Here is a 57671-nt window from a genome sequence, read left to right as displayed (position 1 = left end):
TTGCAATAGCTACACCCATAATACCGAAGCTGGGATTGGAAGCCAGAAAGAATAAAGCAATGAATTTACAAGCATTTCCGATAAAACTGTTCCACATGGCTGGTCTTGCTAAATCTAAAGCTTGTAGTGCTGCTTGTAAAGGAGCTTGTATATAAAGTAAAATAAAAAATGGCGCCATTAGTAGAACGAATCTGCTTGCATCCCCACTTCCGTACATATATGTTAAAATAGGAACAGAAAAAAGTGATAGTACAATGGTTGCAATTGCGCCTGAAGCAAATGATAAACGGATGGATTGATGGATACGATAATGGATTAGCGTATGATTATTTGTTGCCTCTGCCTCGGAAATCGATGGTACTAACGCAACTGACAGGGAATGCGTTATGAAGGTAGGGAGAAACAATAATGGAAGTACATAACCAGTTAATTCTCCATACTGTCTAGTAGCTAATGTACTTGATATTCCAGCGATCGCTAAGCTTTGCGCTACTAATATTGGTTCAAGAAAATTCGAGAAAGAAGCAATGAGTCGACTACCAGTACTAGGTAGTGCAATAGAAAATAACTCTTTTAATGTATTTTTACTAGAAGTTAAATACGTGAAAAATCGAGTACGGATTTTTATACGCTTTTTTAAATTAAACATTTTGACCATATAAAGCAAGGAAACAAATTCTCCAAGAATAATACTAAACATGGCACCTGCTGCTGCGTATTCTAATCCGTAAGGGAGAAGTAATTTTACAAATAAGGCAACACAAGCAATTCGAACAATTTGTTCAATCACTTGGGCATAGCTTTGTGGCTTCATGTTCTGTTTTCCTTGGAAATATCCTCTGAGAACTGAGGAAATGGCAATGATCGGTATAATAGGACTAATCGCTAATAATGGATAAAGTGTACGTTCATCTGTTAACAAAGTGGATGCTATAAAAGGCGTTGCTACAATCATTGCCGTGGTAAAAATAATGCTTGAAATCCCTGTTACAACGAGAGATACAATTAGAATTTTTTTAATTTTGGCGTGATCACCACGAGCTTCTGCTTCTGCAATTCTTTTTGATATTGCAACAGGCAATCCAAGCTGTGTAAGTGTAATGACAAGAAAAAAGGTTGGGAGAGCCATCATATAGAGACCAACGCCTTCTTCTCCCATAAGTCGTGCTACAACAATTCGATTAATAAAGCCTAGAAAACGAGTAATCATGCCAGCTAGTATCAAAATGAGCGTACCTTGTAAAAATGTTTGTTTGGTCATTCTGTCGACCTGCCTTCTCAAAAAATAAAATTTCATATACAATGATATATATGCTACTAAATGGGCCAAGCATGACAAGTTGCTCAATTTTTACTACTCCGAATAAGGAGGGATTGTTTTGGAAATTGTACAAACTGTATCAGAATGGAAAGCAATGGTTATACCAGCATTAGAGAGTAAGGCAAAGGAATTTCACTTAATGGGATATGAACGAGCATCGATAGAGGATGTTTGGGCTTGTCTTGTACAAAAAGTATGGAAGGGAGATCCAGAAAAGCGTATATATGAAGTAGTGCAGGATATTTTTCATTTAACAACTGCTACGTATATAAGTTATCTGACAATTTCTGCCTACCAGAGTGACGATTTAATGGCATCGATAGCAGCCGTCACAAATGACCTAGCGAATAATGAGAAAATACATAAATTGTAACTCAATAAAGAATACACTTTACACGCAGTTTAATGATTCGATATCAGATAAAGGCGGACATTCTATGTTAAGAAGAACGTCTTGGTAACCTGCATGTTGCAGTATAGAAAAACAGACGTAATTTGTTTTCAGCCGATGACTGAAATAAATGATTCCTACCAAGAGGAAAATGAAGTAAGGGAAGCAGTTCTGTTTATAAGATGCGGGATAAAAGGGAGGACAATTATTAATGAAAAGTAGAGGCAGAATTGTTGCCTTTTTTCTAATCGTGCTTGTATTTGCAGGTTTGATTGGATCAACGGTTACAGGAATTACAAAGGATATTAAATTGGGATTAGATTTACAAGGTGGATTTGAGGTTCTATATGAGGTTGAACCGGTAGATAAAGATCAACAGGTTGATAGAAGGTTATTGGAATCGACCGTAGAGATGTTGAACGACCGTGTGAATCGATTAGGTATTAGTGAGGCTAGTATTGATATTGAGGGCGAGGATAGAATACGTGTTCAATTAGCTGGCGTAGAGGACCAGTCAGAAGCACGTGATCTTTTATCAACAACAGCACAATTATCGTTTCGCGATGTAAACGATAAGGAATTATTAGATGGAACAGATGTTAAAGAAGGATCAGCAAAACAGGATTTTGATCCTAATAGTAATCAACCGATTGTTTCATTACAGCTTAAGGATGCGAAAAAATTTGGTGATGTTACAAGTCAAATAAAGGATATGGAAAATCCGGATACGCCATATGATGATAACCTTCTTGTAATTTGGATGGATTATAAGGAAGGCGATTCATATGCAGCAGAGTATTCTAAAGAGGATCCTAAGTTTGTTTCCGCACCACGAGTAAGCAAAATATTAAATACGACCAATGTTATGATAAGTGGTAATTTTACCGTTGAATCTGCTAAACAGCTAGCAGATATTATAAATTCTGGTTCACTACCAGTACATATGTCAGAAATATATTCCACATCAGTCGGTGCGCAGTTTGGTGAACAAGCATTAGATAAAACTGTATTTGCAGGCTTTGTTGGTGTAGGAATAATATTTCTGTTTATGATTGCTGTTTATCGTTTTCCAGGTTTCATTGCAGTAATTAACCTAAGTATTTACATTTATCTAATTTTAGTAGTTTTTGAATTAATGCATGGTGTATTGACCTTACCAGGTATAGCTGCGCTCATACTCGGTGTGGGTATGGCTGTAGATGCCAACGTCATTACTTTTGAGCGGATTAAGGAAGAATTACGTGCTGGTAAGTCCATTATGGCCTCTTTTAAAGCCGGAACAAAGAATTCATTATCGACGATTTTGGATGCCAATATTACGACGTTATTAGCAGCTTCTGTATTATTTATCTTTGGGACAAGCTCTGTAAAAGGGTTTGCTACTATGTTAATTGTTAGCATTCTTGTTAGCTTTCTAACAGCAGTCTTTGGGACACGATTGTTACTTAGTCTTTGGGTAAAAACGAAACTTTTCAAAAATCGCCCAGGTTGGTTTGCGGTTAAAAGAGAAGATATTAAAGATATTGCTGTTAAAAATACAGAAGAACCGAAGATGTTTAACCGTCAAATTAATGTTGTGCAGCATCGTAAGAAATTCTTTATAATATCCATTTTTATGGTGGTTATCGGAATTGCTTCATTGTTCTTATTTAAACTAAATCCAGGAATTGATTTTACAAGTGGATCTAGAATCGAATTATTAGCGGAAGAAACAATTGCTAAAGAAGATGTTCAAAAAGGCTTTGAAGAATTAGGAATAGAAGCAAAATCGATCGTATCTTCTGGTGAAAATGGAGAGATAGCAGTAGCGAGATTTGATAAAGTTCTTTCAGAGGATAAAATTGCCGAAATAAAGGATTATTATATCGATCAATATAATATTGAACCAAGTGTAAGTGTAGTATCACCGATTGTAGGTCAGGAGCTAGTCAAAAACGCTGCATATGCAGTAGCGATTGCTTCTGTAATTATGATCATCTATGTCACGATTCGCTTTGAATTCTTTTTTGCTATCACAGCAATCATTGCCTTGCTACACGATGCCTTCTTTACCGTGGCGATTTTTAGTATTACGCAAATAGAATTTGATGTAACCATAGTGGCTGCTATTTTAACAATTGTTGGTTATTCCATTAACGATACGATTGTTACTTTTGATAGAATTAGGGAAAATCTCCGTAAGAAGAAAAAAGTCAAGTCGTTCAAAGAGCTTGCTGTGATTGTGAACAGAAGCTTGGTGCAAACATTTGTCCGAAGTATTAATACTTCTATAACGACATTAATTGCGGTATTAGCATTTTTATTCCTTGGTGCTCAATCCATTGGTGGATTTGCCATTGCGCTTGCAGTAGGGTTAATAGCTGGAACGTATTCTTCACTATTCTTAGCTGCCCAATTATGGTTAGTGTGGCGCGGGAAAATGATTAAGAAAAAGCCTGTAGACTTTACGAAGAAAAAACGTGTTGAAGGACCTCAGGTATAACTATTGATAACCTCTGTTACGAACAGCGTAACAGAGGTTTTTTAATTGATGTTTTTTAAACCACAGGCTCTGCCTGTGTGAGAATTAAACTTGTAGAGTTGTAACAGAAAAATCTCCTTTATGTTTCTAATTGGGAGCTTCTGTTCGTAATATAAACTAGCATAAAGGGTGTTATATAAGGGAAATCTAAACGCATTCCATGTAGATAATCCATCATAGAATTGTTTCATCCTTGAAATAAATGGGAAACGGTTGTATAAAGGGAAATGATAGGAGGGATTAAATGAAGGGTCAAACATATGTGATTTTTGCTATTTTATTTACTATTATTGTTGCGGTTTTTGCAGTCACAAATGTGGAATCTGTTGAAGTTAATTATTTATTTTGGACTGGAGAATCGCCGCTTATTTTAATTATTTTGTTTTCTGTTTTAATGGGAGTTATTATTACAGCAGCTGCTGGTACATTAAAAATTTTTCGGTTGCAACGTGAAATGAAACAAATCAAAGCCAAAAATAAAGAATTAGTAAACAAACTTGAAGACGCTGGTGTCTCTACTAATATTGATTCAAAAGCGATGCAATCAAGCGGTGAGCAAGAAGATAGTAAAGGATAATGAAATATTGTATTTCTAGTTGCTACCCCTGACTTTATTTATGTATAATAGATTAGTCAGGGGTGAAAAAATGTTAAAAAGTAAAGCAAAATGGAATTTTACAAATATAGAGGATGATGCCATACATTGGATGGACAATTTACATCACTTATCCCCTGTTATTCAAGAGCTTTTACTACAAAGAGGAATAACAACCGAAGATGCTGCCTCTAAATTTCTTGCACCTGATTTATCCGATTTACATAATCCAGATGGACTCTTATCTATGGATAAGGCAACACGTCGTGTTCATCAAGCAATTGAACAACAAGATAAGATTCTAGTTTTTGGTGACTATGATGCTGATGGTGTCAGTTCAACGACAGTCCTATTAAAAGCGTTGCAGGAATTAGGAGCTACATGTGACTTTTATATTCCCAATCGTTTCACAGAGGGTTATGGACCGAATGAACAAGCATTTCGTCAGGCTTTTGAAGAAGGCTACCGATTAATTATAACAGTTGATACTGGCATTGCTGCGATTCATGAAGCAAAAATAGCAAAAGAACTTGGCATCGACTTGATCATTACAGACCATCATGAGATTCAAGAAGAACTGCCAGATTGCTATGCGATTATACATCCAAAGTGTTCACCTGATTATAAATTTCAAGAGTTAGCGGGAGTAGGGGTCGCGTTTAAGTTTGCAGAAAGCTTACTAGGCTATTTTCCAAACCATTTATTAGCTTTTGCGGCAATTGGTACCATTGCAGATCTAGTTCCATTGGTGAATGAAAATCGAATTCTTGCTTATTACGGGTTAAAAGCATTAACAGCTACGGATAACTATGGGTTGAAAGCATTAAAGGCTGTATGCAAAATAGAAGGCGAAGTAACTGAGGAAGATGTAGGTTTTTTAATAGGTCCTAGAATTAATGCTGTTGGGCGACTTCAGGACGCGGATATGGCTGTACATTTGCTAATGACAGAAAATAAACAACTAGCACAGGAAATGGCTGAGGAAATAAATGCTATTAACCAAGAAAGACAACAAATTGTCAGTCGTATTGTAAAAGAAGCAGAGCAAATGGTAGATAACACTGATAATCAAGGAGTTATCATTGTTGCTAAAGAAGGCTGGAATGAGGGTGTATTAGGTATTGTTGCATCCAAATTAGTTCGGAAATTTGATAGGCCAGCTATTGTTCTGGCTATAAAACCAGACAGTGGTGTAGCTAAGGGGTCTGCAAGAAGTATACCTGCGTTTGATTTGTTTCAAAATTGTATGACGATAAAGCAGTTGTTTTCCAGTTTTGGTGGTCATTCACAGGCTGCCGGAATGACCATTCAGCTTGACCAGCTTTCTGCAGTACAATCTGCATTAGATGAACTAATACAGAGTAAGTTAACGGAAGAAGATTTTAAGCAAGTCATTCATGTAAGTCAGACCATTACGATTCCAGAAATTTCAGAAGAGCTGATTCATGAAATTAATCAATTAGCTCCTTTTGGTATGGATAATCCAAAACCTGTTTTTCATATTAAAAATCTTCCTACTCAAGCAAGGCAAATTGGTAGTATGAAAAATCATCTAAAGCTACAATTTAAGGAAGAGAATACAGTATTAGACGGTATTGGCTTTGGCATGGGAGAACTTTATGATTATTTAACACCTCATACTGAAATAAATGTAGTAGGAGAGTTAGGTATAAATGAGTGGAATGGAGTTCGTAAACCTCAAATGATGATTCAAGATTTAAGCATAGCGGAATGGCAATTGTTTGATCATCGAGGTAAAAGAAATGTCAATAAGTTAAATTTTATGGAATTTGAAGATGATTTTCTTATCGTACGTAATGGTAATCAGCAATCATTCGATGATGCTATTCCACAAATAACCTATCAATGTAATTTAGAGCAACTGCAAGAAGTAGAGACGTTGTTTATTTATGATTTACCAAATGAACTTACTGCGTTAAAACAGTTAATTCAAATGACAAAGCCTACTAATATTCATGTGTGTTATTATGTGGAGGATAGTACGTATTTGCGAGCATTTCCAACAAGAGAAGAATTTAAATGGCTCTATGCACTTCTCATGAAACAGAGGGAAATCGATTTAAAACAAGCAATTTCAGGTATCATGCAATCTAGAGGTTGGAATAAAGATAAAGTTTTGTTTATGCTAAATGTGTTCCATGAATTGGAATTTGCCTTAATTGATAATGGTATGCTGAGGCTACAAGCAAAGCCATTAAAACAAGACTTACAATCTTCAATGATTTATCAAGATCGATTACAGCAGGCTGAGATTGAGAAGATACTTTATTATTCTAGTTATGAGGAATTGAGAAAGTGGTTTACGGAAGAATGTATGGATTATTTGGGACGTCCCAAGGAGGAACTTAGTTATGGATTATAAAAAGCATGTAAAAATTGTAGAAGATTGGCCAAAGGAAGGAATAAAATTCAAAGATATAACGCCTTTGATGGCAGATGGTGATGCTTTTCGTTCAGCAGTTGATGAGATCGTTGAATATGCAAAAGAAAAAGAAATAGATATAGTAGTTGGTCCAGAAGCAAGAGGATTTATTATTGGCTGCCCTGTTTCTTATGCACTCGGGGTAGGATTTGCACCAGTTAGAAAGGAAGGTAAGCTTCCTCGCGAAGTTGTGAAGGTGAACTACGGTTTAGAATATGGATCTAATATTTTAACCATCCACAAGGATGCTATAAAACCTGGACAGCGTGTGTTGATTACAGATGATTTACTTGCTACAGGTGGCACAATTGAAGCGACAATTAAGCTAGTTGAAGAACTAGGTGGAATTGTAGTAGGTTGTGCTTTCATCATTGAATTAAGCTATTTAGATGGATTAGAGAAATTGCAAGGTTATGACGTCCTGACACTTATGAGTTATTAAGCAGGAGATAGGTCTGACGATGATATAGATCGTTAGGCCTATTTATGTATTAATACATACTTATTTTAGACGGAATTACATATATAAAACTTTACAAATTTTAACGATGGACACATACAAAGGAAAAGCATATAATTGATATATTTAATAATAATATCAATTTAAGGTATAATTTGAAACTTGAGACAGCGAATAAAGGTGATTTGAATGGCAAAAAGCGATATTATGACAATTGATGACATTTTGGAAATGGCTGGTCAGTATTTAACATCAGGAGATACTGATTTTATTCGCCGGGCATATGAATTTGCTGAACAGGCGCATGCCGATCAGTTTCGGAAATCTGGTGAGCCTTATATTATCCATCCAGTTCAAGTGGCAGGGATATTAACGGAACTTGAAATGGATCCAGAAACAATTGCCGGAGGCTTTCTTCATGATGTAGTAGAGGATACGGATGTCACTCTTGAAGCAATTGAAGAAGCATTTAATCATGAGGTCGCTATGCTAGTAGACGGGGTAACTAAATTAGGTAAAATTAAATATAAATCAAAGGAAGCTCTACAAGCAGAGAATCATCGAAAAATGTTTGTAGCAATGGCGAAAGATATTCGAGTCATATTAATAAAATTAGCAGATCGATTGCATAATATGCGAACATTAAAGCACTTACCTCCAGAAAAACAACGAAGGATATCCAATGAAACGTTAGAAATCTTTGCACCATTGGCACATCGACTTGGGATTTCAACTATTAAATGGGAGCTTGAGGATACTGCCTTACGTTATCTAAATCCACAGCAATATTATCGAATTGTACAGCTGATGAAGCAAAAAAGGGATCAGCGAGAATCCTATATTGAAGAAGTGATGGATGAAGTTTCCAATCAACTTAAGGATATGAATATTGATGCAGAATTGTCAGGAAGACCAAAGCATCTATATAGTATTTATCGCAAAATGGTAAAGCAGAATAAGCAATTTAATGAAATATATGACCTACTTGCAGTACGTATTCTTGTTAATAGCATTAAAGATTGCTATGCAGTGTTAGGGATTATTCATACATGCTGGAAGCCAATGCCTGGAAGATTTAAGGATTATATCGCAATGCCAAAGCCCAACCTATATCAATCCCTTCATACAACCGTTATTGGTCCGAAAGGCGACCCTCTTGAAGTGCAAATCCGTACGAAAGAAATGCATGAAATTGCTGAATATGGAATAGCTGCACATTGGGCTTATAAGGAAGGAAAACGAGTTAATAACGACAAAAAATCATTTGAAGAGAAGCTAACGTGGTTTAGAGAAATTTTAGATTGGCAAAATGATACACATGATGCAGAAGAATTTATGGAATCTTTGAAGGTTGATTTATTTTCGGATATGGTATATGTCTTTACACCAAAAGGGGATGTCATTGAACTACCGTCAGGATCCATTCCATTAGATTTTGCCTATAAAATTCACACAGAAATAGGTAATAAAACTATTGGTGCAAAAGTAAATGGGAAGATGGAGCCGCTTGATTATAAACTGAAAAACGGTGACATTATTGAAGTGATGACTTCGAAGCATTCTTATGGTCCGTCGCAGGATTGGTTAAAGATCACACAGACATCGCAAGCTAAAAATAAAATAAAGCAGTTCTTCAAAAAGCAACGTAGAGAAGAAAATATTATAAAAGGAAAAGAAGCGGTTGACAAAGAAATCCGTAACCTATCGATCGAGCCAAAGGATGTTTTGACACAGGATAACCTGCAGCGTATTTATGAAAAGTTTAATTTTTCTAGTGAAGACGATATGTATGCGGCTGTTGGTTATCAAGGGATAACGGCTGCATTAATTGCTACAAGATTAACCGATAAAATAAGGCAATCCAAAGAAAAAGAGCAAGACCTAGCTCAAACTATTGAAGAAGTAAAATCAGAGGTAAAACAATCTAAAGCTCATAAAAGAGATTCTGGTGTTAAGGTAGAAGGAATAGATAACCTTTTGGTTCGATTATCCAAATGCTGTAATCCTGTACCAGGAGACAATATTATTGGCTATATTACCAAAGGTAGAGGCGTTTCTGTGCATCGCACGGATTGTCCAAATGTGCAAACAGAGGAAGCGAAGCAGCGGTTTCTTCATGTTGAATGGGAAAATGATCGTACAGATCAAAAGCAATACCATGTAGATCTTGAAATCTCTGGCTATGATAGACGTGGACTAGTAAATGAAGTATTACAAGCGGTAAACGAAACAAAAACAAATATAACCTATGTAAACGGCAGATCGGATCGCAATAAAATGGCTGTTGTTCAAATCACAATCCTTATTCATAATACGGGGCATCTCCGAAAAATAGTTGAACGTATAAAGCAAATTACTGATGTTTATACAGTAACACGAACGTTACAGTAGACGCTGAACATTCACGAAATAAAATCGCAAAAGGGGTATCAAAAGTGAAAGCAGTCATCCAACGCGCAAAGCAAGCAAGTGTAGCTGTAAACGATGAAATTATTGGAGAAATAGACTTTGGTTTTGTCGTATTACTAGGTATAACGCATGGAGATACGATAGATGATGCGGCTTACTTAGTAAACAAAATTATAAATTTGCGCATTTTTGAAGATGATCATCAAAAAATGAATGTATCTTTAAAAGATGTCGGTGGAAGTATACTATCGATCTCTCAGTTCACCTTATATGGCGATACTCGAAAGGGTAGACGACCAAATTTTATGAATGCAGCAAAACCGAGTGAGGCATCGAAACTCTACCATCAATTCAATGAATTAATTCAACAAGAAGGTATTCAAGTGGAGACAGGCAAATTTGGAGAAATGATGGATGTGCAATTCACGAATTCTGGCCCAGTTACATTAATTATAGACAGTAAAGATAAGTAATCGGAAATGGTTGTATTATTTCAGGCTGTCGAGAAACTTTTTCTCGGCAGTTATTTTTATAGTCTAGGACATTAAAAGATTTAGCCCATATGGATAAATACGGGCGTGTTGAGCCACGTCTAGTGTCCAGAAACTAGGCGACTTCACGAATTGCCCTACGATGAATCATTATCGGCTCGCAAGCTCACCTTTATCTCCGTTGACTCGCTTGCGCTTTTGTTCTATGGGATATTAGCTTTGTTCAAGCTTCAAAGAATGTAAAAGCGTCCTAAAACAGTTTTACAAAGTTTATACATCATATCCATAAAAGAAGGAGCAGGAAAACAAGCAGCCATGTCAGTAGCTTGTCCGGACGAAAAGAAGGTTATCTCCTATACTTGCCTGTCTAAGCTATGCGAAAGAGCGTTATGGCATGCTATTGTGTTATCCTTACAAGAGGTTCAGTCAAGGAAAAACTTGTAGTTTTTATCGTGTATATAACTGGCAGTAAGTTCCCCACTTCAAGCAATAAAGTGAAATCAATCTTAGTAAGTAGGAAATCGACTGCCAGTCTAGTTGGCTTAAGGGACTCTAGGTCATACCCTTGTGGTACTAACAATCCATGAAGGATAAACAAACTCGGATTGAAGTTTCACTTTGTTAGCTGATTGCGATAGCTATTTACTTGCAAAATATTTTGCGAGACCATTAACTATTCCTGATACCAACTCTTTTTGATATATAGTTGTTCGGAGTGAGGATTCTTGTTCAGGGTTGGAAATAAACCCAAGCTCTACTAGAACAGATGCTTGTAAATTCTGCCGAAGCACTAAGAAGTCACCATGGGTTGTTCCTCGGTCTTTCGAGTCTGTAGCTTTTATCAACTCTGATTGGATAGAAGCTGCTAATTGATTATTTGCTTCCTGGTAGTAATATGACTCAATTCCGGTAACCTCGGGCAATTCAGGCACACTGTTATAGTGAATGCTTATAAATACATCTGTCTTCACCATATTGCTAAAGCTGACTCTACTACCTAATGATACGAACTCATCACGTGGTCTTGTTATTCTTACATCAGAACCAAGTATGGTTAGCTCTTGTGCTAATTCTTGTGCTGTTAAAAAAGCAATATCTTTCTCAAAGATATTTGATGAACCAATAGCCCCAACATCTCTACCTCCGTGTCCAGCATCAATCACAATCGTTTTATTCTTGAACGTACTTGAAGAGGGTACTTCTACTTTGTCAATAAGTGGTTTATATACATATCCATGAATGTTCTTGTTCTGTATTTCATACCATTGTCCTTCTACAGAAATAACTTGAAAGGAGCTACCTTTTTCAGCAAAATATGCAATCTTATACTCTGTTGAAGGTCCGTTACGAATTTGTGTATGGTCATTGGGGATCGTTATGGATTCTGGGGGTGTATCAACTGTAGACTGCTCATTATTCTCTATAATGCTTAAATATGTCTCGATAATCCAGCCTGTGTCATTCTCTAATTGAACTTGAATCCATTCTCCTTGTCGCTGTATAATGGAAAAAGTATCATTGGTTCCGGCTTGTCCAATCGTTTGATAATTGGTTCCCGGACCATTTCGAATGTTAACATTATCGCCTTTGATGATAGCTGTGTCAGCATAGCTAACCATTAGAGTTAAAAATAACCAAATCATGATGGAACAAACCGTTATACGAACTTTACGTAAATACATAACAACCTCCTTGTTATGTTTTACTTTAGTATAATAAAAACACTCTTTCTAGGCAAAGCTAATGGTAATGGATAGGAGGAGTGTAGATGATGCGATCGGCAGATAAACAATGGCATTCACATCACCAAAATGAAGTGTTCGGTGTGAATCTCCATAAGTTTATGGAGATGGAAGGGCATGCAAATCACATGGAAATTGCTCAGGAATTAGGCATTTCTTTAGGAGAAGTAAAAATGTTAAAGAAAAAAATAACTCGTGCTTGACAGAAGTAGTTGGAAAGATTAATATAATATACATTCATGATTACGAATTCGATAGTTAAAAAATATGCCGATGAGGGAAAAAGTAATTGAAACCCAATTGGATAGAGAGAAAATGCCTTAGGCTGAAAGCATTTTTACAGTTGGTCCAATGAAAGACATTCCTGAGGTTTTATATCGAAATAATAGTAGATATAAACGTTTTGCAGGCGTTAACTGTGTAAAGCGGATGTATGTAATACATCAACTAGGGTGGCAACGCGGGTAAACTCTCGTCCCTTATTTTATTATAAGGGTCGGGAGTTTTTATATTTTAAAGAGGACTTGTATATACATAGTCATCACAAAGCAAAAATTAAAAGCAGGGGGTTTTGGTATGAGTTATAAAGCACCTAGGGGAACAGCTGATGTTCTACCACAGGATGCAAGTAAATGGCAGTTTATCGAACGAAAAATAAAAGAGGTATGTAATAGATACCACTTTCATGAAATACGGACACCCTTGTTTGAACATACAGAAGTATTTCAACGTGGTGTTGGTGATTCAACAGATATTGTGCAAAAAGAAATGTATACATTCGAAGACCGTGGTGGTAGAAGTATAACACTTCGTCCTGAAGGAACTGCCTCTGTTGTTCGTTCATTTGTTGAAAATAAGCTGTTTGGTTCAGCTAACCAACCAGTAAAATTGTATTATTTTGCGCAAATGTTTCGTTATGAACGACCACAAAAAGGCCGCATGCGCCAATTACATCAATTCGGAGTGGAAGTACTTGGAAGTGCTGATCCTGCAATTGATGCAGAAGTTATCGATTTGGCTATGAGTTGTTATAGAGAAATGGGATTGAAATCATTAAAGTTAGTAATCAACTCTTTAGGTGATAAAGAAAGTCGAACTGCTCATCGTCAAGCATTAATTGATCACTTTACTCCACATAAAGAGGAGCTATGTGGCGATTGTCAATTACGATTAGAAAAGAATCCATTACGTGTATTGGATTGTAAGAAAGATCGCGAGCACCCATCTATGAAAACAGCTCCATCAATCTTAGAATATTTGAATGATGAATCAACAGATTATTTTAATCAAGTGAAAGAATATTTAACGCTAATGGGTATTGAATTTGAAGTGGATAAAAATATGGTCCGTGGTCTTGATTATTATAATCACACGACATTTGAAATTATGAGTGAAGCGGAGGGATTTGGCGCTATTACTACTTTGGCTGGTGGCGGCAGATATCATGGTCTGGTTGAAGAGCTAGGTGGACCTGCAACACCTGGTATTGGTTTTGGAATGGGACTTGAACGCCTATTAATGGCTCTTGAAGTAGAAGAAAAAGAAATACCTGTAGATGATACATTGGATTGCTATCTAGTTGCAGTTGGAGAAAAACCTGAAAAAGAAGCTGTACGTATTATGCACAATCTTCGTAAGCAAGGTATTCAAGTAGATAAGGATTATCAAGGGAAGAAAATGAAAGGGCAATTTAAGGCGGCTGATCGTTATCAAGCAAAATATGTATTAATTTTGGGAGAGGATGAGCTCCAACAACAGCATATCGCTGTTCGCGAAATGCGCACAGGTAATCAAGAGAATGTTCCACTGGCAGAGTTGGAAGATGTTATAAAGGAAAAGCTTTGAGGAGGAAATAGTAATGAGTGAACATCAACGTATAATGGCAGGAACGCTTGGAGAAGCAAATGTCGGTGAAACGGTATTATTAAAGGGATGGGTGCAAAAGCGTCGTGACTTAGGCGGTTTAATCTTTGTTGATCTTCGTGATAAATCAGGTATTGTACAAATTGTATTTAACCCTGATCATTCGGCGGCAGCTATGGAAATTGCCGAAACAATTCGAAGTGAATATGTGGTAGAGGTAAAAGGGAAAGTAGTAAAACGGGACGTTTCAACGGTTAATCCATTAATGACTACTGGTACCATTGAAATAATTGTTGCAGAAATTTCCATTTTAAATAAGGCAAAAACACCGCCTTTTACGATCCAGGATGAGACTGATGTTGCAGAGGATCTGCGCTTAAAATACCGTTACATTGATTTAAGACGCAAACCTCTGCAGGAAACATTTAAACTTCGTCATCAAACAACACAAGCGGTACGTAACTTCCTTAACCAACGTGATTTTTTGGAAATGGAAACACCTATTCTGACAAAAAGTACACCAGAAGGTGCTAGGGATTATTTAGTACCAAGTCGTGTTCATGATGGGGAATTTTATGCATTACCTCAATCACCTCAGTTATTTAAACAGCTCATTATGATGGGCGGATTTGAGAGGTATTACCAAATTGCTCGTTGCTTCCGAGATGAGGATTTACGAGCTGATCGACAGCCTGAATTTACTCAGATTGATATTGAAACATCGTTTCTATCAAGCGATGAAATTATGCAGATGACTGAGGAAATGATGAAATATGTGATGAAGGAAGTAAAAGGTATAGATATCTCCTTACCGCTACCAAGAATGGCGTATGATGAAGCAATGTCTCGATATGGTTCAGATAAGCCAGACACAAGATTTGGTATGGAATTAATTCATGTATCAGAGGTGCTTAAAGATTCAACCTTTAAGGTTTTCCAAAGTGCCATTGAATCTGGAGGTAGCGTTGCTTTATTAAATGTAAAAGAGCAGGCCGCAAATTATTCAAGAAAAGATATTGATAAACTAACAGATTTTGTTAAGGTGTATGGAGCTAAAGGACTTGCATGGCTAAAAGTGGAAGGCGCGGATGTCAAAGGTCCGATTGCTAAATTTATTTCGGAAGATGAAAAAGCGGAGTTATTAGCAAATGCAAGTGCAGAAGACGGCGATTTACTGTTGTTTGTAGCTGATAAAAGCAATGTAGTTCATGACAGCTTAGGTGCACTTCGATTGAAGTTAGGGAAGGAACTAAAATTAATTGATGAATCAGCATTTCATTTTCTTTGGGTAACAGATTGGCCGCTATTAGAATATGATGAGGAGTTAGAAAGATATTTTGCAGCACATCATCCGTTTACTTCTCCAGCAGAGGCTGATATAGATAAATTAAAATCTGACCCAGCTAGTGTTCGAGCAAATGCATATGATCTTGTTCTCAACGGCTTTGAATTAGGTGGAGGTTCGATTAGGATTCATAAAACAGACCTACAGAAGGAAATGTTTGATGTATTAGGTTTTTCTGAAGAAGAAGCAAAAGAACAATTTGGATTTTTATTTGAAGCACTTGAATATGGAACTCCTCCCCATGGCGGTGTTGCATTAGGGCTAGACCGAATTGTTATGCTATTAGCAGGAAGAACGAATCTTAGAGATACGATTTTGTTTCCAAAGACTGCATCTGCTTCCGATTTGTTAACAAATGCACCAAGTGAAGTAGAAAAAGTACAGTTAGATGAATTATCCATCCAGTTAAACCGTAAAGATAAGTAATTGAAAGCTATCTCATTATTGCTTTTTGAAGAATACACGTGTTAAAATAATATCAAAGCTTATGCAAGGTTCGATGAATAATAGTATTTAACGCAATCCTGATGTGTGCGTCCATGAAAAGTGTTTTGACCGAACAACTGTATACTTGGGAGTTCGAAGTAGTTCCTATGTTGCGTACGTGCCTTGAATTAGGAAGTACAATAAATATAGGACAGAGCACCCACCTGCCGTGAGCGGGATCAAAGCTTCATACTGGACGGCACGATCGGGATTGTGTAAAAAACCCTAAATTGCAAAAAGGATTACCTCCTTTGGCAATTTAGGGTTTTTTGCTAGCAAGATAGACGGAATCTGTTAATTTGACCCTTGTGCTAATTGCTGCAAGTTTCCGTTTTTATCCATGCGAAATGCCGGTGCAGGCATGGAACCTTGATCATCCAAAACGGTCATTTTACGTGCTCTTTCCATAATTTGAATAAATGCTTGATAGTCCTCTTGAATAGTAGACAACTGTGTTTTAGTTTGTTCTAATTCTTTATTCAATGTATCTACTTGTTCTCTTAATTTTTTATTCTCGTTTTCCACTTGCTCAAGATTTGCTTTTGATTGGTTGGAAGAAATTGTTTGTTTTTTAACGTCCTTTAAATAGCGTATTACCATATCCATTGTCATCGATGAATCAGCTTGTACAGCTGGGACGTCGTTTTGCTGTGTATCTTCCTCTTGTACGTGATTCTGAGGTAAAGAAACTACAGGCTTTCTGATTGTTTGGCCGCTTTTAGCCATGGCACGCTTCTTCTCTTTACGTTGACGCTTTGCCAGATCAATAGCATTCACATATTTCATCCGAATCTCAGCATTCCAGCGAAAGCCGCATGCTGCTGATGTACGGTTCAATTTATCACCGACTTCTTCAAAAGCATTTAATTGGGTGCTCCCCTCTCTGATATGGCGTAATACGGTTTCAGCCAATAATAAATCATCTTCATGTGACCATGCGTCTTGTCTTACCTTTACCATTATGTTCAACTCCTTTAGTAATAACAGCTTCAATAAATAATAGATTTAGCTTTACATTCATTGTTACCGCAGGAGGTTTATCTTATACGTCAAATCTTTTTATCTTGTTGTATTTTTTCATAAACTTGTTTCATAGCCTGTTCAAATTTACCTGTCGCTTTTGGATGATAATACTGTTTATTTTTTATAGAATTAGGTAAGTACTGCTGATCAATCCACCCATTATCATAATTATGGGGGTATTTGTATTCATTGCCCCTGCCTAATGACTTCGCACCTTGATAATGTGAATCTTTTAGATGTAACGGAATATCACCGCTCTTACCCTGGCGAATATCTGCCAAAGCTGCATCAAGTGCTTTATATGCGGTATTGGATTTAGGGGACAAACACAATTCTACAATAGCTACTGCAAGTGGTATTCTTGCCTCAGGAAAGCCTAATCGCTCTGCGGCCTGTACGGCATAAATTGCTCGAGGACCAGCTTGTGGGTTTGCAAGCCCAATATCTTCATACGCTGTTACGATCATTCGTCGAGCAATACTATCTAGATCACCAGCCTCAATTAATCTACCTAAATAGTGAAGGGCAGCATCAACGTCACTACCACGAATTGACTTTTGAAAAGCAGAAAGTACATCGTAATGAGCGTCTCCATCCTTATCATGTGAAAAGCTCTTTTTTTGCATACACTCTTCAGCGGTATCTAAAGCAATAGCAATCTCATGCTGTTCGTTTTCAGGGGTTGATGAAACTGCTAGTTCCAGTCCATTCAGTGCAGCGCGCATATCACCGTTTGCACTTCTAGCGAAATGCTCGAGTGCATCATCAGAAAGCTTTACTTGCTGCTTACCCAGCCCGTTTTCTTGATCTGCTATTGCTCGATTGATCGCTTGTTTCACATGCTCTGTTGTTAAGGGCTGCAATTCGAATAAATGACACCGGCTACGAATAGCGGGATTAATGGAATGATAAGGATTACTAGTGGTACAACCAATCAGAATGATAAGATTGCTCTCTAAATGAGGCAGCAGAAAATCTTGTTTTCCTTTATCTAAACGATGAACTTCATCGAGTATGAGCACAACCTGACCTAACATTTTAGCTTCTTCGACAACGATCTCCATATCTTTCTTTTTATCTGTCACTGCATTCAGTGATTTAACCGTCTTTCCTAAACTTTTTGCTAGAGCAAATGCCATGGACGTCTTACCAGTTCCCGGTGGCCCGAATAAAATCATCGATGCTAATCGCTCAGCAGTTACCATACGTCGAATGATTTTACCTTCCCCAACTAAGTGCTCTTGTCCAATAATCTCGTCAATATGTCCGGGTCTCATACGAAATGCAAGTGGTTTTAATTTCATTTATACCTTCCTTTATAATATAATAAAACATTGTTTCAAGAAGATTGTTCATAAAGAGATATGCGAGGTAGCATGATTAAAATAGAAGTAATGCTACGATATAATGATTACATACACTACCATACAATTCAATTCGATAACATGCATGAAGAATGCGTTCCATGCTATAATATCATGTATTAGTATTAATGGAACGTAATTTAAATTGAGGTGTAATAAATGAAGATTTCTACAAAGGGAAGATATGGATTAACAATTATGATTCATTTAGCTAAGCAGCATGGAAAAGGACCGACTTCTTTAAAACAAATAGCTAAAGAGAATAACTTATCGGAACATTATTTAGAGCAGCTTGCTAGCCCACTACGTAATGCAGGGTTAATAAAAAGTATTCGTGGTGCTTATGGTGGTTATATATTAGCGAAAGAACCAATTGATATAAAAGCTGGTGACATTATTCGGGTATTAGAAGGCCCTATTACACCTGTAGAGGGAATAGAGGATGAAGAACCTGCCAAGCAGGCGCTTTGGCTACGAATTCGTGATGCTGTTAAGGATGTCTTAGATACCACGACTTTAAAGGATTTATCCGAACATAATAATGAACAGCCGCAAGAAGCATATATGTTCTATATTTAATGCAAGCAGGAAGGAAAGATAAACATGGAACAAATTTATTTAGATCATGCAGCAACAACGCCGATTCATCAAGATGTCTTGGATACCATGTATAACGTAGAAAAAGAAGTGTTTGGTAATCCATCAAGTGTTCATTCATTTGGTAGGAAAGCAAGGCACCTGCTTGATGAAGCAAGACTCGTAATGGCTAGAAGTATACAAGCTAAGGAAAGAGAAATTGTTTTTACAAGTGGGGGAACGGAAGCTGATAATCTTGCATTAATAGGTGCTGCTTTAGGTAATCGAGATAAAGGTAACCATATTATTACGACAGTACAAGAGCATCATGCTGTCCTGCATACCATTGAGAAATTAGAAGCAGAGGGTTTTAGCGTGACCTATTTACCTGTTGATCAAGATGGTTTGGTTTCTACAGAAGATGTACGACGTGCACTAACGGATGAAACTATTTTAGTTTCGATAATGTTTGTAAATAATGAAACTGGGGTTATTCAGCCGATCCAAGAGATTGGACAATTGCTACACGAACACCAGGCTTATTTTCATACGGATGCTGTCCAGGCTTATGGACTAATCGATATTGACGTAAATTTGCTAGGCATTGATCTGCTGACAGTATCTTCACATAAAATAAATGGACCTAAAGGGATAGGTTTTTTATATGTTCAAGAGAATGTACAGCTTCAGTCTTTACAATTTGGCGGTGAGCAAGAAAGAAAACGTCGGGCTGGGACAGAAAATATTGCTGGCATAGTTGGATTTCAAAAAGCCGTTGAGCTTGCTATGGAAAATAAAGTTGAACGTAATGAATTGTATAGCTCCTATAAAAATCTGTTTCTTCGCCTGTTAGAAGAAAATGGTGTTGAGTTTCAAGTAAATGGGGATGTTAAGTCCACGATTGCATCGATTGTTAATATTAGCTTTCCAGGTACAAAAGTAGAAGCGCTTTTGACGAATTTTGATTTAGAAGGCATAGCTGCTTCAAGTGGTAGTGCTTGTACAGCGGGATCTGTAGAGCCTTCTCATGTATTAACAGCGATGTTTGGTAAAGAACATGAATGTACAACAAACTCAATTCGGTTTAGCTTTGGAATTTTCAATACAGAGGAAAATGTAGAGCAAGCTGCATTACGTGTTGCAAAAATTGTGAAGCGATTAGCTCGTTAAAAAGGATGGATAAATCATGAAAAGTAATAAGGACACAAGAGTTGTAGTTGGAATGAGTGGAGGCGTTGATTCTTCCGTTGCTGCTCTATTATTAAAACAACAAGGATATGATGTAGTCGGAATCTTTATGAAAAACTGGGATGATACAGATGAATTTGGTGTTTGTACGGCGACAGAAGATTTTGATGATGTTGTACGTGTCTGTAATCAATTGGAAATTCCTTATTATGCGGTTAATTTCGAAAAGCAATATTGGGATAAGGTATTTACGTATTTTCTAGATGAATATAAAGCAGGAAGAACACCAAATCCAGACGTAATGTGTAATAAAGAGATTAAATTTAAAGCATTCTTAGAGCATGCCATGTCTCTAGGTGCAGATTATTTAGCAACAGGGCATTATGCACAAGTCCGATCTCAAAATGATAGATACGAAATGCTTCGTGGAGTGGATGACAATAAGGATCAAACCTATTTTTTAAATCAATTAACCGAAGATATTTTGGGGAAAGTGATGTTTCCACTTGGGCATCTACCAAAATCAGAAGTTAGAAAAATAGCTAAAGAGCATGGATTAGCAACTGCTGAAAAGAAAGATAGCACAGGAATTTGCTTTATTGGAGAACGAAACTTCAAAACGTTTCTAAGTGAATATTTACCTGCACAGCCAGGACAAATGCAAACGTTAGAAGGGGAAGTGAAAGGAAAACATGATGGTCTTATGTATTACACAATCGGTCAACGGCAAGGACTGGGAATCGGTGGAGCTGGAGACCCGTGGTTTGTCGTAGGTAAAAATCTAGAAGATAACGTCCTTTATGTGGAGCAAGGCTATGCAAATGACAAGCTATATTCAGATGCTCTTATTGCATCAGATGTGAATTGGATTCATGCGGATAAAGTGGAGGAGAGTTTTACTTGTACAGCTAAATTCCGCTACCGTCAACAAGATAGTGAAGTAAAGGTAACCATTTTGGATGATGACCATGTCAGGGTTGACTTTATGGAAAGCCAACGGGCTATTACCCCAGGTCAAGCTGTCGTATTTTACAATGGAGATGTTTGCCTTGGTGGAGGAACAATTGATGAGATTAGAAAAGCGGACCATAGATTAGATTATGTTGGTTAATAAGGAGTTTTACTATGGATAAGAACAAACAAGCAATAGCGCACATGCAGGAGAATAAATTCGAAGAGGCTGCTGCATTGTTTACAGAAGTAATCGAAGAAAATCCAAACGACCCAGTTGGTTACATCAACTTTGGGAACTTGCTATTTCATGTCAATGATCTTCCTAGAGCACAGCGCTTTTTTGAGAAAGCGATCGAGTTGGATGAGCACGCAGCAACAGCTTACTATGGATTAGGTAATCTATTTTATGAGCAAGCACTCTACCCTAAAGCACAAGAAAACTTTCAGAAAGCTGTAGAGCTGGGCTTAGAGGAAGCAGACGTTTATTTTTTACTAGGAATGACTTTTCAACACCAGGAGCATTATAAATTAGCTCTTCCGTATTTATTACGAGCTACAGAGCTAGACCCAGAAGATGCTGATAGCTTGTTTCAATATGGATTAACGTTGGCACAGAGCGATCATTTAAAAGATGCAGAAGAAATCTTTCGAAAAGTATTAACAATAGAGACTAATCACAGTGATGCTAATTACAACCTAGGTGTTATTGCCCTATTTGAAGATCGGTTAGAGCAGGCATTAGCGTTCTTTGAAGAAGCGTTACGCATTCAACCTGAGCATGTCTTAGCTGCAAATGGCAAGGAAAAAACAGAGGGATTGTTGAAGAAGTAAGAAAATAGTGGAGTGTTTGAGATGGAACGAGACAAATATGCAGTGGAGGATCAAGGGTATATCAAAGGGGAACTTGTTTATACTATTTTTCACAATCAAGCTGAGCAGTTTTCGATTGCAAAAATTAAAGTACTGGAAACGAATGAAGCATTTAAAGAGAAAGATATTGTCATAAAAGGATATTTTTCAAATCTGCAAGAGGAAACTAGCTACTATTTTTATGGAACGTTTGAAAAGCATCCTCGTTTCGGCACTCAATATAACGTAACTTCTTATCAGACGTTTATTCCTAATTCGAAGGATGGGCTTGTTGCTTATCTTTCGAGTGATCTCTTTTACGGTGTAGGCAAGAAAACGGCGGAGAAGATCGTTGATCAACTTGGTGAAAACGCAATTACAAAGATTATAAACGATCCTAAGGCTCTAGCTAATGTAGCAGGATTAAAGCAAGCAACAGCAGAATCTTTGCGGACTGCGCTTCAAGAGAATCAAGGATTTGAACATGTTGCTGTCTATTTAGCTAATTATCATATTGGTCTGAAAATGGCACAAAAAATATATCAGAATTATAAGGATGAAGCTATCCATTTGATTGAGGAGGATCCTTATCAGTTTGTATTTGATATTGAGGGATTTGGGTTTCGGACAGCGGATGAAATAGCAAACCAAATGGGACTTTCTACGTCGCATCCGAATCGAATTGGAGCAGGGTGTATTTATGTGTTACAACGATCTGTTCAAGATGGCCATGTGTTTTTGCCTATGGATAAGTGTATAAATTTGGTAATGGAGCTGCTAGCAACAATAGACCTTTCTGAAGTTATTATTACAGAACGCTTAACAGAATTGAATCGTGATAAAACGATTATTATTCAGGATGGTCATGTCTATCTACCTTCTTTGTATTATGCAGAAGATGGATTTAGTACACATATTAAAAGAATTCTAACAAAGCCAATTGAACATCAAACCCCGATGGCTGAATTAATGAAGATAATCGGTGACATCGAGGAGTCCGAAGTTCTATCGTACGGAAAAGAGCAATTCACTGCGATTAATCAGTCGATTCATTCAAAACTCATGATCTTAACAGGTGGTCCTGGTACGGGAAAGACTACTGTAGTGAAAGGAATATTAAATGCGTACGCTACGATTCATCAATTATCCCTAAACCCGAAAGATTATGATAATGAGCATGAATTCCCGTTTATTTTAACTGCTCCTACTGGAAGAGCAGCGAAACGATTAACAGAATCTGCCGGCCTTCCTGCACAAACCATTCATCGATTACTAGGTTGGGATGGTAATAGTGGTTTTGATAAAAATGAACATGAACCATTAGCTGGTAGATTTTTAATTATTGATGAATTTTCAATGGTCGATAGTTGGTTAGCTAATCATCTATTTAAGGCTATTCCTGATGATATGCAAGTATTAATTGTTGGAGATGAGGATCAGTTACCATCTGTAGGACCTGGTCAGGTGTTATCAGATTTACTTGGAAGTGATTGCATACCGTTTGTACGTCTTACAGAAGTTTATCGTCAAAAAGAAGGTTCGAGAATTATTCAAATTGCTCATGAGATTAAAAATGACGCTCCAGTTCAATTACAAAATGATCAAGACTTTAGCTTTATTCCTTGTAATGAGCTGCAAATGGTGGATGTGATTACGAAAATATTTACAAAAGCTATGGATAAGGGGTTTGATGTTCGAGATGTACAAGTGTTAGCTCCTATGTATCGATCGGAAGCTGGTATCACGAAAATAAATCAAGCTTTACAGCAAATCATCAATCCGAAGACAGAGCAAAAAAGAGAAGTGAAAACACAGGATGCTGTGTATCGTAAGGGTGATAAGGTTATTCAGCTGGTAAATCAACCTGAAGACGGTGTTTATAATGGAGATATAGGTGAAGTAGTTGCGATTTTTCGAGAAGAAGAAAATACTGAAAATGTGGAGCAGCTTGTTATTGCTTATGATGATAAAGAAGTCGTCTATGAGCCGAAGGATTACCGAAATATCATGCATGCTTACTGTATTTCTATACATAAATCACAAGGTAGTGAATTTCCAATTGTCATATTACCTGTAGTCAGAACCTATCATCGGATGCTAAAAAAGAACCTTCTTTATACTGCAATTACGAGAAGCAAACAATCATTAATTATTTGTGGAGAACAGCAGGCGTTTGTAAAAGGAGTAACAACAGTTGATACAAATCAGCGCTATACCAGCCTAAAGGAGAGTCTTATCGCTAAATTAGACAGCAAAGTGATTGAACCTGAAGTGGAGGATGAGGACCAGCTTTCACCATACGATTTCATGTGACAAAACGTATATTTTTGGTTAATTTGGGTTAGCATGAGAGTAAGATTTGAGACAGAAGGAGCTCTATAGATAATGCGATGCCCAAATTGCCGTGGTAAGGATATTGGAAAGATAGGCACACAACAGTTTTATTGCTGGAATTGCTTTATTGAAATGTCAGTAATCAATGATAAATTAACTGTCCATCAGGTTGAGGCAGATGGATCGTTAAGTTCACTTAACGATCTATTCAGTGAAGACGAAAGAACGATCTATGAAAATCCTTAACTATGCTGATAATTACTTCAGTAGGATGAAGTGTCATCATGTTTAAAAACAATAAGCGTTTGAACTTCCTTTACTGGTTATTGATTGGCATTTTTCTATTCCTTTTCATTTTCTTACTGATAAAACTGTTTCCATTTTACAAAACAGTTTTTTTATTTCTATGGCATCTCTTAGCTCCATTTCTTATTTCCTGTCTTATAGCGTATTTATTATATCCAGTGGTAAATAAACTCCATAGCTATAATATTCCAAGGGGAATAGCTGTTTTACTCATCTATTTGTTATTTTTTGGAGGTACCGCATATTTAATCTATCGTGTCTACCCGATGATCGTCACGCAAGTTAGAGAGCTTAATGAACAACTGCCTCAATTCATTAATATGTATGAAAAACTGATATACCAAATGTACGAATATACATCATTTTTACCAGAAACCGTTCATGATAAATTTGATCACTTAATCGCGAGGGTAGAAAATGGCTTGGATCGATTACTCGCAAGACTTGTAAACGGATTTACAAAAGTATTCGATTTTATTATTTTTATTACGGTTATTCCTGTATTAGTGTTTTACTTTTTAAAGGATTATGACAAAATTAAGGCTTATTTTAAGCGGTTTATACCAAAGAAATATCGTAGTCAATCAAGTAAAATGGTCCATGCTATTGATGAAACGTTAGGTGATTACATTCGTGGTCAATTACTCGTCTGCCTATTTGTAAGCCTAACCTCACTTATTATTTTTAAGCTACTTGGAATGGATTTTGCTTTGCTACTTGCTATTCTTATGGGGATTACAAATCTAATCCCATATTTTGGCCCAATTATTGGAGCAGCACCTGCTGTAGCGATTGCCCTTACAGTCTCAGGGAAATTAGTTATATTTGTAATAGTAGCTGTATTTATTATTCAATTAATTGAGAGTAACCTATTGTCCCCATACATTGTTGGAAAAAGTATTAATATACACCCAATAGCAATCATCTTTGCTTTATTACTGGGTGGACAGCTTTTTGGAATTGTTGGCATGATTATAGCTGTACCAACGATGACGATTGCAAAAGTAATTATTAAGCATGTCATTCACTGGAGACAATTTCGTAGCAAGGAGCAAGAGGGGTAATTTGGAGTAGTATTTTAACCTGCATATAACTGAAGTCCCCCACTTCAAGAAACAAAGTGAAACCAATATGGGTAAGTGGGGATCGACTGCCAGTAAATGTCCGATTGGTTTGACTAACAATCAGTGGGAGAAAAACCAAATCCCTACTTATTGAATTTTCACTTTATAAGCAGGGATTCCTAAAAAACGTATCATTTTTAGTTTAGCAAGCTAGAAATGGTACGTTTTGTTGTGGGTAAAAAAGAGAAATTATATCGAAAACATTATCGAAATGCAACTCGTACTGCTAAATGGAAAAAACGATTATAAATACCTAGTATAAAAATGAGATAACTTATTTGCTTCATTTAATAGGTTAAAAGTACGAGAAAAATATTTAGAATTCAAGATGTTTAATGATTTCATGAAATAAGTAACAAAAATGCTAACTTTAGAACCGTTTTGTATATAGACACAAAATTGACATGATCAAACAAAGTATGAAAAGATGGAATAAAGTCCCAGATAAAGAATAGGTCTAAGAATGCTGGAGTCAAAGCGTAAAGCAATTATTTTATTTCTTATCGCACTAGTATTAGCAGTAGTATCTGGTCTTTAAAATGAAATTTCGAATCTGGCAAGTCTGGGTTATCAAAAGTTAATACAAATAACAACTTTATCTCAGTTAATCCTGCGTTTGTTTATTGTATTATTCGTTAATAGATTTTTTCAATTCTTCAACTTGTTTTACACTAATATTCTTTAACTCTTCATCTATTTCCTTTCGTTTCTTGTTAAATGAGTCTAATTGATTACTATTTATGATTTCTTCATTTTTTAAATCAATAGCGACTTTGGATAAGTTGTTAAACAATCGAGTGATTTTTCTATCCCTTTCATTTGTAACTTTGTGGATATCGAAGCTATTTGTAACTTCTTTTTAATTAGCATCACTTAAAGCTTTCAACCGAATTAATGGGGTTCTTATTACACAATCGGCTGCAAACGAATATGTAAAAGTATATTCTATTACCAAAAACGCTGGGAGTGCCAGAGATGCCGCGAATGATATATTAGCTACGACAGGGAGTTACTTACAAAAAAATTCGATAAGTAGTTCTGGAAATAAAGAATTTACTGCAAAGGTTAAAGTCAATATCCGGATGGTATTTTTACCTAAGGAAATATTCGGATATCATGTACCTTCCATTCCATATACAGCAAGTGCACATGGTAGGGTGATAGAATGAAGCAGTTTATCCAACAAGAAGAAGGGAACATAGCTTTATTCGTTTTAGGTATGTTAAGTATTATTATGATCCTGTTTTTGCTAGTAGTAAATATGGGAGGCGTTTTAGCCACGAAAGAAAAATCTAGTACGACGGTTCAACAAGCAAGCATGGCAGGATCTAGTATAATCTATGAGGAAGTACAGAAAATCATTGAAACGTATGAGTATGAGACGTTAGAAGGAGAGCTGCTTAGCTTCTTTGAAGATTTTGATGAAAATCTTCAAGAACGAACTGAGCAATTAGCAAGTAGAAATTATTATCGTGATTGGTCAGCAAATGAAATACATCTAGAAGCGTTGGACCAAGTAGTGAATGAAGCTTTACAACATGAAATGATAAGACCAAAACTGATAGAGTTACTCCAAGATGTAGATATTGAAAGTCAAGTGGTTGCAAAGGTTAAAGAGATTATTATTGATAACGGTGGCGTATTAGAAAATGCGAAATTAAAGATCAGTGAAGACCGTCTATTTGTAAGGGCAGCAAATGAAATAGAGGCAGTGTCCTATGATGGATAATTTAAAAGAGAATGTGTACCAAGAATCAGCTGGTCCAAAAATTGATTTTATTAACGTTGTGTGGGATTGGAGCACGGAGGTATCATTAGACCAACCATTCTAAATGGTATAGTTACGTATTATAACGAAATATTATCCAGTAGGGATCTGTTTTAATGAAGTAAAGAGGTGACAAATTGATTTTTATATTGTTAGTTATAATTTTATATAGTGTCCCGTTTATTTGGGTGCTTTGGTCATTTATAAACGTAAAAAATAATAAAAGGGAAAAGGTGAAATGGAAGTATCCTATCCTCCTTTTTCTGTTATTAATCTTGTTATCGATAATTGGAAATGTCTATCTATCTTCCACTTATACGATTCCTTTCTTGCAAACCTCGATGGAAAGTATGATCTGGCTAATCGTAGCAGCTGTGTTTTTAGGAATCATTGCCCTTATTAATGTATTTGTAACATTATCATTACGGAATAAAAATGTTTCTAAGCAATTTCATAATCCGAGAGTGATATGGAAATTAATTGGTGGGATGGCACTGTTTTTAGGATTCCTGTTTATTTGGTTTATGCCCTTTGGACAAAAGCTATCATATGTGATGGCTTTAGAGCAAGCAATGAATGCAACAGAAAATGCTAATGGTTCAGAAGAAATTACACTTTCACTAGTTAAATCAGAAAGTAATTGTCTTACAAAAAGAAATTGTTCGAATGAACAGTTTCACAATGTGATTTATGTGAAGAACAATATGGATGAGCCAAAAGAAATACAAATCAAGATACGCGCACTAGACAAGGATCAACAAGAATTAAAAGTTATTGACTCGAAGATCATGGAGGTCGGTGCGAATGAGTTACAAATGGTAAAAACGGAGGAAACCAATCAACAATCAAGTATATGGAATCAATATTCTTTTCAAACTGATGATAGGATGTATTATTTTCAACATCAATTTCGCTATAGGGAAATAGAATAAGCAATATATCTGTGTATTACATCAAGAGAAGGTGTAAGAAGTTTTTATGTCAGAAAAAAGCTGGAGAAGGTTCTATCTGTATTTAATGTTATTTATCTATATCATTTATGCACCTATATCAATTATTGAATGGCTCTCAGAATCAGGAGGTTTTCCTTTTACTGCAATTATAGTAGGTATAGCGCTGCCTTTATCCGAAAAATCACCTAGAGGGATTAAAGGAAATTTCAAAGAAAGATTCTGTCTCATAGGTATGCATCGGCGTTGACATTCCGCTCGATGTTTTTTATAATTACGCTAACAACTATACATGTAGAATACGTTGAAAGTTTTGAGTACATGACAATCGCTTTTAAGAGAAGGATTTCCGTTGGCTGAAAGAAATCCTAAGGTAGAATCATGGAAAGCTAAGCTGGAGTACGGTTAATTCCCGTCGGTGTCATACCGTTATAATGATAAAGTGATGAACAATAGTTCATAATTAGGGTGGTACCGCGATCAAATCTCGTCCCTGCAAATGCAGAGAAGGGATTTTTTTATTGTCTAGGTAATTGTAAAATTTGAACCTGTGGATAAAAATGGGCGTGTTGAGCTGTTCCAGCGGAGGCGACTTCACGAATTGCCCTAATCTAAGTTATCATCGGCTTGCATGTACACCGTGATTCCTTTATCTCCGTTGACTCGCTTCAGTTCGCTACGTTTCTAATCGGGCGCTTGCGCTTTTATTCTTTTCAGGAAATAAATAATCCATTTACTGCGCTCAGTTAGTCTTTCCTGACGAAAAAGTGATGTCAATGATTAATGACTTGATGTTCTATTCAACTATTTTTAGATTGGGAGGAAGTTTAAGATGAAACAATTATCATCAGCAGAAGTTAGGCAAATGTTTTTAGATTTCTTTAAAGAAAAAGGCCATCGTGTTGAGCCAAGTGCTTCTCTAGTTCCGAAGGATGATCCGACGCTACTATGGATCAACAGTGGTGTTGCAACATTAAAAAAATATTTTGATGGTCGGGTAATCCCTGATAATCCTCGAATCGTAAATGCCCAAAAATCAATTCGTACGAATGATATAGAAAATGTCGGTTTTACCGCAAGACATCATACGTTCTTTGAAATGCTCGGTAACTTTTCAATAGGTGACTACTTTAAAAAAGAAGCTATCGATTGGGCTTGGGAATTTCTAACGAGTGATCAATGGATTGGGTTTGATCAAGAACGTTTATCCGTTACAGTGCATCCAGAGGATGATGAGGCCTATGATATATGGTTAAAGAATATAGGTATTCCAAAGGAAAGAATTATTCGTTTAGAAGAGAATTTTTGGGATATTGGTGAAGGCCCAAGTGGACCGAATACAGAAATCTTTTATGATCGTGGCGAACACTATGGAAACGATCCAAGTGATCCTGAACTTTATCCTGGGGGAGAAAACGAAAGATACTTGGAAATATGGAACCTTGTCTTCTCCCAGTTTAATCATAATCCAGATGACACGTACACGCCTTTACCTAAAAAGAATATAGATACTGGTATGGGCTTAGAACGGATGGTATGTGTCATTCAAGACGCACCAACAAACTTTGAAACAGACCTATTTATGCCAATTATTAAAAAGACAGAAGAGTTAGCCTCTACAAAGTATGGAGCTAGTCAAGAAGGAGATACAGCTTTTAAAGTGATTGCTGATCATATTCGTACGGTTAGCTTTGCGGTAGGAGATGGTGCTGTTCCTTCGAATGAAGGAAGAGGTTATGTATTAAGAAGATTAATTAGAAGAGCTGTTCGATTTGCCAAAGAAATTGGTATTGAAAAGCCGTTCATGTATGAATTAGTAGATACGGTAGCAGACATTATGAAGGATTTCTACCATGAAGTAGTGAAGAAAAAAGAATTTATTAAAAATATGGTGAAAGTGGAAGAAGAGCGGTTTCATGAGACACTGCACGATGGCTTAGAAATATTAACAGCAATCTTGAACAGCGAAAAGGAGAAAGGAAGCACCTTATTCCCAGGAGTGGAAGTATTTCGCTTATATGATACCTATGGGTTCCCTAAAGAATTAACAGAGGAATATGTGGAAGCACAAGGTTTTACGATTGATGAAGAAGGTTTCCAACGAGAAATGGAAAAACAACGTGAGCGTGCACGTAACGCTCGACAAAAAGTTGATTCTATGCAAGTACAAGATGCTGTTTTCAGTGAGATTAATATCGATAGTGCGTTTGTAGGGTATACCCAAATGGAAGTAGATACTTCCATTGTGGCAATGATTGCTGGTAATGAACAGGTGGAAGTAGCAGAAGCAGGTGACGACATATATGTATTCCTAGAGCAAACACCATTCTATGCCGAAAGTGGCGGGCAAATTGCTGACAAAGGTTTCATTTCTACCGAGCAAGCTACTGCATATGTAAAAGACGTACAAAAATCGCCAATTGGGCAGCATATTCATCGTGTAAGCATTCAACAAGGTTCTTTACGTATAGGAGAAGCGGTTCATGCCATAGTTGAAAAGTCGGCTCGCTCTTTTATTGTCAAAAACCATACAGCAACTCATTTATTACATCAGGCATTAAAGGATGTGCTTGGTAGTCATGTTAATCAAGCTGGATCACTTGTTACGCATGAACGCCTCCGATTTGATTTCTCTCATTTTAATGCTGTAACCAAAGCTGAGCTACAACAAATTGAAGAAATTGTTAATACAAAGATATGGGAGGCAATGTCCCTAGTCATTACCAATGAAAATATTGAGGATGCTAAAAAAATGGGAGCAATGGCCTTATTCGGCGAGAAGTATGGCGATGTAGTTCGAGTAGTTAGAATTGGTGATTATAGTTTAGAGCTTTGTGGTGGCTGTCACGTTGTGAATACATCTGAAATTGGTCTATTCAAGATCGTTTCGGAAAGTGGAATCGGAGCTGGAACAAGAAGAATTGAGGCTGTTACTAGTAAAGAAGCCTATCAATATTTAGCAAATAAGGTAGGTCTATTACAGCAATCTGCTCAATTAGTTAAATCGAAAGAGGAAGCACTTCCAGAAAGAATAGAGGGCTTATTTCAGGATATTAAAGAGTTGCAGAAGGAAAAAGAATCACTTCGTGCAAAACTTGCAAATGTAGAAGCTTCTTCAATTTTAGATAATGTACAAAACATTGAAGGTATCTCTTTATTAAGTGAAAAAGTCGATGTAAATGATATGAATCAGTTGCGAAATATGCTGGATGACTTAAAACAAAAACTAGAATCTGGAATTATTCTATTAGCAATAGAGAATAACGGAAAGGTTCAATTAGCAGCAGGAGTTTCAAAAGACTTAATGGAACAAGGATTCCATGCAGGGAAATTAATTAAACAGGCTGCGCATGCTTGTGGCGGTGGCGGAGGAGGTCGTCCAGACATGGCCCAAGCAGGAGGTAAGGATCCATCCAAAATTGATCAAGCCTTAAATGCAGCTAAAGAATATATTTTAGAGCATATGAATAGCAACTAATTTGAATATCATCTAGTGAAAAAGATATAATTAATTCTATAATCATGTTAAGATAATAGAAGAAGCTTACATTCGGTTTAGCAGATGGCTTTACCAAATGATTCTAAGATCGAGGTGTCACGATGAGTTCAATTGATAAAACGATGAAATTTAATTTTTCGGAAGAGCCTTTTGACCAGGATATTAAGGAAATACTTTTCACAGTGCATGCAGCTTTAAAGGAAAAAGGGTATAATCCGATAAATCAGATTGTAGGTTACTTGCTTTCTGGTGATCCTGCTTATATTCCAAGGTACAATGACGCACGTAACTTAATTCGTAAAATCGAACGTGACGAAGTAATTGAAGAGCTTGTCAAGTTCTATTTAGAACAACAGCAAAAGGAAAATAAATGAAAGTAATGGGATTAGATGTAGGATCCAAAACAATAGGTGTTGCTGTTAGTGATGCCTTTGGTTGGACTGCACAAGGAATAAAAACAATCAAATGGAACGAAGAAGAGATTACCTCTGCCGATGAAGCATTAAAATCCATTATAGTAGAACATCAAGTTGGGAAAGCTATTGTTGGACTTCCGAAGAATATGAATGGTACGATCGGAGAGCGTGGAGAAGCATCTAAGCTCTACGCAGAGCATCTAGAAAAAGTCCACGGAATTGAAACAGTGCTATGGGATGAGCGTTTAACTACGATGGCTGCTGAAAGAGTTCTACTAGAAGCGGATATGAGTAGAAAGAAACGTAAGAAAGTCATTGATAAGATGGCAGCTGTAATGATTCTACAAAATTATTTAGACCAGAAATAAAGGAGTGAAAGAATGGCACTTGAGGAAAAGGAACGAATTATAATACCTGATGAAAATGGAGAAGAACATTTATTTGAAGTTCTGTTTACCTTTGATGTGGATGAGACAAGTCAATCCTATATCGCAGTTATTCCTGTAGAGCAATCAGAGGATGAGGAAGTCGAAGTTTATGCATTCCGTTACGAAGAAAAGGAAAAAGATGATGACGATTTATCGCTGTTTCCAATTGAATCTGATAAAGAATGGGAAATGGTTGAAGAAATGCTTCATACACTAGCAGATCAAGAAAATGAGGCATAGGGTTATCTCAAAAAATGAAAAGCTGATGTCGAAATACGGCATCAGCTTTTTGTTTTTTGCATAAAATTAATGGAATATAACATCGAATTTTAGTATAATATACCGGATGAGAGGGGGATAACTATGTCCAAAGAGAAAAAGAATGGTAATTTTAGGGACAACCTCATTGCTCGAAGCGAAGAAGCCAAGACAGTGCGTAAGATTGTGTCAATTATTATTATCGCATTACTTTTAATTTTGATTATTGGTGGCTTATCTGGTTTTTTGTACGTCAAGTCAGCCCTAAAACCAGTTGATCCAGATAGCAAGGAAGAGATAAAAGTAACAATTCCAATTGGTTCATCATCTTCAGAGATTGCTTCTTTATTAGAAGAAAAGGGGGTTATTAAAAATGCCCTTATATTTCGTTTTTACATAAAATTTAATAATGAATCAGATTTTCAAGCTGGAAAATACACATTCACGCCAGATATGGAATTAGATGAAATAATTGAATCACTGAAAAATGGAAAGATTATGGCTGAAGCAGTTCATACAATTACCATTCCAGAAGGAAAAACCATTGAGCAAATGGCAGGAATCTTTGCAAAGAAAATGAGTTTTTCGAAAGAAGATTTTTTGAAGAAAGTAGACGACAAAGATTATATTAGTCAGTTAATCAAAAGATATCCATCTATATTGTCAGAGGAAATTCTAAATACTGAGATTCGTCATCCATTAGAAGGGTATTTATTTGCATCAACATATGATTTCTATGAAGAGAAGCCAAGCGTAGAAGCAGTTATCAATGAAATGTTGAAGAAAACAGATGCTGTGTTATCCGATTATTTAAACGAAATTAGTGAAACTGATTATTCGGTTCATGAAGCTGTTACCTTTGCCTCGGTTGTTGAAAAAGAAGCGAGCACTGCAAAACAGCGGAAAAAAATTGCCGGTGTGTTTTATAATCGTATAGAGGAAGGAATGAAGCTACAAACAGATCCAACCGTATTGTACGCTTTAGGAAAACATAAGGATCGTGTATTATATGAGGATTTAGAAGTAGAGTCTCCTTATAACACTTACTATGCGGAGGGCTTACCGATTGGGCCAATTGGAAGCTATGCCGAAAGCTCCTTAAAGGCAGTGCTTAATCCAGAGCAATCAGATTTCTTATATTTCCTCCATGATGGAGAAGGAAATATTTATTATGCAAAAACATTAGATGAACATAATGAAAATAAACAGAAGTATATCGATTAAAGTCTCATCCCCCTATCTCATAAGCTGAGAAGGGGGATGCTTCCGATATATTTACCCTTCATTTAATTTATGATAAAATATGTAATCTTGGTATCGAGATTTCATTCTGAAAAAGAGGTCATTTTATGAACGAACAAGTAATACACTACTTATTGAACATTTTACCTGCTACAACTTCATTTGTTCAGCAATTAGAAAAGGAAGCAAAGCAAAATCATGTACCTATTATGGAGCCTCTAAGTATGGATTTTATGCTGCACATACTTCAATTAAAGAAACCGAAGAGAATATTGGAGATTGGAGCAGCAATTGGATATTCTGCTTTAAGAATGGCAGAAGTAGCACCAGATTGTGAAATAATAACAATTGAAAAAAATGAACAGCGTTACCAGGAAGCTGTTATGAACATAGAAAAGCAAGGGAAGTCTAGTACAATAGATGTTATCCTAGGAGATGCCATCGATAAACTAAATGAGTTGCAAAATGATTCATTTTTTGATGTAATATTTATCGATGCAGCTAAAGGGCAGTATCAAAAGTTTTTTGAGCAATCGGTTCCTTTACTTGCAAGGGATGGACTAATTATTACGGATAATGTCTTGTTTAGAGGGTATGTTGCACAACCAGAATTAGCTCCAGCAAGATTTAAAAATATGGTCAAAAAAATTCATCATTACAACGAATGGCTTATGCATCATCCTGATTTTACAACCACTATTGTACCTATCGGAGACGGTGTTGCTATTAGTTTAAAGAAACACTAGAAGGGGGTACCGTATCTATGCAAGATAAACCAGTGGTTATTGGCGTTGCTGGGGGGAGTGGTAGTGGTAAAACTTCTGTTACTCGTTCCATATGTCAACGTTTTTCAGATCAAACCATTCTTGTTATTGAACAGGATTATTATTATAAAGATCAAAGTCATTTGCCATTTGAGGAGCGATTAAATACGAACTACGATCATCCTTTAGCATTTGATAATGATTTATTAATTAGTCATATATACGATCTATTAAATGGAAAAGAAATCGAAAAGCCAGTGTACGATTACAAGGTTCATACACGATCGAAAGAAGTAATAAAGGTAAAGCCGAAAGATGTTATTATTTTAGAAGGCATCCTGATATTAGAGGATCCTCGTCTTGTTGACTTAATGGATATAAAAGTATATGTTGATACAGATGCAGATTTACGTATTATTCGCAGATTGATGCGGGATATAAATGAACGCGGAAGATCTCTAGACTCTGTCATCGATCAATATATTAACAATGTAAGGCCATCGCACTTACAATTTATTGAACCAACCAAGCGATATGCCGATATTATTATCCCAGAAGGCGGACAAAATCACGTAGCAATCGACATTATGGCTACGAAAATAGAAACGATACTTTATAAAAATCAACATAAACAAATTTAGGAAAAGTATTGAAAATTTGTACAAAGTCTGCCATAGTAATGATTAGTACAATTTTGGTATAATGGAGCGTTTACATTGGCTCCGTTATTGATATAAGCTCAGCTCAATGTTTTTTATTAACTGGGGGTTATTATGAGACTCCAAAAGTGAAAATTCTCTTTAGATGCTGAAGGAATAAAAAGGAGTGTTTAGAATGGCTACAGAGAAAAGTTACTATATGACACAAGAGGGGAAAGAAAAGTTAGAAGAAGAACTACATTATTTAAAAACGGATAGACGACAAGAAGTTGTTGAACGTATAAAAGTTGCTCGTGATTTTGGAGATCTTTCCGAGAATTCGGAGTATGATGCTGCGAAGGATGATCAGGCATTTGTCGAATCACGTATTGCACAAGTGGAAAAAATGATTCGTAATGCAGTAATCATTGAAAACGATAATGATAATCCGAATATTGTATCACTAGGGAAATCGGTAACGTTTCAAGAGCTTCCAGATGGTGAAGAAGAAACATACACGATAGTAGGGAGCGCTGAAGCTGATCCGTTTGAAGGGAAAATTTCAAATGATTCCCCAATGGCTCAAAGTTTACTTGGACAAGAAATTGGTTCTGAAGTAACTGTAGCTACACCTGGTGGAGAGATTCAAGTTAAAATTGTAAATGTAGATTAATTTTTATATCTATATGGTTGTTGTATAAAAAGATCATGGTGTAATATTCCCCCCTTATGTAGTAGTGTAAAATAGTTGGTGTTACACTTACTTGAAAAGGGGGGGTTTTTTCATTTTAAATTCCTTCAATAAGAGGTTAATGGATGATCGACTGGGGATCAGTAATCGGTCGTTCTGTTGGTAGGAAATTATGACTACTAATATTTTGTAATGTCTCTATCATATAATTCTATAACATAAATATGATATCATAGTAGAGTAAATATGGGAGGGCTGAAAACATGAGTGAATTTGATAGAGTATCAAGAGTAGATAAATTTGAAAAGCGCAGAAAAAATACAAAGTCTATCTCACTTTTGCTTGTGCTTGGTGCAGTTTTACTTATTGTATTAATTGGTTTTTGGATGTTCGGTGGTGACGATGAGGCTGCTAAAGAAGAAGAGAGTAAGTCTGGTAACGAGACAGAGCAAAATGACACTGAAAAAGATGGCAATGATGAGAGTGGCGATCACTTCACTAAAGTTGAAGAAGAAGACTCCACAAATGATACGGATCAAAACAATGCTTCTGAAAATGATGAGAATGAAGCATCAAACGATGAAGACTCGGAAAATGCAAATGAAGATGTACAAATAGAGCAGCTAGAGCCTTCTGGTGACAATGTTGTAGAGGCTTATACAGCCAATTGGGAGCCAATTGGAACAGAGCAACAAGGTCCACATACAACAAATTATGATGATGGCTCACAAGATAGAATTGAAATTAGTAGAGCAGTAGCAATGGCTACGGGATTAGCTGAGAATAATATGACGACACATTGGGTTGGTAATGGAGGAGATCAAAAGGTAGAGGCAACTGTATCAAACCCTGACAATACAGAGATTTACCGTGTATATTTATCTTGGGTTGATAATAAAGGTTGGCAGCCGACAAAGGTTGAAGTGTTGCAAGAGGTCGATATTTAATATAATCAAGATGATGGAGGAAAAGGTATGACAATTGGAATTATTGGAGCAATGGATGAAGAAGTTGCTCTATTACAGTCTAAGATGACTGATAAAGAACAATTGAAAGTTGCGAATTGTATATTTACCCGTGGTAAATTATTTGATAGAGAAGTTGTTCTATTGAAATCTGGTATAGGTAAAGTTAATGCTGCAATGGCTACGACTATTATGCACGAACGATTTACACCAAAGTTCGTAATAAATACTGGTTCTGCTGGTGGGTTTTCCAAGAATCTAGAAGTGGGCGATGTTATCATCTCCACACAGGTTGTTCATCACGATGTAGATGCAACTGCGTTTGACTACACATATGGACAGGTTCCAGGAATGCCGGCGATGTATGATGCTGACACTAACTTAGTGGCAAAGGCATCAAAAGTAATGCATACAATGGATATAGGTTATGAGGAAGGAATAATTGCTACAGGTGATTCCTTCATGTCTGATCCAGACCGAGTTGCCTTTGTACGTCATAAATTCCCAACTATGATTGCTGCCGAGATGGAAGCAGCTGCAGTTGCGCAGGTTTGTTATCAGTATAATATCCCGTTTGTCATAATTCGTGCGTTATCGGATATTGCTGGAAAGGAATCTTCCATATCCTTTGATAAATTCTTAGAAAAAGCTGCAACCAATGCGGCTGAAATGGTTATGAGCTTAGTTAAAGAACTGTAAAGAATCTATGAAACAACCAATATTTACCTTTCTAACGTGCATCTATTCTATGTTATTATATGTACTAAATGGGGGGATATAGGTGGTAAATGAAAAGGTAAAGGAATTGGAATCTAAATTAAAAGACTTTCAGCGCTTTATAGGGACTTTGCTTATACTAAGTAGCTATTTATATCTTGGTGCCATTATTAATACGTTCATGAGACCATCTACTGATGGGAAGATATTAATGCTGCTTGCTTTTGTAACTGTGTTATCTGGAATTTTGCTAGCAACTAAACAACGAAAAATTAAAATAGAACTAGAAAAGGAGCGCTAAACCCTGCTATGGGTTCGCTCCTTTTTGAATGATGGTGTCAAACTACCTTCTTCTTTCTTTTCGATAATATTCATGAAATACCTTCATTAGTGCACGCTTTTCAATTCGAGAAACATAACTTCTTGATATATTTAGTTTTTTAGCAATCTCACGCTGTGTCATTTCTTTTTGATCATTTAACCCATAACGGTAAACAATTACCTCTCGCTCACGATTATCAAGTATTGAAAAATAATCTTCCATTTTCTCGATTTCCATATTTAACTGGATAAATTCAATAATGTTTTGATTTTCAGCTTCTAAAATATCGATTAAGCTGATTTCATTACCTTCTTTATCTTGCCCGATCGGATCATGCAGGGAGACGTCCTTTTTCACTTTTTTCAAGGCACGTAAATGCATAAGTATTTCATTTTCTATACAACGGGCGGCATACGTTGCAAGCTTTGTTCCTTTGTCAGTGGAGTAGCTTTCAACTCCTTTAATAAGACCAATTGTCCCAATGGAAATTAGATCCTCTGCATCTTCACCTGTATTCTCGAATTTCTTAACAATATGTGCCACCAATCGAAGGTTATGTTCAATTAGTTTGTTCCTTGAAGTTTCATCCCCCTCCTGCATCTGCTTAATATATTTCATTTCTTCTTCTGGTGGTAAAGGCTGAGGAAAAGCATGATTTTTAACGTAGGACACAAAAAACATAGCTTCTTTAATAAGAAGCGCAAGGGCACTTAATATCCCGGACAACTATATCAACCTCCTCCATACAAGGCTGGGCTAATGCCTATACCTTATTTTTATGAATCATGGAGAAGGAAAGTGTCTGTCCGCATTAATTTCTTTATTCTAATTAAATATAGTACTTTTATCCTGCTCGATGTTTAATCAGGATATGTTATTTTAACTTGTTCTATAGCTAATGAAGCATCACTGTGTGGATATTTCTTATCTCCAATAATTTGATAGTTTTCTCGACCTTTTCCAGCGATGACGATGATATCTCCAGGTTTACTAAGTTGAATCGCTTGCTTTATAGCCTGTTTGCGATCAGGAATTAACGAATAATTGTTGTGTAACATCCCTTTCTCCATATCTGTAAGTATCTTATTGCTATCCTCATTACGTGGATCGTTAATGGTTAGAATTACGGTGTCAGCTTGGGAGGCTTTTTCGCCCATAAGTGGTCGTTTTTCCTTATCACGTTCTCCTCCTGTACCAACCACCATAATTAATTGTTGTTCACTATTCTTTGAAGACCTGACGGCATGAACGCATTTTTCAATTGCATCAGGCGTATGAGCATAATCAATGTAGATGGTTACAGGGGCTTCCACATTTATCCTTTCCATCCTACCTTTTATGGTGGACATACCACGCAATAGAGGAACTAATGTTGTTATCGAATAACCCTTTACATAAAGGGATGCCAAGGCTGCCAATGTATTATAAACATTAAACTCTCCTAACAGATTGCTCTGAATCAAATGCTTTCCTTCTGGTGATTGCAGGGTAAATTCGGTAGTATCTGTATGATAATTTATATTCGTTGCTCTGAAAATAGCATCGGTATATATGCTGTAAGTAATGACTTCTGCAGATGTGAAATAATTGTATGTCTTCCACCAAGGATCATCACAATTTAGTACAGCATATTTTGGTGAAGTCATATCGTTACCTAACTGTGCAAACAATATTCCCTTAGCATAACCATAGTTTTCCATGGTGTGGTGATAATCAAGATGGTCCTGAGAAAGGTTTGTGAAGACAGCCACATCAAAATTAATTCCTGATAATCTCCCTTGGGATAGGCCTTGGGATGATACCTCCATAATAACATGATCTACACCTTCCTGATATGCACGATGAAGTAATTGTTGGTTGGTTAAAACATCACAAGTCGTATTTGCTGTCTGAAAATAGTGCTTATTAATAAGCATACCATTTGTACCAGCCACAGCAGTTTTTTGATTTAATTTACGGAGCATATCATGTATTAAACTAGTTACCGTTGTTTTGCCATTTGTGCCAGTAACTCCAAATATATTTAACTTATTGGAGGGAAAGTGATAAAACGTATTAGCTAATTTAGCCAAGGCTTTAATTGTATCAGGAACAATGATAAGCGCGTTTTTTTCTAGGTCAATTGTAAGGCTACGGTTAGCGACAATAACCTGAGCTCCTTTTTTTAATGCATCACGATAATAATCATGCCCATCAACAGTAAATCCAGAAATACAAACAAATAGTGATTTGTTTTGTACGTTTCGGGAATCATGGTGTATACTCTTAATTTGGTTTGGAAGGTGTCCAATTACCTGTTTGATTTTAAGGCACTCAAGTAACTCAGTTGTTTTCAACATGATGCCTCCCTCATTTGCTAATGCTTTTATATTGCCCAACGAAAAACTAATTTATTAAACAAAAAGAAGTGACTGCCTTTGCAAGGACGTCACTTCTTATTTTAATTATTTTGTTGTTTAGAGTAACTATCAATAGCATCTTGATAAGCATCTCTTCGGTTTTTAAGATGCGGCTTCACTCCATATGAGTGTGCTGCTCTGCCAATCATATGTGCAGATACTGGCGCTGTTAAAAGAATGAATACGATAGCTAGAAGTAATTTACCACTTACAATTGAATGCTCTAGGTATAGATAAAGAAAAGCACCAATAAGTATACAAGCAATTCCTAATGTGGAAGCTTTTGTAGCTGCATGAAGTCTTGTGTAGACATCGGGAAATCGTACAATTCCAATCGAAGCAGATAAGATAAAGAACGTACCAACTAAAACAAATAAGATAACAAGTATATTCAAGATAATGCTAATCCAAGTCTCTATCAATAATAACACCCTTTTCTAGATATTTTGCGATGGCAAGTGTCCCCAGAAATGCTAAGATCCCGATTAGCAAGATAACATCGTTTAATTTTGTTGTGACAATAAATATAGCCATTAATCCTGCAAGGCCCATCAGATTTATTCCAATTGTGTCTAGTGCAACAGCGCGATCTGGTTGTGTGGGACCTGCAATCACACGATATAATAAAAGGGCCAATGAAATTGCAATTCCGATAAAGCATATAATGACAACAACATGAAGTATCTGCTCTGTCGTAGTTAAAAGATCTGTCATCTTGTCACCTCCATAATTGCTTTTTCAAAGGTATTCTTAATGGACTGAATGGATTCATCACTATCATCAATATCCATTGCATGAATAAATAGCTTTGTATTATCTCGTGAAACTGCAACGGAAAGTGTGCCAGGTGTAAGCGAGATTAAATTTGCAAGTAAGGTAATCTCCCAATTGCTTTTAAGCTCGGTCGGTAGCTCAAAGATTCCTGGCTCTATATCTGGTTTAGGTGTATACACTAATTTTACGATATCCATATTGGATGAAAAAAGCTCTTTTATAAACAGCATAATCAATCGTAGGATTTTCATAACGCGTCGTAAATAGAATGTATCCGGTACGAAACGTCTTAGAAGCAGTAGGAGAAGTATACCTAATATATAACCAGCTATAAAACTAGGAACAGAATAAGATTCACTTAAGAACATCCACATGCATGCAATAATTAAGTTAATTACAATCTGAAAGGCCATAATGAATTACTCCTTTAATACAGAATCAATGTAGATTTCCGGATCAAGTAAATAAGTGGCAATTGACTCGATATGCGGATAGAAAAATTCTGCTCCAACACCTAATATCACAGAAAGAGCTAGCAGGCCAACAACTGGTGCGAGAAGCCCTTTGGTAGATTTTTTAGGTAGTTCCGCCATCGTTTCTTTATCTCCCCAAAACCCGTTAATAAATATTTTAACAACAGAGTAGAGGATCAACAGGCTAGTAATTAGACCGATAATAACAATGGCGATTTCTCCTTGCTCGAATGCGCCTTTTAGTAATAGTAGCTTACCAATAAAACCACTGAACGGAGGTAAACCTGCTAATACTAACGCCGAAACGAACAAGAGCCATCCTAAGAATGGATAATAGTGAATGAGTCCACCCATTTTTCGCAAGTCAGAAGTCCCTGCAACATATGCAATTACTCCGACAAGTAAAAATAAGACGGATTTAATGATCATATCGTTAATCAGGTAGTAGATAGAACCACTAATTCCATCCTGATTTAATAATCCAATCCCTAAGATAATAAAACCTATAGCAGGAATGATGTTATAAGCAATAATTAATTTAATATTAGAAGTTGAAAGTGCGCCAATTACACCAAAAATCATAGATAGACCAGCGATCCAAATAAACATCTCATGTGTCATATCCGTTTTATGAACAAAGATCAAAGTAAATACACGTAAAATAGAATATATTCCTACCTTCGTCAATAATGCTCCAAATAGAGCTGAAATGACAGGATTTGGTACGATGTAGGATTTAGGAAGCCAGTAATAGAGTGGGAATAATGCCGCTTTCGTAGCAAATACAAAGAACAGCAATATTCCAATAGTAGTTAAGATCCCTTGTTGTTCAACCTCTTGAACTCTTTGAGCAATCTGAGCCATATTTACAGTACCTACAACAGCATAAAGAAACGCTACTGCAGTAACGAAAAGCATGGAGGAAAACAAGTTAATCAATAAATATTTAAGTGATTCTCTTAGCTGTACTTTTCCACCTCCAAGAACGATCAGGCCGTAGGAAGCCATAAGTAAAACCTCGAAAAATACAAAGAGGTTAAATAGGTCGCCGGTAATAAACGCTCCAGATACTCCAGTTATAAGGAAGAAGAAAAAGGGATAGAAATAAAACGTTTCCCTTTTTTCTAATCCAGCGTTAGGTGCATAGAATGCACATGCAACAGCAATAATGTTAGTTGTTAACACTAATATAGCTGCTAATCCGTCCATAACAAGGATAATACCATATGGAGCTAGCCAATCCCCTGTTTCCAAGATAATCGTACCATTATTGAATACATACCAAGTGATATAACTAGAAGTTCCTAGACTTATTAAAGAAAACAGTTTTGAAAGTGCTCTTGATACCTTTACTTTTTGATTAAAGAATATTAGAATCACTGCTGATATCAATGGAATGATGATTGGTAATACTGCTAAATTACTCATTTTCGTTACCCCTTAATTGTTCCATATTGTCTGTATTATTTTCTTTCGTCGTACGATAGGCCAATACTAATAGCAGACTTGTGACACCAAAGCTAATAACGATAGACGTTAGGATTAATGCCTGTGGCAATGGATCTGTATAGTCGGAAATTCCTTCAGTAAGAATAGGAGGCTGCCCTGTTTTTAATCTACCCATAGTAAGTATGAGTATATGTGCTCCGTGAGACAGCAAAGCCGTACCAATTACTATCCGAAGTAATTGCTTCTGTAAAATATTATAGATAGCCGTTGCAAATAACACTCCCGCTAAAATAGAAGTGATAATTTCCATATTTATTCTGCCTCCTTATTCTTTTTATTTTTAATGAGGCCAAATATCGCAAGTGCTGCAATTCCAAGCACAGCGATCTCAAATAATGTATCCAACCCACGCATGTCTACAAGAATTACATTAACAATATTATCGCCGCCACCGAGTTTATAGGAATTCTCCACAAAATAATCAGATATAGATTCAAACCACCTGCTGCTATGAGCAGAAATAGCTACCATCGTAATCAACGCACCAAACCCAATGGAAATAATCGCATTCATTGTCTTTGTTTTAGCTGAATCCGTTGATTTCCTTAGTTTTGGAAGGTGGTAGAAGCATAATAAGAACAATGCTACGGACACTGTTTCAATGACTAATTGTGTTAAAGCGATGTCTGGGGCTCGATAAATGACAAATAAAATCGCCACTCCAAAGCCAACAACACCTAGCACAAGTACCGCCGCTACATTATGATTCATATATATTGTTCCAATAGCAGCAATAATCATAATAAGAACAACTGCAATTTCAATAAATGATATATCAGCTAATTGATCTGTACTAACAGTAAAGCCGTTACTTACGAACATAACGAAGAAGGAGACAACGAGTGTTGTTCCAAGAATTAGAGACATATATGTTTTTAATGAGCCTGTCATGTAGAAATTAGTTACAGATCGAGATACGCTATCCATGTTGGCTACAATTGCATCGTACACCTTATTAAAGCTTGCCTTTCCAGGTAATACTTGATAAACAGCTTGCCATCTTTTTCGTGTTACAAACAGAATAATACCTAATGTAACAACAACGAGTGACATTCTAAACGCAGGAGAATCCCAACCATGCCAAAACTTAACTTTATAAAACTCTGTGTCGCCATTAATAGCTTCTGCAGCGTGCTGCAAGAATGGAGCGTTTGCCATATTAGGCAATAGTCCAATCAGAATAACGCCAAGCACTAAGATGATAGGTGAAACAAGCATACCAAAAGGCGCTTCATGTGGTTTTTTAGGCAGTTGTTCAAGATGCTTTTTCCCCGTAAAGGTTCCAAAAAATAAGTACATCGAATATACAAATGTAAAAATACTACCAAGAACTGCTAAATAGGGAATGGCTTGTGACCAGAATCCTGAATTATCTAACTGAATACCAGCATCAAAGAAGAGTTCTTTACTGTAGAAACCATTAAGAAAAGGTAAAGGAACTCCAGCCATTGAAAATGTTGCAAATATAGCTAGTGTTGCTGTAATTGGCATAAATGTAGCTAAACCACCGAGCTTGCGGATATCCCTTGTACCTGTCTCGTGATCCACAATTCCAGCAATCATAAATAGACTGCCTTTAAATGTAGCATGATTTAAAATATGGAACACAGCTGCGAAAACGGCAATTGTTGTACCAAATCCAAGCATTGCCATAATCATTCCGAGCTGACTAATTGTTGAAAAAGCAAGAATAGCTTTTAAATCCGTTTGTCTGACAGACATATACGATCCCCAACAAAGAGTGATAATCCCGACTATACTTACAATCAAAAAGAACCATTCATAGCTAGAGAATATGGGAGAAAATCTGGCTATTAAAAATATCCCAGCCTTTACCATCGTCGCCGAGTGGAGATAGGCACTTACTGGTGTAGGTGCTTCCATTGCATCTGGTAGCCAAATATGGAATGGGAATTGAGCCGATTTTGTAAATGCTCCTAATAAAATAAATCCTAAAATCAATGGTAAGTAATTGCTATCTAAAATGACATCAACCTGGCTGATCATTTCTTGGATGCTGGTTGTACCAGTTACTACATATAATAAAATGAAACCGCCCAACATACTTAATCCACCAAATACAGTGATAAGCATGGATTTTAATGCTCCATACCGTGACCGCTCCTTGAAATGCCAATAACCAATCAACAAGAAGGAAGATATAGATGTTAGCTCCCAAAATGTATAAAGCACAAAGATATTATCAGATAAAACGACACCAAGCATTGCACTCATGAACATAAGAAGGTAAACATAAAAATGTCCTAATCGCTCCGACTTATGTAAATAATAGATGGAATAGAGTACGACCAATGAACCAATACCACTAATTAATAGTACGAACAATAAACTTAGGCCATCTAAGTAAAAATCTAAATTTATACCTAAGGATGGTATCCAACTATACTGCTCTATTTGTGGTGAGAAATCATTTCCTACAAATTGAACAAAATAAAGAAAAATAATGAACGGAACAAAGAATACAAAAATTCCTGTATGTATTTTTGCTTTTAATTTACTTAATGCAGGAATAAAGCATGCAATAAGAAGCGGAACTAGTACTGCTAAGATCATCGAACGGGATTCCTCCTTCAAAAATATCAATGCTGTTGTTATTAATTTGTACGTTATTGCTTATTCCATTACAGAAATTAGAGAATGACTGAAAGTGGTACATATCCATCGGGGAAATGACATCTTGCTAGGGTCTAGTTTTTCTAAATCTACTTTTTAAAAAAAGTAGGTAAATTGGTTGATAAGTATGGCTTTGATACTACCATATGTAATCATTTATCCAAGAAATAGTTTAACACATTAAATTATCAATAAAAATAAAAAACCCTTAGGATTCGCAAATTCTTCAAGGGTTTTCGTGTTTCTTCATATTTATAATACATTATTTTTTTTAACCTGATTTTATATTTTTTATTTTATGTGATAATCGTCTTCTATGAATCTCTTCTTCAATCAGGGAGAGGAAATCGGGGCTTAAATTTAATTCATTTGCTGTAAAGTATGATTCAAGTAATAATTCGTCTGACAAATGTTCCATAAATACAGCCCTCCTAAGAGTGGGAATCTTCTGGATTTAAGTTAATATAAATTTACCATGTTCTAACAAGCAGGACAAGGCAGAAGTTATCTACATTTGACTGTAGATAACCTGTGTACAAACTCAAAAAAATCCTTACAAACATTATTACATCAACTCGAAAATTGTTAATAAAGTTATCCACAATGCAAAAAATGAAGGTATTTGTCGAACGATTTATTCATATTTTCGGGTGAACATACATACTTCTTGATGAAATGACATAGATCAAGGATTTCTAGTTGTACTTGTCTACATGATAAGGGTTTATCATCGACAAAGTTTCGTCTTGATAATAAATCACACATGGTATGGAGATAACTGCTAGTGAATGTCCGATAAGCTCGGCTCTATAGGATGTGGGTCACAAAGGCGTTGTCACAGGAGGTGACGTTTTTGCCTTTGTTCTTAACATTAGAATGAAGTTTCGCTTTATTATTGTAGAAAGTTGTTATAGGATAAGGTTATAATGGAGATTCGTATGAATACTGCTAGTAGATAGACTATAAAGAGGTGTAAGTGTGTTAAGAAAATTTCTGCCTAATGAACATGTAAAAAGTATTTTTGATATCCATCCCGACGTATTAAAAGAAAAAGGGATTAAGGGGATCATCACGGATTTAGATAATACCCTGGTAGCTTGGGATGTTAAAGAAGCAACATCTGAAGTAGTTCAGTGGTTTAAACTAATGAAAGAGCATGGGATTAAAGTAACAATTATATCGAACAATAATCAAGAACGAGTAAAGGTGTTTTCAGAGCCATTAGATACACCATTTGTATTTAGTGCAAGAAAACCGTTGAGTAAAGCATTTAGAACCACTGCTAAAAAGATGGGTTTAAAGAAAGAAGAGATTGTAGTGGTAGGAGACCAAATATTGACTGATGTACTTGGAGGGAATTTTGCTGGGTTTTACACAATTCTTGTTGTCCCTATTGTGCAAACAGACGGTAAGATAACAAGATTTAATCGTAGAATTGAACGACGGATTCTTTCATATATGCGTAAAAAGGGAAAAATTAGCTGGGAGGAATAAGATTGGAAACACTATACTGTCAGGGCTGTGGTGCAGAGATACAGACAACAGATAAGAATCAACCTGGATATACACCACAATCCTCTTTGGAAAAGGAAGATATTTTATGTCAACGATGCTTCCGTTTAAAGCACTATAATGAAATACAGGATGTCGCGATGACAGATAATGATTTCCTATCAATGGTTAGTACTATAAGAGAAACAGATGGGCTGATCGTACATGTTATTGATATATTTGATGTGGATGGCAGCTTGATTAATAGCCTGCCTCGTATTGTTGGCGATAACCCTATAATTTTAGTTGGAAATAAAATGGACCTACTTCCAAAATCGGTAAATAAGCGAAAATTAATGCAGTGGTTACGTTCACAAGCAAAAGAGAATGGGATTCGCATAAAAGATGTATTCTTGATTTCTTCTACAAAAGGCCATGGTATGGAAGAGCTGACAAATCAAATAGAAGCCTATCGACAAAATAAGGATGTGTATATTGTTGGAACAACAAATGTTGGAAAATCAACATTTATTAATCGCTTAATAAAGCAATCTACTGGCTACAGTGAGGTTATTACTACCTCTTATTTTCCAGGTACAACGTTAGGATTCATTAAGATACCATTAGATGATCATTCTACATTAATAGATACTCCGGGAATTGTTAATAAACAACAGATGGCGCACTATATATCTCCGCCTGATTTAAAAGCAATTTCTCCTAATAAAGAAATCAAACCAAGGGTTTATCAATTAAATGCCGGTCAAACATTGTTTTTTGGTGGACTCGCTAGATTGGACTTTATCAAAGGAGCGCGGCAGTCATTCGTTTGCTACTTTTCCAATCAATTGCCCATTCATCGTACAAAGCTTGAAAATGCCGAGCATTTATATGAAAATCATTTAGGCGAGCTGTTATCGCCACCAAATGAAAAAACATTAGAAAAACTTCCTAATTTAACACCAAGCGATTTTCGGATTTCAGCAGATAAGAAGGATATTGTGTTTCCGGGGCTTGGGTGGGTGTCTATTCAAGGAAATGGTGCCTCTGTAACAGCCCATAGTCCGAAGGGTGTATCTGTATCAATTAGAAATTCGTTTAACTAGGAAGGGGAGAAATAATGTGTATCGGTTTGGATTGATTGGTTATCCAATTGCCCATTCATTATCACCGTGGATTCATAAAGAATTTATGAAACGAACCCATATAGATGGAGAATATGAGATTTACGAAATTAATCCTGAAGGGTCATTTAGCGAAAAAATAAATGCGTTTAGACAAAAAGAACTACATGGATTTAACATTACTGTTCCTTACAAACAAAAAATCATCCCATTTCTTGACGAAGTGGATCATACGGCAAAGGCAATTGGTGCTGTAAATACGGTACGTAATAAGAATGGGAAATGGATTGGATATAATACGGATGGTATTGGATATGTACGATCTCTTAAAAGTAAATATCCACGCCTTTTTTCTAAAGCAGATAGACGTGCGCTTATTTTAGGGGCAGGTGGTGCTGCAAGAGGAATTTATGCTGCATTGCAGGATGCTGGCTTTACAACGATAGACATAGCAAACCGTACAAAGGAAAAAGCGCTTGATATAATAAGATTATATCAGGTGCAGTCACAGGTAATGCCATTGGAAAGCGTTGAAAAACAAATTGATCAATATGATGTAGTTATTCAAACCACCTCTGTAGGCATGAAACCGTATGCTGATAAATCAATCATTGAAATTAAAAACACAAAGCCAAACGACACGATTGTTAGTGATATTATCTATCAACCGATCGAAACAAATTTGCTGACACAGGCAAAGTGTTATGGTTTTTCTCTGCATTTTGGACATACGATGTTGCTATATCAGGCACAATATGCTTATGAAATATGGACAGGCATAAAGCCACCAATGGAACGCATGGATCAAGAATTACAACTTATACTGGAAGGAAGATAATATGTTAACAGGTAAGCAAAAACGTTTTTTACGAGCACAAGCAAATCAACTGAAGCCTATTTTCCAAGTTGGTAAAATAGGTGTGAATCAAAATATGATTGATCAAATTGAGGATGCACTAGAAAAAAGAGAACTGTTAAAAGTGAGTATCTTACAAAATTGTATGGATGATAAAGACACCGTTGCTGAGCAATTAGCAACTGGAACGGACGCAGAGATCGTGCAAATAATTGGGAATAATATCGTATTGTATAAAGAATCTACAGAAAACAAACAGATTCGTCTTCCGTAAAAGGTGTTTATTGATGAAGCGTATTGGTATCTTAGGAGGAACGTTTGACCCACCGCATATTGGTCATTTGATCATTGCTGAAGAGGTTCGGATTTCGCTTGAATTGGATGAGGTGTGGTTTATCCCATCTTATACACCTCCGCACAAAGAAGATGTTAAAACAAGCCCGAACAATCGACTGGAAATGGTACATTTAGCTATTGAGAATAATAGGTATTTTAAGGTGAATCCAGTCGAAATCAACCGTGTTGGAAAGTCTTATACAATTGATACGATAAAGGAATTAAAGAAAAATCATCCTCATAAAACATTTTATTTCATTATTGGCGCGGATATGGTTGAATATTTACCAAAATGGGAACGAATTGATGAGTTAATGCAACTAATCCAATTTGTTGGTGTTAAACGGTCTACTCATTCTTTACAAACACATTATCCAATAGTGGAAGTAGACATCCCATTAATAGAGATTTCCTCTACGTTATTAAGGGAACGGTTAGAACGTAGTGAAACCATTCACTATTTACTACCTGACTCCGTTTATAACTATATTAAGGAGAATCACTTATATGAAAATTGAGATAGCAAAGGACATCGTGAAGCCACACTTAACAACAGCTCGCTATGAGCATTCGTTACGCGTGGCGGAAACAGCAAAAGAGCTTGCTTTGTTATATGGTGAAAAAGTTGAAAAAGCAGAACTTGCAGCCGTCTTCCATGATTACGCGAAATATCGATCGAGGGATGAGCTTGCGCGATGGATAGTAACGTCCTATTTACCTAAAGACTTATTAGATTATCATCATGAATTATGGCATGGTCCAGTAGCAGCATTGCTTATTGAGAAAGAATTCGGTGTAAAGGATATAGATATCCAAAATGCTATTCATTACCATACAACAGGAAGAGCTCATATGAGTAACCTAGAAATGATAATATTTTTAGCTGATTATATAGAACCCGGTAGAAAATTTCCAGGTATAGATAAGGTGCGGGAGATGGCAAAGGTCGACTTGGTACATGCGTGCTTAATGGCATCAGCAAATACGATTCGATTCTTAATGAACAAGAATACTGCCATTTATCCTGACACCTTTCATACGTACAATGATTTAATAAGAAGAGTTAACGGAGGTAACCATTAATGGAAAATAAGACAATTATACAACTTGCAGCCGAAGCGTGTGATGATAAACGTGCTGAGGACATTATTGCACTTGATATGAACGAAGTATCATTAGTAGCGGACTATTTTTTAATATGCCATGGAAGTAATGAACGACAAGTGCAAGCAATAGCAAGGGGGATTAAGGATAAGATGGAAGAGAACGATATTTCCTTGAAACGTTTAGAGGGATTTGAACAGGCTAGATGGATTTTAGTGGATATAGGTGATGTCGTTTGTCATATATTTCATAAGGATGAAAGAAGCTACTATAATTTAGAGCGTCTTTGGGGAGATGCAGCTCCAGTCTCATTGCAATTGGAGGACAACAAATAGTAATGGCTTACGAAAAAATGGCGAATGTTTATGACCTGTTAATGGAAGATGCCCCTTATGATCAATGGGTAGCATTTACGGAAGCTCAGTTTAAATCAAGACAACGAGAAGTTGGGACGATCGCTGATTTAGGATGTGGTACGGGAGAAATAGCAATCCGATTGGCAAAAAAGGGATATCAGGTCACAGGAGTAGATTATGCGGCAGATATGTTAACATATGCAGCACATAAGTCTGCTACAGAAAATATGTCTATCCAGTGGATTTGTCAAGATTTGCGAAGTCTTGTAGGCCTTCAGGGGCTTGATGCTATAGTCAGTTACTGTGATGTCATTAATTATATTACGTCAGAAGCTTCCTTAAGAGATACATTTATAAATATAAACGAAGCACTCGATCCAGGTGGGCTATTTTTATTTGATGTTCACGCGCTTAGCTATATTACTGATAATTATTTTGGGGAAACATTCGCTGATGTTACGGAAGATGCTTCTTATATTTGGTTTTGTGCAGAAGGAACACAGCCTGGTGAAATGTTCCATCAGTTAACTTTTTTTGTAAGGGATAAGGACAATTTATACCATCGATTTGAAGAGGAACATCATCAACGAACATTTCCTGTAGAAATTTATAAAAAAATATTGAATGAGTCAGGTTTTGAAAATATTAAAGTATATGGTGATTTTTCATTAAAAGCAGATAGTTTAAATAATAATACAGCAAGAATTTTCTTTTCAGCTGAGAAGAAACCGGAATAATCTGTATTTCCGGTTTTTTTTCTTAAAAAGGAAAACAAGTTAAGCATGTCGAATTTTAAGTAGGAGAAATGAAATAAATTCCTTCTATTCCTCAAAAAGGAGGTGAACATTTGTACTCTAATATATTAAAAAAAGTACTTTTCTTTATTGGTATTCCAGTTGTCATAATCATTTTACTTCTTATGATCGGAGATAAAGATACAGGTGATGAAGATGCAAAAATCATTGATACTAGCGAGCCGATTGATCCGACAGATACGGTGAACAGTAATCGTACGAATCAGGTAGAGGACACAAGTACTGTCGTTGTGGATGTAAAAGGTGAAGTAAATAAACCAGGTGTCTATGAGTTGGAAGTGGAAGATCGTGTGATCGATGCAATAGAAGTAGCTGGAGGGTTTACTAAAAATGCAGATGAGTCCCAAGTAAACCTTGCGCAAAAAGTACAGGACGAAATGGTTATTTCAGTTGCAGATAGTGAAAGTGATTATTCATCGTCATTGTCAGGTACGGAGACGAACGAGAAATTGCGTATAAACCAAGCCTCGGTAGAAGAAATTGAGAGTTTGAGTGGGATTGGACCAGCAAAGGCAGAGGCAATTGTAAGATACAGAGAAGAAAACGGGCCATTTACCACAATAGACGATCTACTAAACGTTTCTGGAATTGGCGAGAAAACAATTGAAGTATTTCAGGAAGAGATTCAAATTCCATAACTGAAAATGAATGATTTCAAAAAATACATAAAGGGGAATAATGATGGAACGAATTTCATGGAATCAATATTTTATGGCGCAAAGTCATTTACTCTCATTACGCAGTACATGTACTAGACTAATGGTAGGGGCAACAATTGTAAGAGATAAACGAATTATTGCTGGAGGCTATAACGGAAGTGTCTCGGGAAGTGTTCATTGTATTGATGAAGGTTGTTATGTTGTCGACGGGCATTGTGTACGTACGATTCATGCTGAGGCAAATGCATTATTGCAATGCGCTAAATTTGGTGTTCCTACCGAGAATGCAGATATCTATGTAACACACTTCCCATGCCTGCAATGCTGTAAGCAATTAATTCAAGCAGGAATCAATACTGTTTATTATGCAGAGGATTATCATAATAATGATTATGCTATCGAGTTGTTTGCTGAGGCTGGAGTTATTACCAAGAAGGTAGAGCTTGATTATTTGACAGTTGATACAAATTATCTGGAAAAACAGCATTACATTCAAAATTTAATACAGAAGCTAGAAAATGAAGAAATTGATCGTAATGAATTGCAGAAATGGAAAAATAAAGCATTTGATTTATTTAATTTACGATAAAGGAGAATCATGTGAAAGGATTCTGGCATTTTCCTGCATTGGCTGTCGTTGTAAGTAGCTTGATGAAATGGATGAATCACCCGATTATTGCTGCAGTATTTCTTGTTTGGTTATTTTATTTATTTTATAGGAGAAGGATATGTGCAATGCCGTTTGTACTATCCCTCATCTCCCTTATATTCTTTTCCTTTTTTATCCCTCGAATAGAAACCACTGAAATTAACCATAAACAGCCTCCTCAAGATAAAGAATTAACAGGTACAATCATTACTCCTATTCAAGTAGAACCCGAAAAAATATCATTTATCTTTCAAATTGCAAATACAGATAGCAAAGTTTCTATGTTGTATTTCCCAGACAATCCAGTGCATGTGGCCAGCAACTATCCGCACATAGCATATGGATCCACCTGTCGGATTTCTACGTTACTGGATATCCCTAAGCCAGCGACGAATCCCGGTCAATTTGATTATCAAGGATATGCGAATAAGCAAGGGATTTCTTATCAATCCATTATCACAAGTTTAGACGAGTTAGATTGTCTAGAAGGTACGGGATTTTTACATCATATATATCAAATAAGAGCATCCATGCTTGATTACGTTAACGGAAATATAAGTGATGGAACTGCTGCCTGGATACTTGCATTATTATTTGGAGATAAATCTTTTTTAGCTAAAGATACGATTGAATTGTTTCGACAATGGGGATTAAGTCATCTATTGGCAATCTCAGGCCTGCATGTTGGATTAATGATAACCATTACTTATTTTCTTTTAGTTAGGACAAACCTTTTCACAAAAGAGTACGCGCAATGGGGAATGCTGCTATTTCTGCCTGTCTATGCGCTGATGGCTGGAGGGGAACCCTCTGTATGGCGAGCCAGTATCATGGCTATATTTTTTATCATCCTCCATAAAACCAAATGGAAAATCAGTGTTACAGATGTACTTAGTATTACATTTATTGTGCTAATTCTATTTGATAAGCTGATTATATATCATGTGGGATTTCAACTCTCATTTATGGTAACCTTTGGATTATTGCTTTCGAGGAAATGCTTATCCCGAACAAAATCTTCAATCAAACAGATGCTACTTATTAGTTTCATTGCGCAAATGATGATAATTCCGCTACTATTTCATTACTTCCACATACTCCAACCATTATCCATTTTACTCAACCTTTTCATTGTTCCATACTTTACATTCTTTGTTATTCCCACTTTATTAATGCTTTTATTTACGTCTCCTATATCCACCATATCCTCAATTATCGATCAGTTGTTTATTGTCGTTCATGAACAGGTGTTGCTTGGTATTGGAAAAATAGATAACTATCTACATTATCCTTTGGTTGCAGGCTCTATGTCATTTGTTGCTGTTATATTATATTACCTCTTTCTCTTCTTCTTTATGGGTTACTTGGAGAGGGGAAAGCAAGTAAAGTCATTTTATTGCGGAGTTATCATCGTAATGATAATTTTAGTCGATATAAGCCGACCATTTTTTTCTCCCATAGGGACAGTAACAATGCTCGATATCGGACAAGGTGATGCTTTTATTATTGAATTACCTTATCGTAAAGGTGTGATACTTATAGATGCTGGTTCAAAGGTTACAAACACAAACCAGCAGCCATCGGCGAGTGTATATAATCAGGTTATTCAGCCGTATTTATTTGCAAAAGGTATTCACAAAATAGATGCTATCTTTTTGTCGCATGAGGATTTGGATCATATTGGAAGTGTGGATTATATACTGGAGGATATAGAAGTAAATAATATATTTATAAGTGATTTTTTTGACAGCAAGGAGATTGTATGGAACTATTCTGAGGTAGTTACTGTAAAAAGAAATGATACAATTGTAGTAGGAAATACACTTTTTAAAGTGTTGGCACCATTTGAAGATAGAAAATCAGCAAATGACAATTCACTTGTTCTATTTACTAATATTGGGGGAATGAATTGGCTTTTTACAGGCGATATAAGTAAAAAAGAGGAAAAAGAAATAGTGAAATCATACCCAAATATAAACGTTGATGTCCTTAAAGTAGCACATCATGGCAGTAAAACATCTACAGATAAAGAGGTTTTAACACAATTAGCACCTCATTACGCATTAATTTCTGTTGGTGAGGACAATTCATATGGTCATCCGTCAGATGAAGTTATCCGTAATTTACGAGAAAGTGGTGCAACTGTTTTGCGTACAGATAGAGATGGTGCGATACAGTTTAAATTTATAAAAGACCGGGGAACGTTTTATCGTTTTTTACCATAGTAATATATCATGATTCATCCAAACAAAAAAGAGACTGTGACACAGTCTCTTTACTTACGTTCACATGTCTAACCTATGTAAACGAATGAGGATTTAGGCTCCTGCTACACTAATTATAACTCCGATTGCAAATAGCACAAGAAAGAAAATAAAAGAAAATGCAAAACCTTTGATGGAGTCAACAACGTCATTATTTTTAGATTGAATATCTTTTTCAAATTCGTTCACAATTACCCCTCCTATATCACCATTAGTATAAATTATATTTTTTAAAAAATCCACTTTTGCAATAAATTTATATCGAATTGAATGGATCCCAAATTTAGAAAGACTTAACATCTATACTTTTACTTAGACGGGAAAATCTATAGATAAGATCAAATATCGTTTGACATGACTGTTTCTAGAGCAGTTATGCAAGCGTTAATATAGATTGGAGAGGGAAGAAGATGCCAGTCTTTTCCCTCTCATTATTCCTTGCCATTCTTCTATTAACGTTTTACCATATAAAGGTACAACAAAAAAGGTTGGAGTGAATTGCATGTCCTATTTGGAAGCGGTAAAACAAATAAAAAAAAATCAAATATCCTCAGTATTTTTACTATATGGAAACGAGCCCTATTTTATACAATCACTTAAAACACGTTTAATGGAAGCCATTCTTGATGATGATAAAGATAATTTATCGAGCTATGATTTAGAAGAAACATCTATACAAGATGTTATTGCAGATACGGAAACATTCCCTTTATTTGGTGAGCGTAAATTGATCATAGCTACTAACGCTGTTTTCTTAAAAGCAAAACCGGATAAACTTTCGTTTGAGCATGATCTTGAGTCGCTACAACGTTATCTGTCTGCACCAGTTGATTTTTCCGTACTTGTTTTGATTGCGCCATATGAAAAAATTGACGAACGGAAAAAAGTAACGAAACAATTAAAAAAGCAAGCATCTGTAGTGGCATGTAACGCTATAAAGGAATATGAGCTAAAGAAGTGGATTTCGCAATTGGCTGATCAGCTTCATGTTACAATTGGTGATGATGTTTATGATTTATTAGAATCGGAATTATCCACGAATTTGCACTTATTGGAAAGCGAATTGAAAAAATTAGCAATGTATGTTGGGGAGAATGGTGAAATTACAAGGGAAATTGCTGAAGCGCTCTTATCGCATACTACTACAAATTCTTCATTGAAATTAGTGGATGCTGTCATGAATCGTGATTTACATAAGGCAATTGCTATATATAAGGATTTAGAAAAAATGAAGGAAGAACCCATTGCATTGATTGGTTTACTTGCCTTCCAATTTCGTACGATTTTTCGAGTGAAGTTATTAAAGCAAAAAGGCTACAGTCAATCTCATATGCAAAAACAACTTGGGGTGCATCCCTATGTCATTAAAATAGCTATGCAACGAGAAAAGCAATTTTCTATAGATACTTTAGAATATATTATGGATCAACTAGCAGATGCTGATGCAGCAATGAAACAAGGATCTATGGAGAAAGAATTAGCATTTGAAATACTTCTATATCATTTAACGAAAGGAAAAATTGCTAGAACAAAAGCGTAAGCGTCCGATTAAAACGTAGCGACTGGAGCGAGTCAACGGAAATAAAGGAAGCACGGTGAGCTTGCGAGCCGATAATGACTTAGATTAGGGGTGATTCGTAAAGTTGCCTCGTTTCTGGGAACTGGAGTTGGACGTAGCTCAACACGCCCATATTTATCCACTTGAGCTAACAAACAAAAGGGGCTGGGACAAAACCCAGTAACTGAAAAAAGTGGTACGCCAATTTAGGGCGTATCACTTTTTTT

At 36.2% G+C, this 57671-nt stretch carries 56 protein-coding genes, 1 other RNA gene and 2 other annotated features (1 of these 59 running past the window's edge); of the genes, 43 read left to right on the top strand and 14 right to left on the bottom strand.

The window, feature by feature from the left end; genetic code table 11:
* Positions 1 to 1261, bottom strand: the 5' portion of a protein-coding gene (spoVB, locus tag ABDZ84_RS11325) for a stage V sporulation protein B (RefSeq protein WP_026681258.1). It extends 290 nt beyond the left edge of the window; the window shows 1261 of its 1551 coding nt (coding positions 1-1261); the start codon lies at positions 1259 to 1261; its stop codon lies beyond the left edge, outside the window.
* A gap of 118 nt (positions 1262 to 1379) precedes the next feature.
* On the opposite strand from spoVB, the gene ABDZ84_RS11320 reads away from it, so the two are divergent.
* The 7 genes from ABDZ84_RS11320 to dtd all read left to right on the top strand — a co-directional run bounded on the left by ABDZ84_RS11320 (position 1380) and on the right by dtd (position 10613).
* Positions 1380 to 1694 (top strand): post-transcriptional regulator, encoded by a 315-nt coding sequence (locus ABDZ84_RS11320; RefSeq protein ID WP_343781518.1) that lies wholly within the window; start codon positions 1380 to 1382, stop codon positions 1692 to 1694.
* Between the two features lie 229 nt (positions 1695 to 1923).
* Positions 1924 to 4194 carry a protein translocase subunit SecDF gene (gene secDF / locus ABDZ84_RS11315; RefSeq protein ID WP_343781516.1) on the top strand — a complete coding sequence of 757 codons (2271 nt, stop codon included), beginning with the start codon at positions 1924 to 1926 and terminating at the stop codon, positions 4192 to 4194.
* Positions 4195 to 4477: 283 nt separating this feature from the next.
* Positions 4478 to 4810 carry a LapA family protein gene (locus ABDZ84_RS11310; RefSeq protein ID WP_026681256.1) on the top strand — a complete coding sequence of 111 codons (333 nt, stop codon included), beginning with the start codon at positions 4478 to 4480 and terminating at the stop codon, positions 4808 to 4810.
* A 70-nt stretch (positions 4811 to 4880) separates the two neighbouring features.
* Positions 4881 to 7211, top strand: a complete 2331-nt coding sequence (recJ, locus tag ABDZ84_RS11305) for a single-stranded-DNA-specific exonuclease RecJ (RefSeq protein WP_026681255.1) — start codon at positions 4881 to 4883, stop codon at positions 7209 to 7211.
* Positions 7201 to 7713: an adenine phosphoribosyltransferase gene (locus ABDZ84_RS11300; RefSeq protein ID WP_026681254.1), complete on the top strand. Its 513-nt coding sequence runs from the start codon at positions 7201 to 7203 to the stop codon at positions 7711 to 7713. Before recJ ends, ABDZ84_RS11300 begins: the two co-directional genes overlap by 11 nt.
* A 207-nt stretch (positions 7714 to 7920) precedes the next feature.
* Complete coding sequence (locus ABDZ84_RS11295) at positions 7921 to 10122, top strand: RelA/SpoT family protein (protein WP_121605368.1); 2202 nt, start codon at positions 7921 to 7923, stop codon at positions 10120 to 10122.
* Positions 10123 to 10166: 44 nt separating this feature from the next.
* Positions 10167 to 10613: a D-aminoacyl-tRNA deacylase gene (gene dtd, locus ABDZ84_RS11290; protein ID WP_026681252.1), complete on the top strand. Its 447-nt coding sequence runs from the start codon at positions 10167 to 10169 to the stop codon at positions 10611 to 10613.
* 656 nt (positions 10614 to 11269) lie between these two features.
* Here the strand turns inward: dtd and ABDZ84_RS11285 are convergent.
* Positions 11270 to 12313, bottom strand: a complete 1044-nt coding sequence (locus tag ABDZ84_RS11285) for an N-acetylmuramoyl-L-alanine amidase family protein (protein ID WP_343781512.1) — start codon at positions 12311 to 12313, stop codon at positions 11270 to 11272.
* An 86-nt stretch (positions 12314 to 12399) separates the two neighbouring features.
* Between ABDZ84_RS11285 and ABDZ84_RS11280 the strand changes: the two genes are divergently transcribed.
* From ABDZ84_RS11280 to ssrS, 4 genes are all read left to right on the top strand, one after another.
* On the top strand, positions 12400 to 12576 hold the full coding sequence (locus ABDZ84_RS11280) for a hypothetical protein (protein ID WP_162986289.1): 177 nt from the start codon (positions 12400 to 12402) through the stop codon (positions 12574 to 12576).
* Positions 12577 to 12637: 61 nt separating this feature from the next.
* Positions 12638 to 12856: a binding site (T-box leader), on the top strand.
* Positions 12857 to 12949: 93 nt separating this feature from the next.
* On the top strand, positions 12950 to 14218 hold the full coding sequence (gene hisS / locus ABDZ84_RS11275) for a histidine--tRNA ligase (RefSeq protein WP_026681250.1): 1269 nt from the start codon (positions 12950 to 12952) through the stop codon (positions 14216 to 14218).
* A gap of 13 nt (positions 14219 to 14231) precedes the next feature.
* Positions 14232 to 16007 (top strand): aspartate--tRNA ligase, encoded by a 1776-nt coding sequence (gene aspS, locus ABDZ84_RS11270; RefSeq protein ID WP_026681249.1) that lies wholly within the window; start codon positions 14232 to 14234, stop codon positions 16005 to 16007.
* Between the two features lie 92 nt (positions 16008 to 16099).
* Positions 16100 to 16283: non-coding RNA, 6S RNA (ssrS, locus tag ABDZ84_RS11265), on the top strand.
* Positions 16284 to 16361: 78 nt separating this feature from the next.
* On the opposite strand, the gene ABDZ84_RS11260 is transcribed toward ssrS, so the two are convergent.
* Positions 16362 to 17027 (bottom strand): RsfA family transcriptional regulator, encoded by a 666-nt coding sequence (locus ABDZ84_RS11260; protein ID WP_026681248.1) that lies wholly within the window; start codon positions 17025 to 17027, stop codon positions 16362 to 16364.
* Positions 17028 to 17116: 89 nt separating this feature from the next.
* Positions 17117 to 18394: a replication-associated recombination protein A gene (locus ABDZ84_RS11255; protein ID WP_121605365.1), complete on the bottom strand. Its 1278-nt coding sequence runs from the start codon at positions 18392 to 18394 to the stop codon at positions 17117 to 17119.
* 219 nt (positions 18395 to 18613) lie between these two features.
* On the opposite strand from ABDZ84_RS11255, the gene cymR reads away from it, so the two are divergent.
* From cymR to ABDZ84_RS11155, 20 genes are all read left to right on the top strand, one after another.
* Positions 18614 to 19033 carry a cysteine metabolism transcriptional regulator CymR gene (cymR, locus tag ABDZ84_RS11250; RefSeq protein WP_026681246.1) on the top strand — a complete coding sequence of 140 codons (420 nt, stop codon included), beginning with the start codon at positions 18614 to 18616 and terminating at the stop codon, positions 19031 to 19033.
* Between the two features lie 24 nt (positions 19034 to 19057).
* Complete coding sequence (locus tag ABDZ84_RS11245) at positions 19058 to 20200, top strand: cysteine desulfurase family protein (protein WP_026681245.1); 1143 nt, start codon at positions 19058 to 19060, stop codon at positions 20198 to 20200.
* Positions 20201 to 20216: 16 nt separating this feature from the next.
* A complete protein-coding gene (mnmA, locus tag ABDZ84_RS11240) occupies positions 20217 to 21329 on the top strand; it encodes a tRNA 2-thiouridine(34) synthase MnmA (RefSeq protein WP_026681244.1) in 1113 nt (370 codons plus the stop codon).
* A gap of 14 nt (positions 21330 to 21343) precedes the next feature.
* The gene (locus ABDZ84_RS11235; protein WP_026681243.1) at positions 21344 to 22003 is read left to right on the top strand and encodes a tetratricopeptide repeat protein; all 660 of its coding nucleotides are present in this window, start codon (positions 21344 to 21346) and stop codon (positions 22001 to 22003) included.
* 21 nt (positions 22004 to 22024) lie between these two features.
* A complete protein-coding gene (gene recD2 / locus ABDZ84_RS11230) occupies positions 22025 to 24334 on the top strand; it encodes an SF1B family DNA helicase RecD2 (protein ID WP_026681242.1) in 2310 nt (769 codons plus the stop codon).
* A gap of 72 nt (positions 24335 to 24406) precedes the next feature.
* On the top strand, positions 24407 to 24601 hold the full coding sequence (locus ABDZ84_RS11225; protein ID WP_034678985.1) for a hypothetical protein: 195 nt from the start codon (positions 24407 to 24409) through the stop codon (positions 24599 to 24601).
* A 38-nt stretch (positions 24602 to 24639) separates the two neighbouring features.
* Positions 24640 to 25725, top strand: a complete 1086-nt coding sequence (locus tag ABDZ84_RS11220) for an AI-2E family transporter (RefSeq protein WP_026681240.1) — start codon at positions 24640 to 24642, stop codon at positions 25723 to 25725.
* A gap of 1225 nt (positions 25726 to 26950) precedes the next feature.
* Positions 26951 to 27514 (top strand): Tad domain-containing protein, encoded by a 564-nt coding sequence (locus ABDZ84_RS11215; protein WP_026681238.1) that lies wholly within the window; start codon positions 26951 to 26953, stop codon positions 27512 to 27514.
* A gap of 176 nt (positions 27515 to 27690) precedes the next feature.
* Complete coding sequence (locus ABDZ84_RS11210) at positions 27691 to 28485, top strand: hypothetical protein (protein WP_281948940.1); 795 nt, start codon at positions 27691 to 27693, stop codon at positions 28483 to 28485.
* Between the two features lie 313 nt (positions 28486 to 28798).
* Positions 28799 to 29001 (top strand) — a binding site (T-box leader).
* A 334-nt stretch (positions 29002 to 29335) separates the two neighbouring features.
* Positions 29336 to 31981 (top strand): alanine--tRNA ligase, encoded by a 2646-nt coding sequence (gene alaS, locus ABDZ84_RS11205; RefSeq protein WP_121605363.1) that lies wholly within the window; start codon positions 29336 to 29338, stop codon positions 31979 to 31981.
* A gap of 122 nt (positions 31982 to 32103) precedes the next feature.
* Positions 32104 to 32376, top strand: coding sequence for an IreB family regulatory phosphoprotein (locus ABDZ84_RS11200; RefSeq protein WP_026681233.1), 273 nt, complete (start codon positions 32104 to 32106; stop codon positions 32374 to 32376).
* A complete protein-coding gene (gene ruvX / locus ABDZ84_RS11195) occupies positions 32373 to 32786 on the top strand; it encodes a Holliday junction resolvase RuvX (RefSeq protein WP_026681232.1) in 414 nt (137 codons plus the stop codon). Before ABDZ84_RS11200 ends, ruvX begins: the two co-directional genes overlap by 4 nt.
* Positions 32787 to 32798: 12 nt before the next feature.
* Positions 32799 to 33086, top strand: a complete 288-nt coding sequence (locus ABDZ84_RS11190) for a DUF1292 domain-containing protein (RefSeq protein ID WP_026681231.1) — start codon at positions 32799 to 32801, stop codon at positions 33084 to 33086.
* Between the two features lie 123 nt (positions 33087 to 33209).
* Positions 33210 to 34328 carry an endolytic transglycosylase MltG gene (mltG, locus tag ABDZ84_RS11185; protein WP_026681230.1) on the top strand — a complete coding sequence of 373 codons (1119 nt, stop codon included), beginning with the start codon at positions 33210 to 33212 and terminating at the stop codon, positions 34326 to 34328.
* 125 nt (positions 34329 to 34453) lie between these two features.
* Positions 34454 to 35092, top strand: a complete 639-nt coding sequence (locus ABDZ84_RS11180) for an O-methyltransferase (protein WP_026681229.1) — start codon at positions 34454 to 34456, stop codon at positions 35090 to 35092.
* 17 nt (positions 35093 to 35109) lie between these two features.
* The gene (gene udk, locus ABDZ84_RS11175) at positions 35110 to 35751 is read left to right on the top strand and encodes a uridine kinase (RefSeq protein WP_026681228.1); all 642 of its coding nucleotides are present in this window, start codon (positions 35110 to 35112) and stop codon (positions 35749 to 35751) included.
* A gap of 193 nt (positions 35752 to 35944) precedes the next feature.
* Positions 35945 to 36421 carry a transcription elongation factor GreA gene (greA, locus tag ABDZ84_RS11170; RefSeq protein WP_026681227.1) on the top strand — a complete coding sequence of 159 codons (477 nt, stop codon included), beginning with the start codon at positions 35945 to 35947 and terminating at the stop codon, positions 36419 to 36421.
* Positions 36422 to 36702: 281 nt separating this feature from the next.
* The gene (locus ABDZ84_RS11165; protein ID WP_343781501.1) at positions 36703 to 37386 is read left to right on the top strand and encodes a YrrS family protein; all 684 of its coding nucleotides are present in this window, start codon (positions 36703 to 36705) and stop codon (positions 37384 to 37386) included.
* A 27-nt stretch (positions 37387 to 37413) separates the two neighbouring features.
* A complete protein-coding gene (gene mtnN / locus ABDZ84_RS11160; RefSeq protein WP_026681225.1) occupies positions 37414 to 38103 on the top strand; it encodes a 5'-methylthioadenosine/S-adenosylhomocysteine nucleosidase in 690 nt (229 codons plus the stop codon).
* 82 nt (positions 38104 to 38185) lie between these two features.
* Positions 38186 to 38422, top strand: a complete 237-nt coding sequence (locus tag ABDZ84_RS11155) for a YrhC family protein (RefSeq protein ID WP_034678980.1) — start codon at positions 38186 to 38188, stop codon at positions 38420 to 38422.
* Between the two features lie 42 nt (positions 38423 to 38464).
* Here ABDZ84_RS11155 and sigK read toward each other — a convergent pair whose 3' ends face one another.
* The 9 genes from sigK to sda form a co-directional block, all read right to left on the bottom strand.
* On the bottom strand, positions 38465 to 39169 hold the full coding sequence (sigK, locus tag ABDZ84_RS11150) for an RNA polymerase sporulation sigma factor SigK (protein WP_026681224.1): 705 nt from the start codon (positions 39167 to 39169) through the stop codon (positions 38465 to 38467).
* Positions 39170 to 39303: 134 nt separating this feature from the next.
* Positions 39304 to 40779, bottom strand: coding sequence for a UDP-N-acetylmuramoyl-L-alanyl-D-glutamate--2,6-diaminopimelate ligase (locus ABDZ84_RS11145; RefSeq protein WP_343781497.1), 1476 nt, complete (start codon positions 40777 to 40779; stop codon positions 39304 to 39306).
* Between the two features lie 104 nt (positions 40780 to 40883).
* Positions 40884 to 41264, bottom strand: a complete 381-nt coding sequence (gene mnhG, locus ABDZ84_RS11140; protein ID WP_034678979.1) for a monovalent cation/H(+) antiporter subunit G — start codon at positions 41262 to 41264, stop codon at positions 40884 to 40886.
* Positions 41245 to 41556, bottom strand: coding sequence for a Na(+)/H(+) antiporter subunit F1 (locus tag ABDZ84_RS11135; RefSeq protein ID WP_026681222.1), 312 nt, complete (start codon positions 41554 to 41556; stop codon positions 41245 to 41247). Before ABDZ84_RS11135 ends, mnhG begins: the two co-directional genes overlap by 20 nt.
* The gene (locus tag ABDZ84_RS11130) at positions 41553 to 42029 is read right to left on the bottom strand and encodes a Na+/H+ antiporter subunit E (protein WP_026681221.1); all 477 of its coding nucleotides are present in this window, start codon (positions 42027 to 42029) and stop codon (positions 41553 to 41555) included. The genes ABDZ84_RS11135 and ABDZ84_RS11130 overlap by 4 nt, the downstream gene beginning before the upstream one ends.
* A 6-nt stretch (positions 42030 to 42035) precedes the next feature.
* Positions 42036 to 43517, bottom strand: coding sequence for a Na+/H+ antiporter subunit D (locus ABDZ84_RS11125; RefSeq protein WP_281948944.1), 1482 nt, complete (start codon positions 43515 to 43517; stop codon positions 42036 to 42038).
* Positions 43510 to 43848, bottom strand: a complete 339-nt coding sequence (locus ABDZ84_RS11120) for a Na(+)/H(+) antiporter subunit C (RefSeq protein WP_026681219.1) — start codon at positions 43846 to 43848, stop codon at positions 43510 to 43512. The genes ABDZ84_RS11125 and ABDZ84_RS11120 overlap by 8 nt, the downstream gene beginning before the upstream one ends.
* A gap of 2 nt (positions 43849 to 43850) precedes the next feature.
* On the bottom strand, positions 43851 to 46172 hold the full coding sequence (locus ABDZ84_RS11115; RefSeq protein WP_026681218.1) for a Na+/H+ antiporter subunit A: 2322 nt from the start codon (positions 46170 to 46172) through the stop codon (positions 43851 to 43853).
* Positions 46173 to 46503: 331 nt separating this feature from the next.
* Positions 46504 to 46650 carry a sporulation histidine kinase inhibitor Sda gene (gene sda, locus ABDZ84_RS11110; RefSeq protein WP_026681217.1) on the bottom strand — a complete coding sequence of 49 codons (147 nt, stop codon included), beginning with the start codon at positions 46648 to 46650 and terminating at the stop codon, positions 46504 to 46506.
* A gap of 560 nt (positions 46651 to 47210) precedes the next feature.
* On the opposite strand from sda, the gene ABDZ84_RS11105 reads away from it, so the two are divergent.
* The 11 genes from ABDZ84_RS11105 (at position 47211) to ABDZ84_RS11055 (ending at position 55847) form a co-directional block, all read left to right on the top strand.
* A complete protein-coding gene (locus ABDZ84_RS11105) occupies positions 47211 to 47726 on the top strand; it encodes a YqeG family HAD IIIA-type phosphatase (protein ID WP_026681216.1) in 516 nt (171 codons plus the stop codon).
* 2 nt (positions 47727 to 47728) lie between these two features.
* Positions 47729 to 48829: a ribosome biogenesis GTPase YqeH gene (gene yqeH / locus ABDZ84_RS11100; protein WP_026681215.1), complete on the top strand. Its 1101-nt coding sequence runs from the start codon at positions 47729 to 47731 to the stop codon at positions 48827 to 48829.
* 16 nt (positions 48830 to 48845) lie between these two features.
* A complete protein-coding gene (aroE, locus tag ABDZ84_RS11095) occupies positions 48846 to 49685 on the top strand; it encodes a shikimate dehydrogenase (protein WP_026681214.1) in 840 nt (279 codons plus the stop codon).
* 1 nt (position 49686) lies between these two features.
* The gene (yhbY, locus tag ABDZ84_RS11090) at positions 49687 to 49977 is read left to right on the top strand and encodes a ribosome assembly RNA-binding protein YhbY (protein WP_026681213.1); all 291 of its coding nucleotides are present in this window, start codon (positions 49687 to 49689) and stop codon (positions 49975 to 49977) included.
* Between the two features lie 13 nt (positions 49978 to 49990).
* Complete coding sequence (locus ABDZ84_RS11085) at positions 49991 to 50557, top strand: nicotinate-nucleotide adenylyltransferase (protein WP_026681212.1); 567 nt, start codon at positions 49991 to 49993, stop codon at positions 50555 to 50557.
* Positions 50547 to 51122 (top strand): bis(5'-nucleosyl)-tetraphosphatase (symmetrical) YqeK, encoded by a 576-nt coding sequence (yqeK, locus tag ABDZ84_RS11080; protein WP_026681211.1) that lies wholly within the window; start codon positions 50547 to 50549, stop codon positions 51120 to 51122. The genes ABDZ84_RS11085 and yqeK overlap by 11 nt, the downstream gene beginning before the upstream one ends.
* Complete coding sequence (rsfS, locus tag ABDZ84_RS11075) at positions 51122 to 51478, top strand: ribosome silencing factor (protein WP_026681210.1); 357 nt, start codon at positions 51122 to 51124, stop codon at positions 51476 to 51478. Before yqeK ends, rsfS begins: the two co-directional genes overlap by 1 nt.
* A gap of 2 nt (positions 51479 to 51480) precedes the next feature.
* Positions 51481 to 52236 (top strand): class I SAM-dependent DNA methyltransferase, encoded by a 756-nt coding sequence (locus ABDZ84_RS11070; RefSeq protein WP_034678976.1) that lies wholly within the window; start codon positions 51481 to 51483, stop codon positions 52234 to 52236.
* 110 nt (positions 52237 to 52346) lie between these two features.
* Entirely contained in the window at positions 52347 to 52952 is a 606-nt protein-coding gene (locus ABDZ84_RS11065; RefSeq protein ID WP_026681208.1) for a helix-hairpin-helix domain-containing protein, read from the top strand.
* Between the two features lie 43 nt (positions 52953 to 52995).
* On the top strand, positions 52996 to 53562 hold the full coding sequence (locus ABDZ84_RS11060; protein ID WP_026681207.1) for a ComE operon protein 2: 567 nt from the start codon (positions 52996 to 52998) through the stop codon (positions 53560 to 53562).
* Positions 53563 to 53573: 11 nt separating this feature from the next.
* A complete protein-coding gene (locus ABDZ84_RS11055) occupies positions 53574 to 55847 on the top strand; it encodes a DNA internalization-related competence protein ComEC/Rec2 (RefSeq protein ID WP_026681206.1) in 2274 nt (757 codons plus the stop codon).
* Positions 55848 to 55940: 93 nt separating this feature from the next.
* Here the strand turns inward: ABDZ84_RS11055 and ABDZ84_RS11050 are convergent, their stop codons facing one another.
* Positions 55941 to 56075, bottom strand: a complete 135-nt coding sequence (locus tag ABDZ84_RS11050; RefSeq protein WP_026681205.1) for a YqzM family protein — start codon at positions 56073 to 56075, stop codon at positions 55941 to 55943.
* A 313-nt stretch (positions 56076 to 56388) separates the two neighbouring features.
* Here ABDZ84_RS11050 and holA point away from each other — a divergent pair, with 313 nt between their 5' ends.
* Positions 56389 to 57426: a DNA polymerase III subunit delta gene (gene holA / locus ABDZ84_RS11045; RefSeq protein WP_026681204.1), complete on the top strand. Its 1038-nt coding sequence runs from the start codon at positions 56389 to 56391 to the stop codon at positions 57424 to 57426.
* The last annotated feature ends 245 nt before the right edge of the window (positions 57427 to 57671 follow it).

This window comes from Virgibacillus salarius, from assembly GCF_039521925.1.
Classification (GTDB): Bacteria; Bacillota; Bacilli; order Bacillales; family Amphibacillaceae; genus Virgibacillus; species Virgibacillus salarius.
The sequence above is the reverse complement of the archived record's forward strand: the minus strand, read 5'-3'. Positions and strand labels throughout refer to the sequence as shown.

Coding starts and splice junctions, on each gene's coding strand:
- secDF (WP_343781516.1), top strand. CDS start 1,924: ATGAAAAGTAGAGGCAGAATTGTTGCCTTTTTTCTAATCGTGCTTGTA.
- ABDZ84_RS11310 (WP_026681256.1), top strand. CDS start 4,478: ATGAAGGGTCAAACATATGTGATTTTTGCTATTTTATTTACTATTATT.
- recJ (WP_026681255.1), top strand. CDS start 4,881: ATGTTAAAAAGTAAAGCAAAATGGAATTTTACAAATATAGAGGATGAT.
- ABDZ84_RS11300 (WP_026681254.1), top strand. CDS start 7,201: ATGGATTATAAAAAGCATGTAAAAATTGTAGAAGATTGGCCAAAGGAA.
- ABDZ84_RS11295 (WP_121605368.1), top strand. CDS start 7,921: ATGGCAAAAAGCGATATTATGACAATTGATGACATTTTGGAAATGGCT.
- ABDZ84_RS11285 (WP_343781512.1), bottom strand. CDS start 12,313: ATGTATTTACGTAAAGTTCGTATAACGGTTTGTTCCATCATGATTTGG.
- ABDZ84_RS11280 (WP_162986289.1), top strand. CDS start 12,400: ATGATGCGATCGGCAGATAAACAATGGCATTCACATCACCAAAATGAA.
- hisS (WP_026681250.1), top strand. CDS start 12,950: ATGAGTTATAAAGCACCTAGGGGAACAGCTGATGTTCTACCACAGGAT.
- aspS (WP_026681249.1), top strand. CDS start 14,232: ATGAGTGAACATCAACGTATAATGGCAGGAACGCTTGGAGAAGCAAAT.
- ABDZ84_RS11260 (WP_026681248.1), bottom strand. CDS start 17,027: ATGGTAAAGGTAAGACAAGACGCATGGTCACATGAAGATGATTTATTA.
- ABDZ84_RS11255 (WP_121605365.1), bottom strand. CDS start 18,394: ATGAAATTAAAACCACTTGCATTTCGTATGAGACCCGGACATATTGAC.
- cymR (WP_026681246.1), top strand. CDS start 18,614: ATGAAGATTTCTACAAAGGGAAGATATGGATTAACAATTATGATTCAT.
- ABDZ84_RS11245 (WP_026681245.1), top strand. CDS start 19,058: ATGGAACAAATTTATTTAGATCATGCAGCAACAACGCCGATTCATCAA.
- mnmA (WP_026681244.1), top strand. CDS start 20,217: ATGAAAAGTAATAAGGACACAAGAGTTGTAGTTGGAATGAGTGGAGGC.
- ABDZ84_RS11235 (WP_026681243.1), top strand. CDS start 21,344: ATGGATAAGAACAAACAAGCAATAGCGCACATGCAGGAGAATAAATTC.
- recD2 (WP_026681242.1), top strand. CDS start 22,025: ATGGAACGAGACAAATATGCAGTGGAGGATCAAGGGTATATCAAAGGG.
- ABDZ84_RS11225 (WP_034678985.1), top strand. CDS start 24,407: ATGCGATGCCCAAATTGCCGTGGTAAGGATATTGGAAAGATAGGCACA.
- ABDZ84_RS11220 (WP_026681240.1), top strand. CDS start 24,640: ATGTTTAAAAACAATAAGCGTTTGAACTTCCTTTACTGGTTATTGATT.
- ABDZ84_RS11215 (WP_026681238.1), top strand. CDS start 26,951: ATGAAGCAGTTTATCCAACAAGAAGAAGGGAACATAGCTTTATTCGTT.
- alaS (WP_121605363.1), top strand. CDS start 29,336: ATGAAACAATTATCATCAGCAGAAGTTAGGCAAATGTTTTTAGATTTC.
- ABDZ84_RS11200 (WP_026681233.1), top strand. CDS start 32,104: ATGAGTTCAATTGATAAAACGATGAAATTTAATTTTTCGGAAGAGCCT.
- ruvX (WP_026681232.1), top strand. CDS start 32,373: ATGAAAGTAATGGGATTAGATGTAGGATCCAAAACAATAGGTGTTGCT.
- ABDZ84_RS11190 (WP_026681231.1), top strand. CDS start 32,799: ATGGCACTTGAGGAAAAGGAACGAATTATAATACCTGATGAAAATGGA.
- mltG (WP_026681230.1), top strand. CDS start 33,210: ATGTCCAAAGAGAAAAAGAATGGTAATTTTAGGGACAACCTCATTGCT.
- ABDZ84_RS11180 (WP_026681229.1), top strand. CDS start 34,454: ATGAACGAACAAGTAATACACTACTTATTGAACATTTTACCTGCTACA.
- udk (WP_026681228.1), top strand. CDS start 35,110: ATGCAAGATAAACCAGTGGTTATTGGCGTTGCTGGGGGGAGTGGTAGT.
- greA (WP_026681227.1), top strand. CDS start 35,945: ATGGCTACAGAGAAAAGTTACTATATGACACAAGAGGGGAAAGAAAAG.
- ABDZ84_RS11165 (WP_343781501.1), top strand. CDS start 36,703: ATGAGTGAATTTGATAGAGTATCAAGAGTAGATAAATTTGAAAAGCGC.
- mtnN (WP_026681225.1), top strand. CDS start 37,414: ATGACAATTGGAATTATTGGAGCAATGGATGAAGAAGTTGCTCTATTA.
- ABDZ84_RS11135 (WP_026681222.1), bottom strand. CDS start 41,556: ATGACAGATCTTTTAACTACGACAGAGCAGATACTTCATGTTGTTGTC.
- ABDZ84_RS11130 (WP_026681221.1), bottom strand. CDS start 42,029: ATGGCCTTTCAGATTGTAATTAACTTAATTATTGCATGCATGTGGATG.
- ABDZ84_RS11125 (WP_281948944.1), bottom strand. CDS start 43,517: ATGAGTAATTTAGCAGTATTACCAATCATCATTCCATTGATATCAGCA.
- ABDZ84_RS11120 (WP_026681219.1), bottom strand. CDS start 43,848: ATGGAAATTATCACTTCTATTTTAGCGGGAGTGTTATTTGCAACGGCT.
- ABDZ84_RS11115 (WP_026681218.1), bottom strand. CDS start 46,172: ATGATCTTAGCAGTACTAGTTCCGCTTCTTATTGCATGCTTTATTCCT.
- sda (WP_026681217.1), bottom strand. CDS start 46,650: ATGGAACATTTGTCAGACGAATTATTACTTGAATCATACTTTACAGCA.
- yhbY (WP_026681213.1), top strand. CDS start 49,687: ATGTTAACAGGTAAGCAAAAACGTTTTTTACGAGCACAAGCAAATCAA.
- ABDZ84_RS11085 (WP_026681212.1), top strand. CDS start 49,991: ATGAAGCGTATTGGTATCTTAGGAGGAACGTTTGACCCACCGCATATT.
- yqeK (WP_026681211.1), top strand. CDS start 50,547: ATGAAAATTGAGATAGCAAAGGACATCGTGAAGCCACACTTAACAACA.
- rsfS (WP_026681210.1), top strand. CDS start 51,122: ATGGAAAATAAGACAATTATACAACTTGCAGCCGAAGCGTGTGATGAT.
- ABDZ84_RS11070 (WP_034678976.1), top strand. CDS start 51,481: ATGGCTTACGAAAAAATGGCGAATGTTTATGACCTGTTAATGGAAGAT.
- ABDZ84_RS11060 (WP_026681207.1), top strand. CDS start 52,996: ATGGAACGAATTTCATGGAATCAATATTTTATGGCGCAAAGTCATTTA.
- holA (WP_026681204.1), top strand. CDS start 56,389: ATGTCCTATTTGGAAGCGGTAAAACAAATAAAAAAAAATCAAATATCC.